This is a genomic window from Nitrospirota bacterium, from assembly GCA_020851375.1.
GTDB lineage: Bacteria > Nitrospirota > 9FT-COMBO-42-15 > HDB-SIOI813 > HDB-SIOI813 > RBG-16-43-11.
On the sequence record JADZCV010000025.1, the window covers coordinates 115,343 to 164,211 of the forward strand.

The window sequence follows — 48,869 nt, forward strand, 5'->3', positions numbered from 1 at the left end:
TTGAAATTGCGAAAGACCCGAAGACACCAGGGCGGTGCCGTATCTTTGCAGAAAGGTACTCCTGGAAAGCGGTGGGGCCGAAATATGAACAAATGTATTACAGGATTCTTGATGAGAAAGGTAGATAAACAGGCATAGTGAATAAAAAACAATTGAACAGTCTCTTTGATGATGCGATAGATGAACTGGAAATAACCTATGATGTTTATTTCGGGATAGAGCGCTACCGGCCAAGGTGTGTGCATACGATGCACCGGTTATTATCCAGCAGGATTGAGGGAGGTAAAGTACTGGTCTTGGGATCAAACGAAAAACCGTTCACCATGATGTGTGAAAAACTTGGCTTTCGTGCCGAGGGATTCAGTTTTAGACCAACAACAAACAATGTGCATGAAGATGAAAACAGTACGGCATCATCTGAGACTGAATTAATCAAAAACATGAAAGGCGACTTTGATATTATAATATGTGATGATATCCTTCAAAACATTCAATATCCGCAAGATATGTTAATACTTCTGAAAGAACATTTACGGCCTGGTGGGTTGCTCATGCTTACAACTCCGAATGTGGCGAGAGGCACATCACGTCTGTGGCTGCTGAGTGGGAGGAATATCTATCCAACACCATCAGTTTCCGAAACAGAGGAAGGCGAAGTTCTGCGCCTTATACCGTACCGGGAATATACCCTCCGTGAGATTGAAAGGCTGGTAACGGATATCGGGTTGGAACGGTTACAGAGTGAATTTATAATCGGGAAAAACGTAAATGCGAATATGTGGCCTCCTATGCCGGTAAAGGAATATTTGTTACAGACCCTATTTCTTGCAGTCCAGAAAATTGCAGCCCCGCTAAGAAGTTACCTTTTTGTGGCAGCGCGAAATCCTCTTTTGAAAGGGAAACAAGTCACGTAAAGACACTATGAAAAATGCAATTGAAATCAGAAACTTAAAGAAGGTCTTTCAGCAACATATAAGCCTCATAGACTATTTTTCAGGACCAAAGAAGGTAGCGAATGCGCTTAATGGCATATCCTTTGATATCAAAGAAGGAGAGATATTCGGACTCCTCGGCCCCAACGGCGCCGGAAAAACAACTCTCATCAAGATACTTACAACACTCATCATACCGACAGAAGGGACAGCAAAGGTTCACGGCTACGACATTATTAAGGATGAATGGCAAGTCAGGAACATTATCGGGCTTATCCATAGTGACGAGAGGAGTTTTTTTTGGAGGTTGACAGGCAGGCAGAACCTGGAATTCTTTGCCGCAATCTTCCACATCCCGGGACGATTGGCACGAATCAGGATTGATGAAGTGATAGCCCATGTCGGTCTGGAAAGGCATGCCGATAATCTATTCTTTAATTATTCAACAGGTATGAAGCAGAGATTGGCCATAGCCCGCGGTCTATTGAATAGTCCAAGAATTCTTTTTATGGATGAAGCCATGAGGAGTATTGATCCGATCAGTACTCAAAAAATCAGGGAATTCATTAAGACAATGATACGGGAAAGAAATAATATGACTATAATAATGGCTACTAATCGCCTGGATGAAGCAACAAATCTGTGTGACCGTGTTGCTATCCTCAACAAGGGACACCTTGTGAAATGCGGCAGTATTGGAGAACTTGAAGCGGTCGCCAGGGGACCTGTTGAATACGAAATTGAGGCAAGGAATTTGCGCGAAGAAGTTCTTGAGCAGATTCGCCAGATAAAATGTGTTCACGATTGTAAGAAAACCTTCAATATGAATGGAAATGTTGGAATCACGATAACATTGGATAATGAGGAGGAAAGCATCCATATGGTATTACAACAGATTATATCAAGCCATGGATATATTGTACGATGTGACCGCAGGGAGCCTTCATTTGATGAAACCTTTAACAGGATAATTACTGAGTTTGAAGCCTCTCAGGAAAGAGGTGGGATATGATAAGAACTGCACTCGCATTCATTAAAAAAGACTTTTTGATAATGATGAGTTATAAGTTCAACTTTGTTCTCCAGATAGCAGGCATCCTGATAATGGTAACAATTATCTATTTTCTTGGAAGCCTTGTGGGTATCGCTGATATCCCCTTTCTTAAACCGTATGGCGGAAATTATTTCGGATTTCTTATGATTGGTATTGCCTTTTCAGATTATGCCGGGATTAGTATTAATTCTTTTTCCGGAAACATACGGGACGGGCAGTTGACAGGGACACTTGAAATTATATTAACCTCTCCAACGCGGTTGTTTACCTTTTTATTTTCTTCTTCATTATGGAGCTATATTTTTACTACTTTTCGTCTTTTTATGTATTTCCTTGTCAGTATCTTTGTCTTTGAACTAAAGATAGGTATGATTAATATACCTGCGGCATTTGTCATCTTTGTACTCTCTATGCTGACTTTTATTGCTATTGGAATCATTTCTGCCTCGTTGGTACTTGTTGTTAAACAGGGGGACTCTGCTTTAAGAAGGATAGGAGGGGTTTCTATGGTTGTCAGTGGTGTTTTGTTTCCTACTGAATATCTCCCTTCTTTCCTGAATAAAATCTCCCTTTACCTCCCTTTCACCTACACGTATCGCGGTTTAAGGCTTTCCATCCTTCAGGGATATTCCATTACGCAATTACAGGGAGATATTACCGCTTTGTCCGGTTTTGCAATGGTATTCATGGCAGTCAGCTTGATCGCTTTTCCTTACGCAGTAAAAAAAGCAAAGATTAAAGGTTCATTAGCTCAATATTAAAAATAAAATGATTCAGGCCACATCTCCATTTGTCTCAGTGGTAATACCCACTTACAATAGGCGGAAACTTCTAAAAAGTACTATTGAATCGCTCCTTCATCAATCATATCCAATGGATCGTTATGAGATCATTGTTATAGATAATTCTTCATCTGATGGGACAGAGGAGATGGTGAATTCACTGCGGCAGAATTCACTGTGTAGTTTATCGTACTATAGGAAGAAAAACGAAGGCCCTGGCGCCTCCAGGAACCTTGGGATTGCAAAGACCAAAGGGACCATAATAGCATTTACCGACAGTGACTGTGTTGCTGACACTGACTGGCTGAAAAACGGAGTAGCCAGGATGACAAACGGGATTGGTCTGGTTCAGGGAAAGACACTGCCTCATCCGGGGCAGCCGCAAAGATTATTGCAGCATACGATGAATGTTGTTACGGAAAACGGGTTTTATCCAACATGCAATATTTTTTACCGTAAAGACGCCCTCGATCAGGTGGGTGGTATTTCCCCTGACTTCTGCGGATTAAACTGCTTTGGAAAACCGAGGTGGGGAGGTGAGGATACTGATCTGGCATGGAAGATAAAAGAGCATGGCTGGAGGAGCGTCTTTGCGGATGATGCTGTTATTTACCACCACGTATTTATATTTACTTCCCTGAAGGAAGTGATCAGGTATGCCCGTTTCAATGTGATCTTTGCATTAGCCCATAATATAAAAAGACATCCTGCGCTGCGGAATGCTATTCTCTACCGGAAGATTTTTAAATCGAAGCAAAGGGCGCTTTTTTATCTCTTTGTGTTTTCGCTGATCTCTGGAAATGTTATCCACTGGGGCTTTTATTTTTTTACCCTCCCCTATCTGGCAAGACTGATGAGGGTGACTTTCCATGGACGGTCTATCAGGTCGTATTACAAGGGGCTATCCCTTTTCTTGTTTATCATTTTTGTTGAAATTGTTGAGTCTGTTCTTTCAATATGTGCAAGCTTGAGATACCGGACAATTATACTTTAACAGAAATCCATTAGCAGCGTAATGACATCAAATAAGTTGCCATTTATTTCTGTGGTCATCCCGACATACAATATGCGAGACCTCCTGAGGGACACTGTCGAATCACTGTATAAACAATCATACCCCAAAGATCGTTATGAGATTATCGTTGTTGACAATTCGTCAACTGACGGAACGAAGGACATGATGGATTCCCTGCAAAAGAAGTCACCATGTTTGATACAATATTATATCAAAGAAAATGAAGGCCCCGGTTCCTCCAGAAACCTGGGAATTGCAAAGGTAAGAGGCACTATTATCGCATTTACCGACAGTGACTGTGTGGCTGACACTGACTGGCTGAAAAACGGAGCAGCTAAAATGACTGATGGCATTGGAATTGTGCAGGGGAAGACTCTGCCCAACCCGTATCAAACGCTTAGCACGTTTTCAAAAACCCAGTCTGTCCCGAACGAGAATGGAATGTATCCAATGTGCAATATATTTTACCGAAAAGAGGCTCTCGATCAGGTGGGCGGTATTTCCCCTGACTTCTGCGGATTAAACTGCTTTGGAAAACCGAGGTGGGGAGGTGAGGATACTGATCTGGCATGGAGTGTTAAAAAGCAGAGATGGGGGAGTGTCTTTGCGGATGACGTGATTATCTATCATCACATATTCCATTTGCGTCCATGGCAGGCAATATTCGGTTTTCGCAACTACCAGTTTCAGGGCCTGTTTTTTGCCGTGCCTTATCTTCTGAAAAAGCATCCGGAGTTGAGGAAACACATGTACTATAGATTCTTCCTGAGCAGGAAAAAGGCTTTATTTGACATCTTTTTTATATCGCTGCTGTCCGGGATATTGATTCACCCGGTCTTTTTCTTCTTTTCAGTTCCCTACCTTATAGAGTTAAAAGATGTTTTTCTCGGACGCCCTTTAAAGGAATATCATCGCGGCCTTGTGGTGTTTGTTATCAGGGTCCTCAGCGATTTTATTGATTTTATACTCCTGCTCAGCGGCAGCATCTGGAACCGCAGCATAATCCTTTGAATTTATGTTCAATAAAATGAGAAATACAATAAATAAATGCGTAATCATTTACAACAGATATCTTAAGGCGGGTATAAAGAAAAATAGATATAAAAAAATAACAAAGATGTTTCTATCTATAATGAATTTCCTGTTTCTGAAGAAGCCTTATATTTTAATCGTTGAAACTGGAACAGTTTGCAATATAAATTGCCCGACATGTCCTACACCCAGGGATATAGTGGTAGATGCGAGAACTATTAAAAATATGGGCTTTGATGATTTCAGTAAAATAATAGACAATTCATATAAATCATTCTCTGCTGTCCTGTTATATTGGAGCAACGAACCACTTCTAAATAAAAATATAGCCAAAATGGTTCGTTATTGTAATGAATTAAACTTATATACATTCATTTCAACAAATGTGATGTTACTTACTGGGAATAAATTCAAAGAATTAAGCGAATCAGGTCTCGATGAATTATTAGTCTGCATTGATGGTTTTTCTCCGGACACCTATGAACCTTTCAGAAAGGGAGCGAAATTTGAAATGGTCAAAAGAAATATAGAAAATATATGTAGAATAAAAAGAGAATTAAGAGCCGTAAACCCCTGGATAGAAATTCAATATATTGAAACAAAAGAAAACTCTAAAGAAATTACTTTATGCAGGGAATGGGCAGAAGAAATTGGGATTGACAGCTTTCGTGTGCAATCATTATACATTACAAAACATTTGAATGATTATCAAACATTACGTGAAGAATTCTACACAGAAAAAAACTGGAAAGAACAGGATAAGAAAATATCAATGAAAGATAAAAAAGCATGCAGAAATGCTGAATCAACAGTTTGTGTTCTTGTAAACGGTCAGACTACAATTTGCTGCTATGATATAAAAGGAACTTTTAGTTACGGTAACTTATTAGAAGATTCTTTTGAGAGTATAACCAAAAATGATAAATATACAGAAATAATCAGTAAAGGTAAAGAGCATGAATTAAGTATTTGTAAAAAGTGTTAAGCAGCATAATAATAATGAACAGGATAAAGTAAAGGGTTGTCAATTAAAATAGCTGTAACATCCGCATTTGGCTGGCCTTATGTGCGAAGGGGGAACCGGGTTGCCTATGAACTTGCCGTCTATCTTGCCAGTCAGGGGAATGAAGTCCATTTTGTAACGACGAAACCGGGTATTCTCAGACGGGAAAAGATCATTGGGAATCTTATTATCAAATATTATCCTGTGATAGATCATCCTTTTCTCACGAGATTTAACCTTGAGTACTGGCAAACATTTGCACTGACCTGCATCAGTGCCCTTGTGAAAGAAAATTATGATCTTGTATATACATGTCTGACAATGGATGCCTGTGCTGCCGGTCTTAATAAAACTATCAGGGGAACTCCATTTATCCCCATATTGATTACCGGTGATCCCCTGTATAGAGACGCCCGATGGGCTAAGCGGTTTTTTCGCAGGGCTATAGAAAAGGCATCCCGCCTGGTGACCATAAGTCATTTTGTTAATGAAATATTAAAGAGAGATTTCAGTCTTGAGGGGGTCATGATACCCTGTCCTGTTGATACATCAAAGTTTTATTATACCGGGAAGAAGGAGACTGGTTTCCCCAGGATTCTTTGTACTGCTACACTTCTTATGGAAAGAAAAAGAGTCCCTTTGCTCGTTAAAGCCTTTGAAAGACTCATTGATAATGTTCCTGACGCGGTTTTGCAACTTGCCGGTGAAACGACACCCGAGGTCACACGGAATCTTCTAATGTCTGTTAATTCAAAAACAAGAAAATCCATTGAAATTGTGGATATCACATCAGACGCTGTCCTTTCTTCGTTTTACAGGAGTGCAACTATTACTGTCCTGCCGTCGCTCAACGAGGCATTTGGAATGGTGACGACAGAATCACTGGCATCTGGAACGCCGGTTGTGGGAACAAGGAGCGGTGGAACAGCAGAGATACTTGATGATCCACGTGTTGGTGTATTATTTGAGCCTGGTGACGGCCCGGAAGAACTCTGTAAAGCGCTTATAAAGGGGATAGAATTGTCAGGAAACCCGGATACACCAAGGCGGTGCAATGAACATGCGCAACGATATTCATGGAATAACCTGGGTCCTAAATATGAAGAACTGCAGGAAGGAGTCCTTGGTGAGATCAGGAAGGTGTCCGGAACACCCAAAAAGATTGGATCAAAAATAACAATAACCTCTTTCAAGCCAAATCAATCTTCTTTTACCAAAGGTAAGGCTGATAAGAGTGTGTTGAGTAAATTATTTGTGGATAATCTGGATTCATTGGAGATCACGTCAAGTATTTATTACAATATTGACAGTCGTGAACCAAGATATCTTCATTTGCTGGACTGGATATTTAGCAAGGTGCGTCATCCTGATTCTGTACTCGTTATGAGTTTGGACCCATCCTTCCTGATCCTGCTCTTAAAGGAGTGTGGGATCGAAGCAAAGCAGGTTATTACTCCCACATGGTTAGATGGTACAAACAAGACGGTCTCTTTTGGGATAGACCCGGCTACTCAAGATGAGGAGCAGATCACCGGCAGTTTTGACATCATCATATGCGATGATCTTCTCCAGTATTGGCCAGCACCCCTTCGGGGACTTGAGGAGCTGAAGAAACGATTGAAACCTGAGGGGGTATTGCTGTTGAGCACTCATAATGCGGCGAGTGGCGTATCCAGGCTGCGCTTATTGACAGGACAAAATGTTTATCCGTGGTTTAATGATAGCACGTTAAAAGGTTCTGCTTACAGGAACGAAAATGGCTCAAATCTTTATAGGGAATATACCCTGGGAGAGGTGAATGACCTTGTGTCCAGAGCCGGATTTAAAATAATCGAAAAGCAGTGGATCATCGGCAATAAAAATATTGATAAAAGTGTGAATTTTGCCTCAATAGCTGTCAAGACATATATGGCTCATAAGATCTGCCATAAAATCCAACGAGTTGTGCCCCGGCTGAGAAGCCATCTCTTTGTGGCTGCAGTAAATTCGCTGGATACCCAATGAAACGTCAAACATATCGCGGGCAGGAATCAACAATTGGCACTTTGTCTTCTGCAATTCAGGAACAGCAAAACATAGAGGGACGTACTCTGAGTTACTATTTGAATCATTTACCATATCCGGAGGGTGCAACCATTGTGGATGCTGGCCGCAGGTTTCATCGGTTCTTTCTCGAACAACAAGATGAGCAGATGCAGGTTTTATCAGACCATTTCGGTAACGGAAGCGTCTGTGAGTTTACGCGGTTGATCCCTCAGGGAAAAGATTATTTCACTCTGCGACTTACAGGGAACTACTGCGCAAATCATACTAAAGGTGGGGGATGGCTATTTCATAACGAGGATAATGAAAAGCCGCATTTATGGTTACCATGCGAGCCGGTGGCCAGGAGCTATGATAAATTAGGCCGAATCGTTTCAGAAGAGTTCCTCCCAGCGGCTGAGTTTGCAGTATTGAACAATGAAATGTCTGCCATCTTCAGGATACCGGAAGATAATGTATTTATAGAGTTTGTTGTCTGGACTCTGCCATTTCATTCTAATCTGTTTGAGGAACTTAATTCCCTCTCAGCACAGGAGCTGCAGAGAATCTTCTTGTGGGGATCTCATACCATATACTCAGGGCCGGAAGACCTATATAAGAACCTTATTCATGGTGCTATTTACAAGACCGGCTTGCCATGGACTTATCCACCTGAGAGACGCCCCTATTGTGAGGTTATAGCGCAGGCGCTCTATGTCACTTTTCACAGTTTATGGAAGGCAACAGGAAAGCAAATCTACCAGCAGATGAAAACACAGCTTGTCTTTAGTGTCATTGCCCGTCAGCAGGACAATGGAGCATGGTGTCATGGTACGTGGACCGAAGATTTTGAAGTTCATTATCGTCATCACTGCAGTGGAATCCACCTGCTTGCAGCTGATTATGATGAAACAAAAGATGTGGCAGTTGGTTCCTCACTTAAAAGAGCTGTTGATTACATGAAGAATCAATGCGATGAATTAAGTGTCGGCAAATGGTATCTTCATGACAGCCTTGAATTGAATGTGGAAAGTATGCGAAATGCTCCGGTATCGTATCAATATAGCCGGGTTCTCGGCAAATCACCATCGAACATGCTTGTTTTAAACACACACCTTGATGCCCTTGTAGCGTTTAATCGTTACGGGAAAGTATCCGGACAAAGATATTTGGAGGAAGAGATATCTTCCGGAGTAAATGCAGTTGTTGCTGTTCTTGGACTTAAACCTGCAGAAGCCCTGTACCGCATCTTGTTTAAGGCAATAGAGCTGGCCTTTCTTCCGGATGCCGAAGCAAAAACAAAGTCCTTACCTGTTCGTGCCATGAGACGCCTGGGAAGGGAAAAGATTATCCCCATACTCCCCCGAATTAAAAGAATATTCCCAAGGCTTGTAATGCCTAATGGATATATTGATCGCAGTCTGACACTCAACGAATTCTGGTATCCTTATTTTCTTATTAATGTAATGGACCTCTTGCGCTTCCAAATGTGTTTCAGTCTCCAAATGGTGGACTCTATCATTGACAATGCTGTTAAATTTGTTCAGCGTGTTGGCTTAGAGAAATGGTTGAATAATGAAAGGACGGCCTATGCTGTCGGTTTTTGGGCTGAGGCTATGTACCTTTATTGTCTTCATACTCCCAATAGAAGCCGTGCTGCATTAGCGGAGGCAGTGATTTCCCTTTACGATTCAAAACAAGGTATCCCTCCGAGCCTCCTGGGTTGTAATTCTGAGTATATTTGCCTGGCCGATCAGGTTCCATGCCTGCAGACAGACAACGACAGGATTCATGTCATCAATCTTTCTACGGATCCTCACCATCTTGAATTTATCCTCGTAAATAACACAGATGCGAAGCAGGACACTTCTATAGCCCGTGTCTACGATAAGCTGATGGTGTTCGATCATGAAGGCAGCTCAATTTCTTATGAAAAATCCGTCACTTTACCGCCTCGGGGTTGGATGCGTCTGCTTTCCCATAACGTGTGAAAAAGAATGAATAAAATCAGAAAAGCCATATCATTGACAAGAAGTGGACGATTTGACTACATTTTTCAAAAAGTGTCATTCCGGCTGGGGATTGTCAAATCATTCCTCTCGAATCCTTCCATCATCATGATTGAACCTACTAATGTCTGCAATCTTGAATGTCCCACGTGTCCTACGGGATCAGGTGTGATGAACCGGCCGAAGCGAATGATGAGCTATGATGAATTCAAAGGAATCATTGATCAGGTCAGGGGATATGCACACAGAATTGTGCTGTGGAATTATGGGGAACCGTTTCTGAACAAAGAACTTGTACCCATGATACGCTACGCGGCCGACAGCGGAATATTTGTAGAAACAAGCACAAATGGTGAATTCTTCAGATCGGGGGAGTTCTGCAATAGTATTGTAAAAAGCCGATTACAAAAGTTGATCGTTTGTCTTGACGGAGCAGATCAGGAAACAATAAGCAAATTCAGGAGAGGCTCTCATTTCAAAAAGATAATCGAAGGTATTAAATTAATGGCTGATGCAAAAAAAGCTCTCAAATCGGTAACCCCTGAAATAGAATTTCAGTTTATCGTGATGAAGCACAACGAACATCAGAAAGCTTATATGAAGGAACTCGCAGAAGAATTAGGAGTTGATATTTATTGTGAAAAGACTGTTGGGGTAGATTCCAGCGATCCGGACTTCCAGAACCTTGCGAAAGAGCTTTTACCCGGCGATTTGTCTCTTAGCCGTTTCGTCCGGAAAAGGGACGGGACCTTTGCTCTGAAGGGCGAGATTACAAATTATTGCTGGCGGATATTTCAAAGTGTTGTAATTAATTCAGATGGATCGGTCGTGCCGTGTTGTTATGATTTATATTCGAGACATGTTATGGGAAATGTATTCGAAGAGAGTTTGGAGAATATCTGGAGAAATAAGAGATACAATAGATTCAGAAGGCAGTTATTGATGGACAGGAAAGCCATCTCAATGTGTAATATCTGTTCTGAGGGAAGATCAGAAATACGGAAAAGAGATGACATAAAATGATTGATAATAATAGAACAGCAGAAGATGATTTTAATAACCGGCGGGTCAGGCTCGACTGTTTTCCGAGCATGCTGGCCGTATACACGACAGATGCCTGTAATCTCCGGTGTGTAGGATGCCACTTTGGGAAAAGGGTTGCATCCAGGATTTCGATAAGCGAGCAGGGATATCAGCGTATCATTGATGCATTTCCTTTCGTAAAAACGATAGGCATAGCCGGCGCGGAAATGTTCTACGATGCCGGCAATCCCGAGGGGCATATGAAAAGGATATTCAAAGAAAGTGATAATTGTCCGCATGTTCGATTTGTTGGCTTTACGAACGCGACATTGCTGACACCGGAAAGAATCGCCCTGATTGTTGATAAGTTTGACTGGATCGGCATATCAATTGATTCTCCCTACCCGGAGGTCTACAAGACAATCCGTGTTGGGGGGCGATTGGAGCACGTAATCACGAATATAGAGAAAATATCGGAACTGAAGAGAGAGAAGGGCCTGGGCAGGACAGATAACCCCAGAATTATTTTGAGTTCCGTCATTATGGAGTTAACCTATAAGAGTTTAAGGGAAATAGTCGAACTGGCCTGCAAAGTCGGCGCAGCGCAGTTGAATTATCTGGATCCCTGGGAAGGGACTTATGAAGAAGGGAATATTCTTCAAGACAGGGTGAAAACATTGGCATATCTTGCCAGCAGGAAAGAAGCGGATGCGCTCGCGCTGGAACTCGGCATCAGGATACAGGACAGAACGAGGAATACGATTATGTACAACATGCCGGACCTCAAAGAGCAGTTGGAGTTCCCGGCCGGTGACATTATGGGCAAATGGCCGCACTGCTGTGATGCTCCGTGGAACGAGCTGTATATCTGGCGAAATGGCGATGTAAGGATATGCTGTACATCACCAACGGTGATAGGGAATGTCAACGACAGCAGTATCCCTGAAATCTGGAATTCGCCCATAGCCAGAGAAGTCCGGAAGCGCATTTTAAATGGCAACTATGCAAAAGACTGCCAGAAGAATTGCCATAGAGGATATGTATTGCCGCTGTTTAGAAAAAAGGGCGCGATTCCATATTTCAGTAAATTATTTTCGAGAGAATAAATGGAAACAAAGCTGAAAAGATACCGGACCATTACCAGGACAGCAATTAAGGCTTTCATACTTAACCGGCATAGAACAGTTTGCCCCATGCTGTGGGACAGTGTATTTATTGATCAATGTGGAAACGTGTTTACCTGCTGTCATTATCTGCCGGGGATACTGGGAAATATCTACAGTCAGAATTTATCTGAGATATGGACGAAAGATACACGGCTAAGACTGTACCGTTGGATGTCTCTTAACAGATGCCTGCATTGCTTTAATGAATGCACCCTCCTTTCCGACAGCCAAAAGGCAAGTACCGTTTCATCTCTTAACTCCCTCAGGTATCCAAAAAAGATACGTATACTCTTCGGGGAGTTTTGCAATATTAGTTGCATTATGTGTGATCAGGAGCATCGTTCAAAGGTTGTAATTGATAACGATATGATCAAAAGGAACGTTGATTTTTCCCTTATTGAAGACATTGATTTTCAGGGGGGGGAGATTCTTGCAATGAAAAATGCACGGGAGATGTATCTCTGGCTGACAAAAGAATTAAATAAAAAAGTAAACCTGATTACCAACGGAATATTGATTAATGATGACTGGGCAGACCACCTGGTGAGAGGTTCGAATTGGATCCAAATATCTGTCAACGCATCTACAAAGGAAACACATGAAATAGTCAATAAGAACTCAAATTTCACGAGGGTTATTGATAATATAAAAAAGCTGATACACTTAAAGAATCAGTATGGGTTAGATGTAAAGATCGTATATAAATTCACCATTGTGTCAGAAAATATCCAGGAAATTAGTGAGGCAATAGCATTGGCAGATTATTTAGGGTGCGATCAGATTGCCTTTGGCTATGATACATCTATACCTCACATCCTTCAAGATAATAAGTCAATTAAAGAGGCCATAAAAACCAATATTTCTTTGTTAAAAAGCAGTAAATTGAAAGTGGACATAGAAAGAAAAAGACTAGAACAGTTAGGGTTACTATAATAATTCACAATAGGGACATCGTCACTCCGTGAAAATTGCCATAACATGTCCTCATTACTGGCCTTACCGTCGCAGGGGCAGCGCTGCTTACATTTACAATCTGTCAAAATACCTGGCAGAGGCTGGTCATACGGTTGATGTGATAACAGGTAAGCCGGGAAAGACGAAAGTTGTTACTAATGGTCGTATAACAATTCATTATCTTCGCTACCTGTTAAATCCTTTGCTTAACCGTTTCAATATTGATCGGGTCCATATGTTTACTGCAAACTGTTTTTTCCATTTTCTTGCAAATGAATATGATGTGATTCACTGCATGTATCATCCGGATGGTTTTACATTAAGTCACCTCCGTAAGATTAAGAAGCTGAGGTTTGTGCAACTTGTTCCAACGGTGCCCTTTGAATTTCACTGGAAGCATTCACCGATAGATCCTTACATGTTTGAAAAGGCAGTAAGGGGAGCAGATATGTGTATCGCTCCGAGTCACTATGCACAGGATTACATGATGAACAATAACAACCTTAAGTGTGAACTTGTACCATGTGGCGTAGATATGGAGCATTTTCGCCCCTGCAGTAAAAAGGATATGAATGTTCCTCGGATACTCTGTACGGCTGCACTTCACGACGAGAGAAAAAGAATTCCCCTGCTCCTTAAGGCCTTCGAAATGCTTTTGAAAGAAGGAAGGCCTGTCATATTACAACTTGCAGCTGAAACAACTCGGGATACGAACAGATACTTATGTTCCCTCGTCAGCCAGGATGTCTTAAAGTCGGTTCAAATACTTCCTAAAGTGACGTATAAGGAATTGCCTGAGTATTACAGCGCCGCCTCAGCTACGGTGCTTTCATCCGTGAGTGAGACGTTCGGAATGGCCATGATAGAGTCTTTGGCATGCGGTACACCTGTTGTTGGGACCAATAGTGGAGCTATTCCTGAGATTATCAATAGTCCCAACATAGGAAATCTCTTTGATAATGATGATGATGTATCCGTGAGTGTCCTGAATCTATATAATGCCCTCAAAAGCACGTTAGACCTTGCAGAAAAACCGGAAACAGAGAAGCTTTGCCGGCAACATGCAAGTCAGTATGACTGGAAAAAGGTTGTAAAACAAATGATATCGCTTTATGAGAGGGCAGTGTCAGGCACCTCATGAAAAATGTTGCATACATGCTGGACGGATTTCCCGTTTTATCGGAGACATTTATTATTCAGGAAATCCTTGAACTGAAAAAGCGTGGATTAAATATTATTATTTTTGCTAGAGAGGGATTTAGTGACATTGCTAATAATTCACTCTCACATCATGAGAGTCAGTGTCTTTTAAAGGAAACTTGCTATCTCAATCCCTATTCAATTGTTATGAAAAAAAGATTGATACACTTTCTTATCTTTATCAGACATCCCATTCGATATCTGAAGACATTTTATTTTTCTTATTTTGAAGGCGGGGAGACCTTCATCGCCTTCAAATCAGTCCCGTTGTATATCAGAGAAATGAAAAAAGAGAATGTTCATCACATCCACGCACATTTTGCCCGAAGAGCCTGTACGTTTTCCATGCTAATATCTATGATTACCGGTATCCCTTTCAGTTTTACAGCACATGCACACGATATTTATGATTCTGATGCAATGGATATATCAAACCACATACTTGCCTCACAATTTGTGATTACCTGTACAGCCCATAATAAGAGTTATCTGTTGGGGAAATATGGCAAACACGCCTCTGGGAAGGTTTATACTAATTATCACGGTGTTGATACCAATCGTCTTAAGCCAGCTGGAAAAAGGATAGCACAAGAAGAAGGAGATGTTGGAATATCAATTCTCTCTATTGGGAGACTTGTCGAAAAGAAAGGCTTCCCCTATCTGATACAGGCACTTTCACAGCTCAAAAAATCTCTCGACACTCCATTTACTGTCAATATTATAGGGGATGGTCCTGAGAAAGATTATTTGTACCGAATGGTTAAAGAATACAATTTAAGTGATAACATATTCTTAAGAGGCGCCCTGCTATTTGAAGATATCAGGAGATTCTATACAGAGGCTGATTTCTTTGTATTGCCATGTATCATAGCTAAAGATGGGGACCGGGACGGTATACCGAATGTCATCCTTGAAGCAATGTCAGCCGGCTTACCGGTTATTTCGACAAAAGTATCAGGCATTCCGGAAGTTATAACAGACGGCGTAGACGGCATTTTAGTGTCTCCGCAAGACAGCTCTGCGCTTGCAGATTCTATAAAAAGACTGTCGCAAGACCAGGAGCTTCGGCTTACAATGGGCTGCAATGCGAGAAAGAAGATGACAGATCGCTTTAATAAAGAGAAACATATTGATGAACTAATGGCATATTTCACAGGGCAAACATGAAAATCAGGCAAAAGTTCATCGTTACTATTGGTCTGCTTCTCATTGCAGCGGGTATTCTGTTTAATGAGTGGTTCCTTGCCGCTTTGTTCAGTGCAGACGGGGTTATCGCCAGTTCTCACAGAATTATTATATGGATTGTTGATGTGGGTTTAGTCAGTGCCGGCATATTGTTAATTATTTTTAAACGGTCTCTGACAAAGGAAAAGGTGCTAATAATTACAGGTTTATTAATTGTTCTCGCAGGCGTTATTCTCGGTGAAATGTTTATTCCTGTTGTAATGGGCACTCTCATGAGCGCCCAGAACAGGCTTCTTCTGAGAATTGTAGAAATTTATGTTATTGTGGCAGGATTCATGGTCATTCTCTATCGTAAGACTATAGATCTCAAAGGCGTGTTGTTGTTTGCGATGTCGAGTCTGTTCTGCTTTATCCTTTTTTTGGGGTTCGATTACTATAGTTATTATTCCCGCATGATCAAGATGCGATCTGGTGTGTCTGAATTTTTAGCTAAAAGTCCTTTAGAACGTCTCTATATTGAGGATGATAAGCTCGGGTGGAAATTAAGGGCAGATGCACGTGCAACATATTTATCCAGTGAGAAATATGATGTCCTTTATGAAACGGATGAAAAGGGATTCAGGAAAATCAACAATTCAACGGGGAAACCCAGATTCAGTATTTACTTTTTTGGAGATTCTTTTACATTTGGTGATGGGGTGAATAATGGAACCACATTCTCGAGTGTCATTAAAGATAGGTATCTTAAAAAAGAGGTTAATGTCTACAATGCCGGAGTCAATGGATATGGAATCGTACAGATGTTTCAACGATTTATAATCATCAAAGATCAAATTCAACCTGGTGATCTGGTCATATTTACTCCAATTGCCAATGATATTAAGAGAAACCTTACAGATTATACAATGCCTTATTTTACTAAATTTACAAATATTATGCTGGTGGATAAATTCCCCTTTTTTGACCATGGAGTGATAACCTCTCGTAAAATGGAAGATAATTTTTATAACAAATTGAAGCTGGCGGCTATCAGCGCCCCATTCACCGGCAATTATTTTAAGTTTGTGCGTAATAAATTTATTCCTGACACGACAAGGGAGTCACAGGAAATGATTCAGATTATTGAAAGGGAGATAAAGCTGAAGGGGGGGAGGTTTGTCCTTTTCTTTCTGCCGGAAACGAAAGAGTGTTTACATAGAAAATATACCGTAGATATCTCCGGTTTCAACTATATAGACATCATGCACTTCTTCCCATCGGAAGAAGACGAACTGAATAAAATACGATTAAGCGCGGATGACGGTCATTATAATAAAAGAGGTCATGAGATTGCCGCAAGGGCGATTATTGAGACATTGGTGAAAGATCGGATTATCGATGAACGATACGTAATACAAAATTGAGGAAAAAATGGAGGTTGTCACTAATATGAAAGTACTTGTAACAGGTGGATGTGGTTTTCTGGGATCGCACGTATGTGAGACCTTCCTAAGGGAAGGTTGGGAGGTCGTATCTTACGACAATATGACGAAGCATGAACTCAATCGCACCGGCTTCCAAACAGATGAGGTGAGAGAATACAATGCCAGTATACTGCAAGACATGGGTGTTAAAATCGTAAAAGCGGATATCAGGAATCGTGAGCAGCTTCTGGACTATACATCTGGGTGCCGGTTTATCGCCCATACCGCTGCACAACCGGCAATGACCATCAGTTGGGAAGATCCGGAATTAGATTTTACTACAAATGTACTTGGAACTTTTAATGTCCTTATGTCTGCAAGGGAGCATCAAATTCCAATAGCATCCTGTTCTTCTGTGCACGTCTATGGCCCCTGGATAAATGATACACTAATGGAGGATGAAACTCGCTTTACACGAGTCCCTTTGGACATCCGTGAAGATGACCTGATTATGAATGGAGGCAGGAACGGCCTCATTTCACCTCTTCATGCCTCCAAGGCGAGCGCTGAGCATTACGTGAAGGCATTTGCCGATATGTACGGCATCAAGGCAGCCACCTTTCGCTACACGGGCATATATGGACCCAGGCAGTTTGGAGGCGAGGACCATGGATGGGTCGCTAATTTTTGCATACGTAATGTGATGGGCTGGCCTGTTACGATCTTTGGCAATGGCAAACAGCTTCGTGACATCCTCTATGCAAGCGACGCTGCCGAGGCATTCCTGGCTTATCAAAGGAACCCTGTACCCGGCACATATAATATTGGCGGCGGTCAGAGACATATGATTTCCCTTTTAGAATGCATTAAACTCATAGACAAACTTTCGGGTCATAGGTCAGAGGTAAGGTTAGGACCAAAACGGACTGGCGACCTCTCCTATTTCGTATGCAACGTTGAACGTGTCCGTAAGACGTTAAATTGGCAGCCGAAGATCCTGCCAGAGGAGGGAGTCGGGCACCTTATCTCCTGGATTAAAGAGAATGCACACCTTTTCAGCGACTCTTCCCGGAAAAAGGATGAAAGGATAAAACAATGAAGGCAATGATTCTTGCAGGGGGGCGCGGTAAAAGGCTTCAGCAGCATACAAAGAGTTACAATAAGTGTATGTTGCCGCTGATGGGTAAACCATTGATCCAGTATAGTCTCGAAAACGCCGTGGCCGCCGGTATGGACTCTATTGTCATCGTGGTAGGATACTGTGCAGAGGACATCATTAATTGCTTTGGCACTGACTTCCAGGGGACGCGCATAAAATATGTAATTCAAAGTGATCGCAAAGGACTTGTACATGCCATGGAGTGCGCCCGCGAGGCACTGGATGGTTCAGACTTCATGCTTTTCCTTGCAGACGAAGTCTTTGTCTCTGCCAACCATCGTGAGATGTTGAAGCGGTTCCATAAAGAAGATCTATTTGCCATCTGCGGGGTCGTATGCGTGGAGGACCGCTCGCAGATTTCCAAGACCTATGCCCTGATGGGAGACGACCAGACCAATCGTATTTTCAGGTTAATCGAGAAACCACGTGTCGCCATTAATAACATCATGGGGACAGGCAATTGTGTCATGCGATATGAAATATTCAATTACATCAAACGAACCCCGATCAATATTGAGCGCAACGAAAAGGAGTTGCCTGACCTGATCCAGTGCGCCGTAGATGAGGGGCAACTGGTCATGTACTTTGATATTGGTCAGGGCTATTTTAACATCAATTCCCCGGATGATATTGCCCTGGCAGAAGAACAGCTCCATGGCAGGGCTAATTCCGGTAAGAAAGTCAAGTGAAGAGCTTTGAGATGCCCGGCTCGATCTATCATCTGACAAATAGTCAATGGCAAGTCCCTGAATTCCAATGCCTCGAGTTTTTCAGCAGGCGTTCGGACATCTGTGTCTGTACCCCGGTCATCAATGAAGGGGAACGCATCAAAACCCTTCTTGAGCGTATGCGCCGTCTTAAACTTATGGATAAAGTTGATGTATTGATCGCTGACGGTGGCAGCACAGATAGTTCCCTTGAAGAAGAGAATCTGCGCGCCATGGGGATGCGCACGTTATTGACCAAAGTGGGGCCAGGCAAGCTCAGCGCCCAGATGCGAATGGCCATGGCCTATGGAATTGAACAGGGATATACCGGATTCGTGTTTATTGACGGAAATAATAAGGACGACCCCGAGGCGATTCCACGGTTTATCTCCAGGTTAGAGGAGGGGTATGATTTTGTTCAGGGCTCGCGTCACATGCCGGGAGGTCGTGGTATTAATACTCCTCCAACCAGACATTACGGAGTTAAATACCTCCACGCGCCGCTTATATCTTTGGCTGCCCGGAGAAGGTTCACGGATACGACGAATGGCTTTCGTGCTTACAGCAGTCGTCTTCTTCTAGATCCCCGTGTGCAACCATTCCGGGACGTCTTCTGGTCCTATGAGATACTTTTCTATCTCGCGATCAGTGCCTCTCGGCTTGGTTTCAGGGTGACGGAGATTCCGACGACGCGCGCTTATCCTCATAATGAAAAGACGCCAACGAAAATCAGTCCCCTTCGAGGCAGTATAAATCTTCTGAAGATTCTGATACAAGCCGTATTCATAGGATACAACCCCAGTAAACGGATCAAATGGTAAAAAACAGAGCGATACTTTCAAGTTTTACAAACTATACATACACCAGAGTATTTGGAAAGGTTTTTATTTTCATCCTTTTGCTTATATTATTAGTAACCAGAAATACACAGGATGTGGCAGAAAGGATGTTCTGGTTGGATGAAGTATATGATTTTATCGCCATAAATAAACCATTTTGGGAAATCCCTAAATTTACGATCAAGGGTGCTTTTACGCAGCCACCTCTATTTTACTGGATTGGGCACTTTGTGGTCAGAATTGGCACTGACCCGTTGACGCTTCGAAGTATTTCCCTGGCATCCTATGTGGCCATGATCGGTTTTGTAATTTTTGCACTCCGGGAATTTCAGTTTGCGACACGGGTATTTTTATGCTTTGTCCTTATCATGAGCCCATTTGGGGCATATGCCACTACAGAGTTTCGCCCATATGCCCTTGCGGCTTTGTGCATCCTTATTTCAAGCGTATTTTTTTATCGTGCTATAAAACAGCCAGAACGGTGGTTATCAGCAATTTTGTATGGCCTGGCAGCTTTGGCTGCACAATACTCACTGACGCTTAATAGCTTGACATTTGGGCTTCAAATGGCTTTTTTAATAATGACTATTGTATATTATGGTTATAAAGAGGGATTTAGGCAAACACTTCACAAATATAAACCGTTAATTATTGTTTCTGTACCACTTTGTATTGAATATGCCTTTTTATTAAATGCAATAATGCAGACAGGTTTAAAATTGTTTCCAGCACCTCAGTTTCATTTGATTAATTACATAAAAGCTCTTTTAAGAAATATCATAGTGCTGAAAGAGGATATTATTCTTATACGTTCATGGGCAATATCCTTCGCTCCGGCATTTTTACTTTTAGGATGTATAACAGGCATGCGTAAGTATAGATGGATAACAGTATATTTAATACTTCTATTTGGGGGACAGTTTCTTTATTCCACATTCTTGACTTATTCTCGCATTGATTATCCTGCACCACAACGCTATTTTGTTGCGTCATATGTTGCATTTTCCCTGCTTTGCGCAATAGGAGCCGAGTATTTTTTCCAACATCTGAATAGAAGAACATCTGTTCTTATAGTTACTTGCCTGTTGGTCACAGCTCTTCCCGGAAGCATAATAGGGTATGCCATATCTCTGAAAACACCTGGGTTTAATCCGATCACTGAAGCAATTGACGGGATGCGGTGCAGGAGCCGTCCAACAGTCGTCCTGACTGATCCCGGGCGTAATGCCTTTGTTGCCTGGTATGCATATCGTAATGACCCGCTTATGATGATCCCTCACCAGATTAAAAATATGTTCCCCTTTATCACTGTCTCTGTCAGTGAGATTTACAATGCTGCTTCAGAAAAGCACTGCTTCATTCTTATAGAAGGACCCCAGGGGAAAGTAGATAAGGGAGCTGTATACAAAACCCTGTCTGCACTCCCTGGTTACGCGCATGAAAGGTACTCAATAAGGCCGGGTCATGTGATACCTGATTCGGCATGGTTGTTTACTCCGTTAGAATTAAAGGCTAATATGGAGAAACAAAAATGAAAAAGATAATGCCGCATATTTATGGCAAAGTAAAAAAAGTCTGGGGTAATGATGTTGATATGTTAGTCCAGGAGCGGGAGACTATGAATTCGAAACCCATTCTTCAGCATCTCTGGCGTGGATGGTACAAGGAGATAGAACCCTTTATGTCCCAAAAAGGTTTAAATATAGAAGTCGGGGCCGGGGGCGGATTTGCCAGTACCTATTTCAGTAATTTAATTCAAACAGATATTGTAAAAACACCTTATATTAAAATATGTTGTGATGCATCGGCTTTTCCATTTAAAGATAATGTGTTAGATACAATTGTAATGTTTGCAGTCTTACATCATTTCAAGAATATTGATGATTTTTTCAATGAGGCGAGAAGGGTTTTAAAAAAAGGCGGGAAAGTCATAATGGTTGAACCCTATGTCAGTTACCTTTCATATCCTGTATGGAGATTCCTTCATTATGAAAGCTGCAATCTTAAAAGTCTGACAATAGATTCGAATGAAACTGCCCGTATTGATGCGAACATCGCCATCCCAACAATTCTCTTTAGAAAGAAAAGAAAACAATTTGAAAAGAACTACGCTGATCTGCAGATTATATATGAAAATTATCACACAGTTTTTCACTTTTTCGCCTCAGGAGGATATACTTATCCAAGCCTGATTCCACAAATTTTATTGCCTAACCTGGTAAAGATTGAAAATAAATTACAGCCTTTGGGAAAATGGTTTGGCTCATTTATGACTGTAATCATCCAGAAGGATTAAATTCCATTATATGGATTACCCGTATGTTTCAATTATTATTCCTGCGTACAATGCCCAGGACACCTTGCAGCTCTGTCTTGATTCCATTACGCGTTTAGACTATCCCGTGGAGCGGAGGGAGGTCATCCTGGTAAACAATAATTCTCATGACGCTACTGAAGATATTGCCCGAAGATATGCCATTACAATAGTTAATGAAAACAATGAGCAATCTTCATACGCAGCTCGAAACCTGGGAATTCAACATGCAAAAGGGGATATACTCTTATTCACAGATACAGATTGTATTGTAACTCCCCAGTGGATAAATAAGTTATTAGAATCGCATAGTAATCCCGAAATAGGCTGTTTTGCAGGCAATATTAAATCATATCAACCAAAGACCCTCGCGGAGTGTTTTGCCGCAATGGATGAAGAAAACCATAATCAGGAACGCAGCCTTCAAACAGGGTACCTTCCCGCTGCCAATACTGCAAATGTCGCATACCGCAAAGAACTCTTTCAGAAGATTGGTTTGTTTAACAGCGGTCTCAAATCAGGAGGAGATGCCGAATTGACCTGGAGACTGGTCAGATCCGGACAGTATAAGATTATTTATGTGCCTGAGGCTATTGTATATCATAAGCACAGAACTTCTATCAGAGACCTGTACCGCCAACATAGAAAATACGGTGAATCAATTACAGACTTATTAAGGTTGTATCCTGGGAGTTGCGGGGACACCTTCTGGTTCGCAAAAGATATCGTTATTTTTAGCTTAGCAGGGATGAAGTCGTTACCTGGAAATCTTTACCGGTATTATCGGGGAAATGCTTCAGTGGTCGAGGTATGGTTTGATTTATTAAAGGCAATGTGCCGGTTGGGTTTAGTAGTCGGCAGGGTCCGGGCACAGGGCCGCAGGGATAATGAATCAATATCACGACTTCTTGTTGTCCGGTATGTCCTGTCAAAAACATTTATAAGGCTTAAGAGTTTTATAGTGCCATGAAAATACTTCATGTAAACAATAATTTCCATTTTTTAGGGGGAACAGAACAATATCTCTACAGTATTTGTCATGAGCTCAATAAGCTTGGTCATAGGAATACTGTTATACATGGCAGTCCCGACAATATTGCTTACAACAATGCTGCTGAAAAGGATTATCCTATTCCTTTCCTTGATGATTTTAGCGCCCGCCTGAAAACAGAATTGAAGAAGCAGGTCACATCCATAGTGGGTAATGAAGATCCGGATATTGTTTATCTTCACAATATCCACAATCCGTATGTTGTAGAAGCCCTGACAGAGTTGAAGCCTGTAGTTAAATATGTCCATGATCACGAATTCTATTGTCCTAAAGGCATAAGGATAGTAAACAACTCTCTCTGTTCTAACAGCGTGTCTCTCAGATGTTCAATAAATGCTTTCAGAGGTAACGGATACAGATGCATGGGGCGGCGGGGTGAACTATTAAAAATATTAATAAAAATAAAGCAGATGTTAGTGAACAAGCGTGTTCATCGAAATGTAAAGAAATTTGTGGTTGCCAGCAACCATATGAAAAATAACCTGCTTATGCAGGGATATCAGGATAACAGGGTAGCAGTCATTCCATATTTTACGGAGATTCCAGACGATATCGTTACGGCAAATCAACAGAACAATATTCTCTTTGTGGGGAGGATCTCGCCAGAAAAAGGCCTCGATATGTTTATTGAAAGCCTGGCACTTCTGGAGGCAAACTTCCGGTTTATTATCGTCGGAGAAGGACGCCCGGATTATTTAGATATGCTTCATAATAAGATCAGAGAAAAGAAACTGGAACAGAAGGTGGAATTTTCCGGGTGGGTGGATAACAGACATATTAGTGAATATTTTGAGAAATCTGCCTTCCTTGTGGTACCTTCCATCTGGCCGGAACCATTCGGTATGGTTGGGATTGAGGCAATGGCCAATAGCAGGCCGGCAATAGCATTTAACGTAGGCGGAATTTCAGAATGGCTCGAAGATGGGAATACAGGTTTTTTGATTGAACGAATGGACATAAGGGGTTTTGCCCGGAAGATGGATCTCCTTCTGAGGGACAAATCACTCAGACATGAATTTGGTCAGAATGCCTACAAAAGGGCGGCCACCATCTTCAATAAGACAAATCATATCCAAAGATTAATCCGGGTGTTCAACGAAGTTCTTAACAAGGGGAAATAATTCAGGAATGCGAATTGGAATAGATGTCACGGATATTACAGCGGACATGCAAAAAGGAGGTATCTACCATTATATCGTAAACCTTTTTTCAAATTTAAGAGATATAGATACGGAAAACCGGTACATCCTGTTTTTTAATTATTTTCTGAAGGTTCACAGAGCTAAGTGTGAAGAGGTAATGAAGCAACTTGAAGGTAGAAATATGCAGATCAAATTATCCAGATTTCCGAGGAGGTTAAGGGCAAAACTGCACATCCCTGTAAATATGTTCATCGGAAACATTGATATTTTTCACGGCCCATTTGATAATCTGTTGCCTGTTGTGGGTTGCAAAAAAATAACTACAATTCACGATGTCCGGTATTTTGATATACATCCCCGTTTACATGAGGTCTTGCCAGAGCTGGCGGACTACTCAATAGATTCCAATTATTATAATTGGTGGAATACCTGGATGGAAGGTATGAGAAAGCGGGTCTCTTCAGCCGCCTTCAAAGCAGATCATATCATAGCAGTCTCCAATTATTCACGGGATTCCCTGATTAACCTGCTTCATGTGAATAAAGATAAAATCCATACAATCTATAATGGAGTCTCTCCCCTTTTTGTCCCTGTTAATGACAAAAAGAAAATAGAAATGATTACCAAGAAGTATGATATTGATCACGACTATCTGTTATTTGTTGGACATATTGATCCATTTAAAAATATTTTAAGGATGATTGATGCATTTCATATGGTAAAAAATGAGAACGGATCGGGTGCCCCCTGCTTAGTCATGATCAGTCCTACCAGGGAGAGTGACTGGTTCTATAGAGTTGTCAAACAAAAAATAAGCCGGATGTCGTTAACCCATGATATACAGATTGTTAATAACATCCCCGATGAGGAGCTGCCCTATTTTTATAGCGGGGCAACTGCCCTGTTATTGCCGTCTCTTTATGAAGGATTTGGTATGCCGGCAATTGAGGCGATGGCCTGTGGAACTCCGGTTATTGCAGCCAATGCCTGTTCCCTTCCGGAAGTTGTTGGAGATGCCGCGCTACTGGTTGATCCTTATTCTATTAATTCTATTGTTGAAGGGATTCAAAGAATATTATCGGATGATAACCTCCGGGAGGATCTTGCAATCCGGGGACTGAAAAGGTCAAGACTATTCAGCTGGGAAAAAACCGCAAGGGAAACCTTGAAACTATACCAAGAGGTTTATAACCAATAACAGATCAGGTCAAAACAATATTTTTATTGCAGGACTGATACCATTGTCCGCTAATAATTATTTTTATAAAAAATGATCATAGGAGTTGATGCTACAGAGTTCGGAATTGATCGTGGTGGAGTGAGACACTACATGTTTAATCTTCTGCAATCACTCCAGGAGATTGATAAAGATAATATCTACCGGGTCATACTGCATTTCTGGAAAAAAACTATGATGGAATCTTATACGGAGCTTCAATGCCTGCTAACTCAAAATAATTTTGAATTAAAATGGGTTCGATTCCCGGGGACAATTATTTCTTCCTGGAAACTTCCGATAGACCTTTTTACAGGCCCCTTCGATGTCTATCATGGAGCAGGGCATTTCGTGGACCGTGTCTGCCATGGGAAGACAGTCATGACGGTTCATGACCTCGATTATTGTATAGTGCCGGATTTATTAGACAAAGAATGGGTTATTAAAAAGGCTAAATTCACAGAATTCTCTATCCGCAGGGCCTCGGCTGTAATTGTTCCTTCTAATTTCATCAAAGATGCAATACTATCACAGTTCTCAACAGAAAAAGACCGTGTAATCGTTGTCCATCATGGTGTAAGTAATGCCTTTTCACAGGTGTTGGACAATCAGATTATTATGAATACGAAGAAAAAATATGGAATCCCCCCAAATTATATTTTATTTGTGGGTCAAATGAACCGTAATAAAAATCTTATACGACTCATTGAAGCATTTAACATGATTAAACAAACTCATAATATTCCCTATGGCCTTGTTATGGTTGGAGCAAAAAGGTCATTTTACAAAGAAATCGTCATGCGGATTACAGAATTGGGCCTGCAAAATGACGTACTTTTCCCGGGTTATGTGGACGAAGCGGATTTACCATCTCTATATCAGGGTGCCACCCTCTTTATGTTTCCTTCTCTTTATGAAGGCTTTGGACTCCCGGTACTGGAGGCAATGGCCTCCGGTGTACCGGTTATAGCATCTTCTTCCGGGTCATTGCCAGAGGTTGTCGGGAATGCGGGGTTACTTGTAAATCCTCTTCAGACGGAAGAGATAGCTCAGGCAATGCACCGCCTGTTATCCGAAAGTCAACTGAGAGAGCAACTGATCCAGCTTGGCCTTGAAAGGGTCAGATGTTTTAGCTGGACGAACACAGCGCTGAAAACCTTGAATGTGTATAAGAATGTTTCAGGATGAAAAGTCTCTTTATACTCACATTATTTGATTATCAGTATTTTAAAAATAACAGAATCCATCATATCGTAAGTCAATTTCAAAATAGATTTGATTCGCTAACCCTAATGTATAAAGGCCATATAACCTATGATATGCCTTTCCTGACACAGGTAAGACATTTCTTGTCTTTCTCCGCAACGTCTTTCTACACTGATAAAATAAGGATGATCTGCGTTAATCCTTTGCTTAACCACGTTGAAGCCCTCGGTGTTGCACTGACTCAGCAGCAGGGAAACCATCAACGAAGAAGGCTATTTCACTGGATTGTCTGGAAGGTACTGGGGTTTATGGGTTTGCTATCAGAAATCAGTATAATAGGTTGTTTCCTTGTGGCATACCTGTTCAAAGTCCGGCGCCGGTTTGATGTTTTTATAGGACAGGGTCCTATTGAAGTTTTCGTGGGATATATCCTTCAGCGTTTCGGAAGAGTCCGCCTCCTTGTCTATGATGACATGGATTATGCCCCGGGGTACTCACCTCATAGTATTCGAAGGGTCATTTTAAAACACTTAGAGCGATATCTGATCAAAAAATCGGATCTGGTCATATCCATAGGGGCATTCCTGGCCGAGACCAGGAAAAAAGAGACAGGTCGGGAAGTAATTATTATCCCAAATGGCGTAGACTATGAACTATTCCAAAGGGCACAGGAGAAAATACCACATCCGCCTACGCTTTTATATATGGGGTTTGTAGAGGAGTGGTCCGGCCTTGATATGGTTATGGAGGCATTGAGCAAACTTGTAAAGGATTTTCCTGGAAGTCGACTATTCATTTTAGGACATACAACTCCTCAATATTTGAGGAAACTTGAGAAACTTGCAGATGAGTTGGCAATCAAAGAGGCAGTCTTTTATAAAGGAAATAAAACCCATGTGGACCTGATAAATTATCTGAAGGAAGCAGACATTGGCTTAGCTATGTTCAGACCTATAGATCTCAGGAAGTATGCATTTTCTCTTAAAGTTGTCGAGTACATGGCAGGTGGACTGCCTGTGGTTACTACGTCAGGAACCCAATCAGCATCCGTAGTAGAACAGTATCATTGCGGAATAGCTGTTCCTTATGAAGTGAATGCACTTTATCAGGCCCTGCTTTCCATGTTATCTGATCAAAAACTTTATCAACACCTTTCAGAAAATGCAAAACACTATAGCAGGGACTTTAGATGGCAGGACCTTATGGACAGGACTTATAATGCCATTCAGTCCTCCTATGCAGCAAAATATACATAACCTGATAAATATGGTTAATATTTTTAAAAAGATATTTTACCGGCTGATATTTTATGCAGGCCCATTTTTTAGCAATCTGACAGAAAATGAGTTTGAACAGAAGGATATAAGGAAAATACTTGTTGTTTCTATTGGGGAGATCGGAGATATCCTTCGCCTGTTCCCTTTATTCAATGCGGTAAAGACAAATTTCCCCAGTTCAAAAATATCCATATTAACAACACTTCCCTGTGATCACGATGTATGGACATTGCTTCCCAGGCCTATTAATATAGACGATAAAATAGTACTCGACATAAAGAAGAATCACCGCGGCATCTTAGGCAAACTCAGATTAATTCGTGATCTCCGTAAAAAGGCCTTTGATCTTACTATTGATCCAAGTCGGGGAGATGGGATGGGTCCCAACTCTATCATGAGTTTTTTAATCGGGAGTCCGCACAGGGTGGGTTTTCAAAAAGGGGGGATAGGATTTCTGCATACGGTCAGGGTGAATTTCTCTGATGAGGAATATATTGGACGACAAAATCTGCGGCTTCTTGAGGCCATGGGCATTTCAGTCTCTTATTTTGGTATAGAACTCCATTTACCAGACCCGGATCATTTTATAGTTAATCTCTTTGCCAGCTTAAAAGACCCTGTAGTCGTTATTCATCCTGGGGCCAAATGGAATGGATGGTATAGGTGCTGGCCTCCGCACAAATATGCAGAGCTTGCAAAAACAATTATAAGGGATTATGATGCAAGCCTGCTTCTGTTAGGCGATGATTCGGAAAAGAAACTCACCAGCTGGATTGCCATGGAGGCAGGACACCCCAATGTAATTGATCTGGCAGGGAAGACCTCACTTTCTGAGGTAGCCTTAATTATCAAGCATTCCCGCCTATTTATAGGTAACGATTCTTCTTTACTTCATTTAGCCGTGGCGCTTAATACTCCTGCAATTGGGATTTTTGGTCCTACATTTCCCGGACAGGTTCTGCCGGACAATCCGAATTTTGTTGCAGTTTGTTCAGATCTGTCATGCAGACCGTGTTATACCCATCAACCTTTGTTCAATAACCAATGCACAAACCGTGAGTGTCTTGAAAGGCTTTCTGTTAATAATGTAATGGATGCAGTTAGACCGATGTTTGATAATATGGCCTGCAGGATGCCGGGCCCTCTGACCGGAAAACGTCTGACAGTGTAACCACTGCAGCTGGATCTACATGAACATATTATTCCAAAGCCGAAACTCTCTGTTCAAGGATCATGTTGGTGACACAACGCAGGTGTTAAAAACAAAAGAATACTTAGAGAAGGCCGGTGTCAAAGTTGATATTTCTTTAGAATTAGAACCTGATGTTTCCCGTTATGATCTCGTTCATATTTTCAATTTTACCAGGCCCCAGGAGACGTTTATCCAGGCGAGAAATGCAAAAAAGTATCACAAAAAAGTTGTACTATCTCCTATCTTTGTAGATTATAGTGAATATGATAAAAAATGCCGGGAAGGTATCATAAAAGTATTATTTAAACTTCTTAATAAGCATCAGATTGAATACTGCAAGATATTAGGAAAGGTCATAGTTACAAGAGAAATTCATAAAGGAAACCTTCTCGTCTTAAAGAAGGGGGTTTGGAATACACAAAAGGAATCACTAAAATATATAGATCTCTTCTTACCCAATTCGCAGTCAGAGTGGCGCCGTTTTGCCAAAGAACTTGATATACATGATGCTCTTCATCAGGCCGTCCCAAACTCCGTAGATCAGCAGCTATTTAACCCGGAGAAGTTAGAGATTGATCCAGAGCATCTCCAATTTAAAGGGTGTATACTTTGCGTGGCCCGCATTGACGGGAGAAAGAATCAATTCAGCCTTGTCCAGGCATTAAAAAATTACCCGGGGAAATTAGTCTTTGTGGGCAAAACATCTCAGCATCACAACAAGGATTTTATCAGATTAAAAAACTTTGACAGACCCAATACATATTTTTTAGGGGATATTCCACATAAGAAACTGCCGTCATTATATGCAGTCTCCAAAGTGCATGTATTACCTAGTTATTTTGAGACAACAGGCCTTTCATCTTTAGAAGCAGGTGCAATGGGATGTAATATTGTAGTCAGTGATCGCGGTGATGTAAGAGAGTATTTCGGTAACCTTGCGTATTATTGCGAACCCGATTCTATTGACTCAATTCGTAATGCCGTTTTGGAGGCATACAATTCACCTGTAAATCAGGCGTTAAGTAAACATATTCTTGAGAATTTCATATGGGAAATAACAGCAAGCAAGACCCTGTCTGCCTATGAACTACTTTTTAGGAACTAATTCATGATAAATAGAAATCTCCTCAGAAAAAGTAAGAGTAGACATTTTCTATCTTTCTTTTTAATTCTTACCATACTTTATGGCGGGTGTAATGATTTGATAAGCAAGCAGTCTTCCTGCACCCCAGCTCAAGTAGTAATCCCGCAAATTGAACAAAAAGGCCCCACTTCAACACCTAAACCTATTACTACGGATTACCAGATTGGAGCTTTCTATTTTCCAGGCTGGCAAACTGGTACTATATTCTGGAAGGATCTTCTGGGTGCAACTGATTCCCATTCCCCCTGCCAGTCGTGGCAGGAGAGAATTCCACTGTTAGGACTTTATCCGGAAGAGGAGACATGGGTAGCAGACTGGCATATAAAATGGGCGGTTGAGCATGGGATATCTTTCTTTGCCTATGATTGGTTTTGGCAAAATGATAAGCCCTTTTTGGATCATGCACTTCAGGCGCATATGCAGTATCCGTATAAAGACTTACTCAAGTTTTGTGTGATGTGGGCGAACCATGCCCCTTTTATACCGACCCCGGCAGATATACCTAAGATCGCCGATTATTGGATCAGCAACTACTTTAATAAATCAAATTATTTGAAATTCAGCGGCCGGCCGGTGGTCATGGTCTTCCTGCCTGACAGAATCGGCGGAGATCCCAACAAGACATCAGATGCGATATTGACTATAAGAAGTCTTGTAAAGAATGCTGGTTACCCCGACATATATTTAATTGCAATCAGTAATGATACCCCTGGTAAAAATGTTGTAGATTTCTATATGTCATCGGGTTATAACGCATACACCCCGTACAATTATGTCAAACCTGATCCCCAAATTGCGTCTTATGACACCACGATTGAACAATACAAAACGAACTGGGTCACGGCTCTCAGCATTGGCAGGCTTCCGTATATTGTTCCGGTTACCCCCGGTTGGGATGCCAGACCAGCGCAGGGAAGCGGGGCTACGGTCCGCACAGGAAGTACCCCTGACAAATTTAAGGTCATGCTTCAGAATGCCAGGACATTTCTGGATTCCAGCGGAGGAAACATTTATCCCAAAATGCTAATGATCGAGGCCTGGAATGAACTCGGTGAGGGTTCCTATATCGAACCTACTATGCAGTGGGAGTTTGGTTCTCTTGATGCATTAAGGGAGGTGTTTATCGGGGTTCCTCAACCTCACTCTGACGAATATCCTGAGGTAATCAAGTGAGGATAGCGATACTGGGATCAAGAGGTATTCCAGCAAGGTACGCAGGCTTTGAGACCTGTGCTGAAGAACTTAGCAAGAGATTGGCAGAACGTGGACATGAGGTTACGGTATACTGTTGCCGCCCTTATTCTATAACAAATGACAGGTATGTCCATGGGGTTAGAAGGATTATAGTTCCTACTATAAGAGGAAAGCATTTGGAGAAACTTCTGTTCTCTATTATTTGTTTACTTCATGTGGCCATTACAAGAAATGAAGTAATCCTCATGCTTGGCCTGAATATCCCAGTCCTGTTCATTGTGCCCAGAATATTCAGGAAAAAGATTGCCGTTAATGTTGATGGATTAGAGTGGAAGAGGAAAAAATGGGGGAGATTTGCCTCAAGATATCTTCTTTTTTGTGAGAAGATTGCCGGATATTTTTCGCATCAGATCATTACGGATGCAAAGTGTGTTCAATCCTATTATCGTGAGACTTATGGGATGGAATCTACATTTATCCCCTACGGCACTGAAATTGCGACAACACCGCCAGGAGAAACATTAAAGAAATTCGGCCTTAAAAAGGAAGATTACATTTTATATGTGAGCAGATTTTCACCAGAAAATAACCCTCTTTTAGTAAGGGAGGCATTTGACGGAATCAAAAATCAGAATAAGAAAATGGTCATGGTTGGTGGTTCACCTTTCGATGAAGAATATGTCAGGAAGGTAAAAGACACACAAAATCCCAATATAATATTTACTGGTCCTATATATGGTGCAGGATATAAAGAACTTCTATCTAATGCGTATTTCTATATCCAGGCTACAGAGGTTGGCGGGACGCATCCGGCTCTTGTAGAAGCCATGGGACATGGGAATTTTGTATTAGCAAATGATGTATCTGAACATAGAGAAGTTCTAAGGGATGCAGGGATGTATTACCGCGGCAAAGATGATCTGATAGATAAGATTCAATTTTTACTTGACAGTCCGCATGTTGTACGCGAAGGACGGGTCAAAGGCCAGAAAGTTGTAAAAGAGGATTATTCCTGGGATAATGTGAGTGACAGTTACGAAAGACTCTTTGAGGAAATGATAAATGAGCAGAATACCTGCTGATCATATAATGGGTCAAACATTTTTATATAAGTACAGGAATCCCATAATCCTGGGGGGCCTGGCTGGAACGCTGATTTCACTTGACGCCTTTATTACTTCATATCTTCACATAATGCATTTTAGTGGCTTGTTCCCGCCATACCTTATTTCCTTTATTGTTTTTTGCCTCGGTATAGGATTAGTTGCAGGTTTCATAGTTACTTTAAAAAATTCAGAATGGATTTGGAAAAAGAAAGAGGCGATCTTTGTAATAGTTCTTATAATAAGCTCACAGGTAAAGGGGCTAACGTCTATTGGTTTTATGGATTTTAGTGACCTGGTCATACTCATATTCCTCCTGATCCTGTTAGTAGAAAATTTTATATATTTACAATATAAGCTCATCGTATCACCTTTATTTGTATTAACCCTGATATTGTTCTTTTCAATAGTCCTTTCCTACACAAATGAGGTTAGTGCAACTAAGAGTTCTATTGTTTCACTTACTGGCCCCCTGAAATCGTTAATTACCATTTTACTTATTATGAATTTAATCAGAGGGAAGAAAGATGCCATATTATCCTTAAAGGCCTTTATAATTATTACCCTTTTCTCGGGTATAATTGGGGCTGCCGAATCTTTGCTTTACTTTTTTACAGGTATAGGGTTTCACACGAAGAAATTTGATTTTGAACAAACGCCTTTTGGGACATTTTTAAGGTCACAAGCCTTTTTTGGCCATATACATGGTCTGGCCGCTACTCTTACTATTTCTCTGACAATTTTGTTTTTCATTCTTCTGGTACCGAGATTAAACATATTTTGGAGGAAACGCACGATAATGCTGTTCTTTGTCATAACTCTCATTGCCCTGGCATTTACTTTTTACAAGGCCAGTTTGATTGCATTTGGATTAATATTGATTATTGGGATCTTTATGGGAAGACCGTCTTATATTATCCACATTACCTCTGGACTGCTTCTCATTATTACATTAGTTATTTTATCAGGATCAGGTCAAATTATGGTAGAATATGTTTCGAAGCAACTTTATACCGGGGATTTCAAAGCCCGTCTGGAATTGGATAAGGCAGGGATTGAAGGTTTTCTCCATGAACATCCGATAGTAGGGGCTGGTATGGGAAATAACCGTATTTATACCCCCCATCCAAACGCATGGCCTGCTCATAATGCGTTTATACAGGTTGCTGATGAGCTTGGAGTTATCGGACTAATGGCATATTGCCTGATATATGTCTATTTGTTTTATAGGCTTATTATTACTAATTTATTGTTAAAAGATAAAAAAGACAGAATCATTGTACAATCATTACTGCTTAGCTTTATTGCGTTTTTTACAATTGCACAATTTGAACCTTTAGCCTTTAATTTCTGGTTTTGGATGTATTTTGGGTTATTAGAATGTATAGCATATAATCTTATGAATGCCCGGCATTCTCAACATCTGCTCATTGAAAGACAAGATGCCTCAGCATTCTGTTAACAGGAGGAATTGATCATTATAGAAAAGACTCTTTTGGATTATTGGTTAGTCCTATATCAAAGGAAGAGGACTATTCTAATTATCATTCTTTCAGCAATATTCTCAGCAGGAATGCTAAGCTATTTTTTACCTCCGGTATACCAGGCTAACGCTGTCTTTTTTCCTTCAAGCAAGCCAGATACTTTAACTTTTCTTTCCCAGGCAAGTTCTCCTGAGATTAAGAGAACACCTCTTCTCCCGATAGCAAATGAGGAGCAGCAATCAGTATATCTTGGAATATTGAAAAGCAGAAAATTAATAGGACTGGTGAGCGAGAAGACAGGGAAGACGCAACATGCGTTAGCCAGGGACACGGATTTTAGAATAAGTAATGAATACCTTATTGAACTTTATTCACGCGATGCAAACCCGGTGCTTGCAGCAAATATTGCCAATACTTATGTGGAGGTTTTTAATGATTTTCTTGACAGCTTTTCTTCCGGTCCTGCATCCAAAAATCGTATAGCCATCCAGGATGAAATTAATAATGTTAAGCGGAAACTGAAAAAAGATGAAGATGAATTACGGCGATTTAAACTCAATAACAGGGCACTCTTTATAAATGAGGATGCATCGGTAATAGAGCGGGAAAAGGTCAGCATGCAGATGGAGATTGAAAAGGCCAAAGTCAGCCTAAAGGTCAATGATGATAATATTGCAAAGCTTGAAGATATGCTCGCTAAAGAGGCTAAGATTTATGTTTCATCACCTTTGATTTATTCGAGCCCAATTATCATGAGGCTGCAAACGCAGCTTTCGGATATCGAGGTCGCGATGGCCTCGTTATCAGTTGATATTCAGGGGCAGCATCCGGACATGATGAAACTTCAAAATCAATATAATAAGAAGAAAAAGGAGCTTGAGATTGAGACCAAAAAGATAGTTGAAAGCGCTGCTAAATCACCTGATTCATTCCATGAGAAGATACGTCAGCAGTTAGTGAATGCGCTCGTAGACAGACAGTCTACTCAGGCAAAAATTAAGGGTTTGAAGGTCGCGATTAAAAACCTTGATAAGCTTATAGAATCGTTCCCTGCCCTGCAGGAAGAGATGGATAATTTATCAAGGAATGTGGCTCTGCAAAAAAATACACTTGATAATCTTCGTTTGCAATCGGAAGAGATAAAGGCACAGGAGAGAAGAAAGATGCAAAATGTGATTGTGGTAAGTCCGGCAATTCTGCCTGAAGCTCCTGTCTATCCAAACATTATACTCAATTTGATTGTTGCCATTCTATTAGGATCAGTAACAGGGATCTTTTATTGTTTTTTCATGAACTACATAGAAACTGTCAAAGACCCTGAACGAAGATGGAAATAAGTTTCTATGAATATTACAACTGAAAATCAAAAGAAACGAATTGAGGCTGAGGAACGGCATAAGGTCTTTTTAACATTTCAAAAAGAATTAGAGCAGGAGGGAGTCATTCCTCCGTCTCCTGCTCTAATTCTCCGGCGTTACCAATATATATTGGAATATGCATCCGAGATCCTGATAGGATTCTTTATCGGCATTTCATCAATGATCCTTGTATTTCTTGTTGTCAACGTTATACTGCATATTGATTTTTAAAATGCACTAGAGGAGGTTAACTGTGCTGAAAACATGGCGGCTGTCAGCCTTTGAACCAATTGAACAATATCGTGAGGAGGTAAGGGCAAAATATCACGCTGACATTTCTCAGGAACTGGAAATGAAACGTGTAGAAGGGCTTTATCCCTTTGAAGGAAAATGGCGCACCCTCGAGGAAATCACGGAACTCCAGAAGTTGATGAGACAAAAAGATCGGACTATCTTTGTTGATTTAATTATTCTTTTTATCATAATCATTTGCTTTCTTTTTGTTATGAACAATCTTTTATTGTCATTATTATATAAACAATAAGTAGTCGTCCTATAGAAGTTGATTACCTTTTAAAGCCAGGTTTCATCGCTGCGCTTTTCTTGATTATTATTCAGTTTTAGAATCTGGTGAGTTTAACATGATCATCGTTGGAATAAACAACATGCATGATGCATCTGCAGCACTTGTCATTGATGGGGAGGTAGTTGCTGCTGCTGAGGAAGAGCGGTTTACACGGATCAAGCACACCAGAGGTTTTCCCGTAAATGCAGTACGATTCTGCCTTGATTATGCCGGAATAAAAATAGGTGATGTTGATATTGTCTGTGCTTCATGGAAACCGTGGGCTCTCAGGGTAAGGACAACGCTTGCTCTGAAAAGTATTTTAAAATCCCCTCGTCTATTTAAGGCCAAGACTTCCAGGGGGATGAGGCAAATGCAAAATGAATGGTCAGAATTATTCAGATTAAGAGGTCTTGTTCAAAGGTGTTTCGGAAAAGGAAAATACAAAATTGAATATGTAGATCATCATCTTGCACATGCTGCATCCGCTTTTTTATGTTCACCCTTTGAAAGAGCCGCTATCCTGACTGTAGATGGCGCAGGCGAGGCTGACACAACAGTTTTGTGGATAGGCGAGGGCACTGGAATAAAAAAAATAAACAGCGTCAAATTGCCTCACTCACTTGGACAGTTCTACTCAGCGGTCACAGCATTTCTGGGATTTAATAGTCAATCTGATGAATATAAGGTAATGGGACTTGCCTCATATGGTGAACCGGTATATGCAGATTATCTCAGTAAAAATGTTGTCAAGTGTCTGCCTGATGGGTCGTTCAGAATGGACCCATATTTCATTGATTATCATATCGCCAGGAATGGCGGCTTTCGCACATCAACAACGGATGTATTTGGGGAGCCCAGAAAAAAAGAAGAAGCCATTGTAAACCGACATGCTGATGTGGCAGCTAGCGCACAAAAAGTGATGGAAGAAGCTATCTTTCATCTGGCAAACTCCCTACATGAAATGACAGGGCTTGATGAGTTATGTATGGCTGGTGGTGTTGCCTTTAACTGTGTTGCGAACGGGAAACTCTTTCAAAAGACACCGTTTAAGAATATCTTTATACAACCCGCTGCCGGAGATGCCGGTAGTGCCATAGGGGCTGCACTAATTACAGAACACAAATACACAGGGAGCCCCAGGCATTATGTCATGAACCATGCATATCTGGGGCCGTCTTTCAGTTCTACAGAATGTCAACGGGTGTTGAAAGATAAAATTATCCGGTACGAAAGACTTGGTGAAGATGTTCTGTTGCAGAGGACAGCCCATGCACTTGCAGAGGGAAAACTGGTATGCTGGTTTCAGGGACGTATGGAATGGGGGCCGAGAGCGCTGGGAAACAGGAGTTTTCTGGCGGATCCCAGGCGAGAAGAGATGAAAGACATTATTAACCTGAAGATCAAGCAGAGGGAGCAATTTCGTCCCTTTGCACCCTCAGTTCTTGAAGAAAAAAGCCCAGGGTATTTTGACTATACCGGTAATTCTCCCTTCATGCTCTATGCCTTTCCGGTAAAACCTGAAAAAAGATCGCTGATACCGGCTGTTACACACGTAGATGGAACTGCCCGTCCTCAGACAGTGAATAAGGAGACTAACCCCCTCTACTGGAAGCTTATCAATGAGTTCGAAAAATTAACAGGCGTGCCTATATTATTAAATACCTCATTTAATGTCCAGGAGCCAATAGTCTGTACTCCAGGCGAGGCACTGGAATCATTTATAAGAACAAAGGTTGATTACCTTGTACTTAATGATCTGTTCATTGAGCATCCTTCAACCTGATATTTATCCTTGAGTATATGAAGAGTTTTATTCCTAAGAAAATCAGCAAAGACCAGGCCAAAGATACCGGAATGGCAATGGTGCTTATTTGTTTTCTTTTGGGTTTTTATATTCAAAAACAGGGTTTCTTTACTATAGGTATAGTTCTTTTGCTTGTTGACATGATTTACCCCAATCTTTACAGACCAGCGGCAACTATCTGGTTTGGTCTTTCCAATGTATTGGGGACAATATCTTCTAAGCTAATTTTAACCGTGATTTTCTTTGTTATAGTTACGCCTGTCGGATTAATCAGGCGGCTAATCGTAGCAGATTCAATGCAGCTTAAAAGATGGAAAAAAGATGACTCTTCAGTTTTTGAAATCCGGGAACACATATTTCAGCCTGAAGATATTGAAAAACCATATTAGCGGGAGGAGAAAATGGATTTTTTAAAGGATCTGTGGGGGTTTTTAAGAGTGCGTAAGAAATACTGGTTGTTGCCGATCATTCTGACCCTGCTCCTGTTCGGAGCCTTGATTTTAATGACCAGTGGCTCAGCTATTGCTCCATTTATCTATACTTTGTTTTAACCGGTGATTTAATAAATGAGAGGGGAACATATGGCTAAGGCCATATTAGGGGTGTCAGCATATTATCATGACAGCGCCGCGGCTATTTTGATTGACGGGGAAATTGTTGCCGCTGCCCATGAAGAACGTTTTACCCGTAAGAAACATGACCCATCGTTCCCGACAAATGCGACTAAGTATGTATTGCAGGAGGCCGGGATTGACAATTTAGATTACCTCAGTGCGATTGCATTTTATGATAAGCCATTCCTCAAATTTGAAAGACTGCTGGAAACATTTCATGGTTTCGCCCCAAAAGGTTTAAGAAGTTTTATTTCAGCGATGCCCGTGTGGATTAAAGAAAAACTCTTCATGCGTAAAATGATCAGGGAGGAGTTGACGAACATCTGTTCAGGTCATTCAAAACTCCTTTTTCCTGAGCACCATCTCTCTCATGCCGCCAGTGCATTTTACCCTTCCCCATTCGAAGAGGCAGCTATACTTACTGTTGATGGTGTAGGCGAGTGGGCTACCACGACCATAGCTCATGGTACAGGGAACAAGATTAAAATCCTGCGGCAGTTAGATTTTCCACACTCTCTGGGCCTTCTTTATTCCTCGTTTACCTATTATTGTGGTTTTAAAGTAAACAGTGGTGAATATAAGCTTATGGGGCTTGCACCCTACGGGAATCCTGATTCTGATCAAACCAGACGGTGGAAACAAATTATATTGGATGAATTGGTGGATGTCCGAAATGACGGCTCGCTTCTGCTAAATATGGACTACTTTAATTTTGCGACCGGACTGACCATGTGCTGTGAGGAAAAATGGGGGAAATTGTTTGGTGTGCCCGTCAGAAGACGGGAGAGTGAGTTGACTCAACCGTACATGAATCTTGCTTTAGCGATCCAGCAGGTAACTGAAGACATTCTTTTCCGATTAGCGGCTACAGCAAAGAAACTTACTGCCTGCGACTATCTGGTAATGGCAGGAGGTGTGGCACTTAACTGTTCCGCTACAGGGAAACTTTTAAGGACGGGAATGTTTAAAGATATCTGGATTCAGCCAGCTGCCGGTGATGCGGGAGGAGCAGTAGGGGCTGCCTATGCTGCCTGGTATGTTTGGCTGAAGAATGATAGAAAAGTGATATCAGGTCAGGACTCCATGAAAGGGGCTTATCTGGGTCCTGAATTTACTTCTTCAGATGTGATACGGGTAGATCGAAAGTATGGCGCCCCATACAAAGAATATCCGGATTTTAATCAACTTTGCAATGATGTTGCTGAACTTCTGGCTCAGGGATATGCGATTGGATGGTTTCAGGGCAGAATGGAGTACGGTCCAAGAGCATTAGGTAATAGGAGCATTTTAGGTGATCCCCGCAACCCTGAAATGCAGAAAAAACTTAATCTGAAAATAAAATACCGGGAAGGATTTCGCCCCTTTGCCCCCTCAGTAATAGAAGAGGATTTGGAAGAATATTTTGAATTGAATCGTCCGTCACCATACATGCTCATTGTTGCCCCGGTACAGGAAAAAAGAAGAAATGCATTGCCTGACAAAGAAGAGCAAATGGGGATGTGGGATAGACTTTATCACTTGCGCTCTGATATTCCTGCGATAACGCATGTTGATTATTCAGCCAGAATTCAAAGTGTCAATAGAAGAGTCAATGAGAAGTATTGGAAGCTCATAAAGGCATTTAAAGATAAAACCGGGTATGGACTGATTGTAAATACAAGTTTCAATGTAAGAGGTGAACCTATTGTGTGTACACCGGAAGATGCATACAGATGTTTTATGCGGACTGAGATGGACTTTTTGGTCATAGGGAATTACTTATTTGATAAATCGTTACAGAATAAATTACCACAAGATACCTCCTGGGAAGATATGTATGAGTTAGATTAAAATAATAGATCTTTTCTTCTTGTGATTATATCGCATGAAAGATGTTCATAAGATAAAAGAAACGCTGCTTCTGATTGCAGGAATACTGTTTATCTCAGCAGGCATTGCCTGTAATGAATGGGTTCTTGCTGCCTTGTTTAGTTCTGATGGAATAATAGCAGTTTCCTACAGAATTATTATATGGATTGCTGATGTTATTTTGATAAGCATTGGTTTCACACTGCTTATATACAGAAGATCCCTCCAGGTCCATAATTTAGTACTGTTGATATTTTCCGTTTTATTCTGTTTTATATCATTTGTTGCATTTGATTTTTTCCGGGCATACTTATTCCTGATTAACAGTCGTTTTATAGATATGGGTTCATACGGTAATATTCATGTTAAAGATTATTATCTGGGGTGGAAACTAAAACCTGATAGCAGCGGACGACATGCAGCAAAAGGCATGTTTGATGTCATATATGAGATTGATCACGATGGTTTCAGAAAAATCAATAACACCGGTAACCCTGATTTCAGCATCTATTTTTTTGGAGATTCTTTTACCTTTGGACATGGGGTGAGCAATAACGATACGTTTTCTAACATAATTAGGGAAAAGTTTCTAAAGGATAAAATCAACATTTATAATGCGGGAGTAAACGGTTATGGTATTGTTCAAATGTATCAACAATTCCTGAATATTGAAAATCGAATTAAAAAAGATGACCTGATTGTCTTTACTCCTATTGCGGCTGATATCAGCAGGAATATAAAAGATTTTTATTTCCCATATTTTTATATTTATTCTAATTTTATTCATTTTGAAAATTATCCTTTTTTTGATAAGGGCGTTATCAGACCGTATAAACTTGAGTGTACTACGTATAATAAATTGAAATTATTAGCATTTTATGCGCCATATACAAAAGATGTTTGGTTTAAAATCAATAAAAGATTTATTTCAGATACGAGAAAAGAATCTATGGATATGATGAAGATCATCCAACACAAAATAGAGATGCGCGGAGGTAAATTCCATCTTTTTTTTCTGCCGAATCCTGCTGAATGTCTGCGTAGGACGTATAGTGAAGATGTCTCCGGTTTCGGCTATTTTGATATCATGGGTTTCTTCCCTTCCCAAAAGACAGAATTGGACAAAATTAAGTTTACCGGTGATGAACACTGGAATGCAAAGGGACATGAGATAGCGGCAAGAGCCATTGTCGAAACCTTAATTAATAAAAATATTATTGACAAAAAATATCTTAAAGAGCCTGAATAGCAAATATTGCAAGTCTCAAAAGAAACTTTTCAAACAGCTTGAATAATTTGTATAATTTACGGTATGATTAATAACTTTGTTTAAAGTTGAGGGCCGATGGAATGAATGTTCAAACACTCAGATCAGGTTGCCGTGCTGTTTTATGTTTTCTTGTCCTCTCTTTAATCTTTGCGGGATGCGGAAGAAACGATAATAATGATAATAATATACCAGGCGGATTTCTTTGGCTTGCCTATCCTGAAGAGGTAATCGTTCTACGGGGAGACCAGGCCCGGTTTGTGCTGAAGATCTCCTCCATAAGTGGGGTTCCTTTGCCCAGGACAGCGAGCTTTTCGGTTTCAGGACTCCCTGCCGGCGCCGATGGGTTCTTCCTATCAGATAAATTCTATCTTCCTGCCGAAGTCCTTCTCTATGTAAACACAGCGCCAAATACACCTATCGGGAGTTTCCCGATTACAATCAGCAGTAGTCAAACGACTGAGGAGCTTTCCATTAAGCTCACTATTAAGCCTATGCAATGGGAGCAAGTTAATGTTAATGCATCGGACCCCCAGCCGCCAGGCCTTTCCAATCACTCGGCCGTTTATGATGAAGGTGCTGATCGAATGATTATCTTTGGTGGAATAGTTCCAGGGGGATTGTCAGCAGACCTTTGGGGCCTCCAGGATGTAACAGGCGCTTCACCTGTATGGAATCATGTATCGACCGGAGGGAGTTTCCTGCCTTCCGCCCGCACAGGGCATAAGGCGGTATATGACCGTGACGGAAAAAGGATGGTCATATGGGGAGGAGTGGGGCAGAATGAGGATTTTATTGTTGACCGCCTCTGGGTCTTGACGAATGCAGATGGAAGTGGAGGGACTCCAGCCTGGATACAATTGTCTGAAGGGGCAGGCCAGATTCCGTCAAGTCGTTTGGGATTTTCCATGGTCTATGATCCAGGCAGCAATCGTGTTATTCTCTTCGGCGGGGCTGAAACTGATGGAGACACCACAACTCTTCTCAATGACGTCTGGGTTCTTACCAATGCGAATGGGCTTGGAGGTGATCCTGCCTGGGTTAACATAACGCCTGCATCGGGCAGTATCCCAAATCCGAGGATGATGCATTCAGCTGTGTATGATAGCAACAACAACAGAATGATAGTATTTGGGGGGGGAGCAAAATCCGGACCTTTAAATGATGTATGGGTGCTAACCCATGCAAATGGACTGGACGAAAACGGCCAGGATGCGTCCCCTTCCTGGCAACCTTTAACCGTATCCGGAAATCTTCCGGATGCCCGCACGGGACATGCAGCGGTATTTAATCCTTCAAAGAACAGCATGACTATCTTCGGTGGAGCAGATGGCCAGGAGGGCCTTTTAGACGATTTATGGATCATGGAAAATGCAAATGGGATTGAAGGGCCAGCTATCTGGAGTTCTGGAATTATCTTTCATAACTCAAAAGTGTCCTATCCTGACGCCAGAGCCAATCACTCTGCTGTTATTAATGTAGAGAATGACACGATGGCAGTCTTCGGCGGACTCATAAAAAACACCTATTCAAATGAAACATCATCGAATGAAACATGGTTACTGAGGCACGCTTCAGGAGAAGAATAATTTTTCCCGCAATGATAAAAGCGATTTATTCCCTTCCCTGTTCATCCCTTTTCCCTCTCAATTAAAAGTTTCTTATAGTAAGAATTCTCCGGCATTATTAAATCACCTGATTATGGGAATAACGCTGTACAGGGTTAGAATGCCTCTATGTTGCCTGAAATATGAGGTCATTAGGTGCAGTCACATTAGGTGCAGTCACTTGACTGATCAGACTAATTAGCATAGCATTATCCTCATCATGACTGGTAATAAAGGCCCTATTGGGATATTTGACTCAGGCATCGGCGGGCTTACTGTTCTCAAGGAAGTAACTTCTGCGCTGCCTGATGAGGATACCCTGTATCTGGGAGATACTGCCCGTCTGCCCTATGGGACAAAGTCAGAAGAGACTGTCATTAAATATGCCATAGAAAATACGAGATTTTTGTTGAAGTATGACATCAAGCTCCTTGTAGTTGCCTGCAATACTGCATCTGCAGTCAGCCTTGAAGTCCTGAGAAAACAATTTTCAATTCCGATTGTCGGTGTTATTGAGGCAGGTGCCCGTGCAGCAGCGCGTGCAACCAGAAATGGCAAGATCGGTATTATTGGAACAGAGACGACAGTAAGCAGCGGTGCCTATACCAAAGCCATCAGGGAGATAAACAGCAACATTGAAACCTTTGGACAGTCATGTCCCCTGTTTGTACCTCTTGTGGAAGAGGGTTGGATAGATGATAATGTGACAATGGCTGTTGCAGAGCGCTACCTTGCGGGACTTAAGAACATGGGTATAGATACCCTGGTGCTGGGATGTACACACTATCCTCTTCTGAAAGGGATTATACAAAAGGTGATGGGCGATGGAGTAAGGTTGATAGATTCTGCGGAGGAGACAGCAAAAGAGGTAAAAGAGGTGTTGACTCGATTGAATTTGCTTGCTTCATCGGCTGAGACATCGGGGACAGAATTTAATTCTGTCCACAACAACGTAAGCAATAGACGTTTCTTCGTGACTGATGTCCCACGCCGCTTTGAAGAACAGGGGAGCAGGTTTCTAGGGGAGAAGATAGGAAAAGTAGAAAAGGTTGCTTTGATCTTGTAACGGGGGTTTTTAATGAAGAGAAAAGACGGTAGAAAAGCTGATCAATTACGGAGTGTGAAAATACACAGGAATTACATCAAACATGCAGAAGGCTCTGCACTCATCGAGGTCGGCGATACAAAGGTTATTTGTACTGCTACAATTGAGGATAAAGTGCCTCCGCATGTGAAAGGGCAGAATAAGGGGTGGATTACTGCAGAATATGCCATGATCCCACGCTCCGCACTTCAGAGGATCGTAAGGGAATCAGCACGGGGAAAGATAGGCGGAAGGACGCATGAAATACAGCGCCTCATCGGAAGGGCGCTCAGGTCCATTATTGAATTGAATAAACTTGGTGAGAGAACAGTCTGGATTGACTGCGATGTCATACAGGCTGACGGTGGTACGCGAACAGCTTCTATTACCGGGTCATTCGTCGCCCTTGTTGATGCAATACATTTCGCACAGAAGAACGGACTGATCACAGATAACCCTGTTAAAGACTTTCTTGCGGCTGTGAGTGTCGGTATTGTGAATGGAGAGCCTGTCCTTGACCTTAATTATGACGAAGACTCCACTGCAGAGGTTGACATGAACATCGTAATGACAGGCAAGGGAAAGTTTGTAGAAGTACAGGGTACTGCCGAGGGTGAACCATTTTCCAGAAACATGATGGATGGGCTTGTTAGCCTTGCTAAAAAGGGGATTGAAGAGTTGGTAGAGATGCAGCGGAAGATGGTGGGGGAGTTATAATAAAGGGTTCAAGGGGTCAAGGGGTCGAGTGAATCATCATGAGCTGTGGCTCACAAAGGATCGTGAAAACGTCATTCCCGCGAAGGCGGGAATCCAGAGCGATGGCTTGATTCTGGATTCCCACTCCCCGCTTAAATCCTGCGGGGACAGGTTCCGTGGGAATGACAGGTACGTAGGAGCATTTTCAGATGAAGATAGTCATAGCAACAAGAAATCCAGGTAAGATTGCGGAGATACGGTCAATTATAGATAACTCAGGGCTTAAGGACAAAGTAAAAATTGATACACTCACCTCTTATGCAGGCATTCCTGACATTATCGAGGATGGCAGGACTTTTTCAGAGAATGCCTCAAAGAAGGCGGTGACAATTGCAAGGTTTACAGGACATATCGCTGTTGCGGACGATTCCGGTCTTGAAGTGGATGCATTGAGTGGAGCGCCGGGCGTATATTCAGCAAGATTTGCAGGGGAGGGCGCGACAGACCCTGATAACATAAAAAAACTGCTTGGGCTGCTGAAGGATACACCGCCGGATAAAAGGGGCGCAAGGTTTGTATGTGTGATAGCCGTTGCAACGCCATCAGGCAATGTCAGGCTTGCAGAAGGGGAATGTGCAGGATTTATTTCTGAAGGCGAACGCGGGACGACTGGTTTTGGTTATGACCCTGTTTTTGTGGTACCTGAGTATGGAAAGACATTTGCAGAGCTTGGGAGTGAGATAAAGAATAAGATAAGCCACCGTGCTGCAGCATTAAGCACGCTCTCTAATATCCTTGAAGACTTAATCACGCCTGGCAGGTGATGACTGCAATAAAAAATGTATTTATAAAATATATAATCCCTCCAATAGCAATGCTCATCATCTACCTCCTCGGCATTACTTACAGGAAGGAAGTAGTCGGCAGAGAATCAGAGCAGTCCCTCATAAAAAAAGGCATCAATCCCATATACGCCCTGTGGCACGGACGGTTGATGTATTTGCCGTTTCACTACAGGTGGCAGAAAAACCTCAATTCACTCGTAAGCCCCAGCACTGACGGGGAGATCATAGCACGGACACTAAGACTGTTCGGGGTCAGGACCATACGAGGTTCTTCCTATAAGAGCGGCAGCACGGCCTTCCGAAACCTTATCAGGGTTGTCAAAGACCGAGGCCGTGTATTCATTACAGTAGATGGCTCAAGAGGACCTGTATTCAAGGTCCAGAAGGGCATCCTCCATCTTGCCAAAATCAGCGGCCTGCCGGTACTGCCGGTTACCTATGGCGCAGAGAAGGCTCACGTCTTCAAAAGCTGGGACAGATTTATCATACCACATCCTTTTACCCGAGTTGTTGTAATATATGGTGAACCTGTCTATGTCGCAAGGGACACCTCTGAAGAAGAGATAGAAGCAAAGAGGTTTGAACTTGAGCAGAGACTGGTTCAGATGACAGAGAAGGCAGATCAGTACTTTTGAGGCTTGTCCCGCATGGTTTAAACGGGTAGCAGGATATGTTTCATAATTGAAAATGTTTCTATAATGAAAAAAAGACCTAAACTCTTTGATTGTCAAGGAAATATCAGAATATGCAATGTTTCCTTGTTTCATTAATGAAACAGAGTGAGTTTCCCAGCCCTCCTTTTGATCGCTGTTTTGATCATATAAATCAATAGGTTACACATGATGACAGGAATGGTTTTTTTGGCACAGTTATTGATTAATACATATATATAGAATGTATTGAATGGTGGTTTTCAGCTTGGTTTAATTAATGATAATTATAATCGAAGCATAAGATAATAAAAAGGAGGTGTTTAAAATGGCTACAACACATACTTTACCTCATGGTGTTTACGGTAACCATACGGAGGTACAAAGCAAAGATTTCGATTGGCAGGGAGCAGAAAGAAGGCACCTGTGGATTGTCTTTAACTCAATCGGGATTGCAATTTCAGTAGCGATGCTGGTTGGCTCCTATTTCTTACTCTGGTAAGAGATGCCTCAAAGATTTGATTTGAAAGCCCCTGTAAGCAGATAGCTTATGGGGGCTTTGTTTTTTTAAGATAGTTTGCCACCGTTGGTATTGTTGTCCCTTCCGATTATATAGCATATAATAATTAATGTGAGCACAAAAGATAACTCCTTTAAAATATCGAGCGATACCATTCTTGACAGTCTTGCAGGGATACTCCCGAATGCAGCGAGCGTGCAGAGATACCTTGATGTTAACAGTGAGACAATTCTAAACAGCATAGCAGATGGCATCGTGGTTATCGGACTTGATCATCGCATTCTTTTTATTAACCGTGCAGCAGAGGAGATGTTTGGAAGGCCGGATATTGATGCAATCATAAATGATAGAATGTGTAATGATGCAATTTCCCACCATGGGTGTGAAGTCGGTTGTCTCTTAAATATGACTATGGAGTCCGGAGAACCTGTATATAACTATGAAACCTTCTGTGAAAAGAAGGGACGAAAGATGTTCCTAAGCATAAATACCGCAGTACTCAGAGGCAATAATGATGTGATCATAGGCGGGATCGAAACTATAAGGGACATAACTCTCATTAAGGAGTTGAATAAAGAACTCAAAAATAAGTACTCCTTCGAAAACATTATTGGCAAAGACCGGCGAATGCATGAAGTCTATGAATTGATTAGTGAAGTTGCACCTACAAAGGCGACTGTCCTTATAGAAGGTGAGACAGGAACCGGAAAAGAGTTGATTGCAACTGCAATTCATCTCAATTCCCCCAGAAACAACAAGCCGTTTATCAAGGCAACATGTGCAGCGCTTTCTGAAGGACTTCTGGAGAGTGAACTGTTTGGTCATGTCAAAGGGGCATTCACCGGTGCAATAGCAGACAAGACAGGAAGGTTTGAACTGGCCGACCATGGGACCATCTTTCTCGATGAGATAGGGGATGTATCACTGCATACCCAGATAAAACTCCTGAGGGTACTTCAGGAAGGTGAGTTTGAGCGGGTTGGTGATTCAAAGACCATCAGGGTGGATGTGAGGGTCATTGCGGCTACTAATAAGGACCTGAAGGCTGCTGTAGAAAAGGGTGAATTCAGGGAAGATCTGTACTACAGGCTAAAGGTCGTACCTATACATGTGCCGCCTTTGCGGGACAGGAAAGAGGATATTCCGCTCCTTTTAAAACATTTTATAGAAAAGTACAATAAAGAACTAGGGGCCTGTCCGAGTAATAATTACTTCACCTAAGACAACAAAATCCATATAATAGACGACATGAAAACATACCGCACATATGAACCGAACCAATTATTGTTGATACCGCCATCGTTGAGGGAGTGGTTGCCGGAGGATCACCTTGTCTACTTTATCTCAGACATAGTAGACGGACTAAAGCTACGCGCAATAGAGGAGGTTTATGAAAAAGAGGAGCGAGGATATCCTCCATATCATCCTGGGATGATGACGAAAGTGCTGTTTTACGCATATGGAACAGGGGTGTATTCATCGAGGCGAATAGCGAAGAAGATGGAGGAGGACGTGGCATTCAGGATACTGGGTGCGGGAAATTTCCCTGACTTCAGGACGATCAGTGATTTCAGGAAGCGGCATCTTAAGGCACTGGAAGGATTGTTTGTACAGGTGCTTGAGATATGCCGGAGAGCTGGGCTCCTAAAACTTGGGCACATCTCACTGGATGGGACAAAGATAAAGGCCAACGCATCGAAGCACAAGGCAATGAGCTATGGGAGGATGAAGCAAGATAAGGAGAGGTTGAAGCAGGAAATAGAGGAGATACTGAGGCAGGCGGAGAAAGTGGACGCTGCAGAGGATAGCGCATATGGGAGGAATAAACGGGGAGATGAATTGCCGGAGGAGCTTTCCCGGAGAGAGGGCCGTTTAAAGAAGATCAAAGAGGCCATGAAGGCGCTGGAAGAAGAGGCCAAAGAGGCCGTTAAGAGAGATGAAGCAGAGCAAGACGGCAAAAAGTGCGGGAGAAAAGCGGACCATCCTGGTGTACCCAAAGAAAAGGCCCAGAGGAATTTTACAGACAGCGAATCTAAGATAATGATCAACGGGGACAAGGCATTTATACAGGGCTATAATGCTCAGGCGGCAGTGGATGCGTCATCACAGGTAATAGTAGCTGCTGATGTGTCAAATAAATCGGTAGATAAAAACCATATCAAACCGATGATCGGGAAGATAATGGAATTAACGGACGAAG

At 41.7% G+C, this 48,869-nt stretch carries 46 protein-coding genes (1 of these 46 cut by a window edge); all 46 read left to right on the forward strand.

Annotated elements, in window-relative coordinates; genetic code table 11:
* On the forward strand, nt 1–128 hold the end of the coding sequence (locus IT393_05690; protein ID MCC7202145.1) for a glycosyltransferase family 4 protein. Its footprint begins 997 nt before the window's first position; only the last 128 of its 1,125 coding nucleotides appear in the window; its start codon lies beyond the left edge, outside the window; it ends in the stop codon at nt 126–128.
* Between the two features lie 9 nt (nt 129–137).
* A complete protein-coding gene (locus tag IT393_05695) occupies nt 138–914 on the forward strand; it encodes a methyltransferase domain-containing protein (GenBank protein ID MCC7202146.1) in 777 nt (258 codons plus the stop codon).
* A 7-nt stretch (nt 915–921) separates the two neighbouring features.
* Nucleotides 922–1,944 (forward strand): ABC transporter ATP-binding protein, encoded by a 1,023-nt coding sequence (locus IT393_05700; GenBank protein ID MCC7202147.1) that lies wholly within the window; start codon nt 922–924, stop codon nt 1,942–1,944.
* The gene (locus IT393_05705) at nt 1,941–2,747 is read left to right on the forward strand and encodes an ABC transporter permease (protein MCC7202148.1); all 807 of its coding nucleotides are present in this window, start codon (nt 1,941–1,943) and stop codon (nt 2,745–2,747) included. The genes IT393_05700 and IT393_05705 overlap by 4 nt, the downstream gene beginning before the upstream one ends.
* 7 nt (nt 2,748–2,754) lie before the next feature.
* Nucleotides 2,755–3,762, forward strand: coding sequence for a glycosyltransferase (locus tag IT393_05710; protein ID MCC7202149.1), 1,008 nt, complete (start codon nt 2,755–2,757; stop codon nt 3,760–3,762).
* A 21-nt stretch (nt 3,763–3,783) separates the two neighbouring features.
* Complete coding sequence (locus IT393_05715; protein ID MCC7202150.1) at nt 3,784–4,794, forward strand: glycosyltransferase family 2 protein; 1,011 nt, start codon at nt 3,784–3,786, stop codon at nt 4,792–4,794.
* A 16-nt stretch (nt 4,795–4,810) separates the two neighbouring features.
* Nucleotides 4,811–5,800, forward strand: coding sequence for a radical SAM protein (locus IT393_05720; GenBank protein ID MCC7202151.1), 990 nt, complete (start codon nt 4,811–4,813; stop codon nt 5,798–5,800).
* Nucleotides 5,801–5,836: 36 nt separating this feature from the next.
* Complete coding sequence (locus IT393_05725; GenBank protein MCC7202152.1) at nt 5,837–7,822, forward strand: glycosyltransferase; 1,986 nt, start codon at nt 5,837–5,839, stop codon at nt 7,820–7,822.
* On the forward strand, nt 7,819–9,831 hold the full coding sequence (locus IT393_05730) for a hypothetical protein (GenBank protein MCC7202153.1): 2,013 nt from the start codon (nt 7,819–7,821) through the stop codon (nt 9,829–9,831). Before IT393_05725 ends, IT393_05730 begins: the two co-directional genes overlap by 4 nt.
* 126 nt (nt 9,832–9,957) lie before the next feature.
* Nucleotides 9,958–10,872: an SPASM domain-containing protein gene (locus tag IT393_05735; protein ID MCC7202154.1), complete on the forward strand. Its 915-nt coding sequence runs from the start codon at nt 9,958–9,960 to the stop codon at nt 10,870–10,872.
* Complete coding sequence (locus tag IT393_05740) at nt 10,869–11,978, forward strand: radical SAM protein (protein MCC7202155.1); 1,110 nt, start codon at nt 10,869–10,871, stop codon at nt 11,976–11,978. The genes IT393_05735 and IT393_05740 overlap by 4 nt, the downstream gene beginning before the upstream one ends.
* Nucleotides 11,979–12,971 (forward strand): radical SAM protein, encoded by a 993-nt coding sequence (locus tag IT393_05745; protein ID MCC7202156.1) that lies wholly within the window; start codon nt 11,979–11,981, stop codon nt 12,969–12,971.
* A 28-nt stretch (nt 12,972–12,999) separates the two neighbouring features.
* A complete protein-coding gene (locus tag IT393_05750) occupies nt 13,000–14,133 on the forward strand; it encodes a glycosyltransferase family 4 protein (protein ID MCC7202157.1) in 1,134 nt (377 codons plus the stop codon).
* On the forward strand, nt 14,130–15,359 hold the full coding sequence (locus IT393_05755; protein MCC7202158.1) for a glycosyltransferase: 1,230 nt from the start codon (nt 14,130–14,132) through the stop codon (nt 15,357–15,359). Before IT393_05750 ends, IT393_05755 begins: the two co-directional genes overlap by 4 nt.
* Nucleotides 15,356–16,780, forward strand: coding sequence for an SGNH/GDSL hydrolase family protein (locus IT393_05760; protein ID MCC7202159.1), 1,425 nt, complete (start codon nt 15,356–15,358; stop codon nt 16,778–16,780). The genes IT393_05755 and IT393_05760 overlap by 4 nt, the downstream gene beginning before the upstream one ends.
* Before the next feature lie 25 nt (nt 16,781–16,805).
* Nucleotides 16,806–17,879, forward strand: a complete 1,074-nt coding sequence (locus IT393_05765; protein MCC7202160.1) for an NAD-dependent epimerase/dehydratase family protein — start codon at nt 16,806–16,808, stop codon at nt 17,877–17,879.
* Entirely contained in the window at nt 17,876–18,628 is a 753-nt protein-coding gene (locus tag IT393_05770; protein MCC7202161.1) for a nucleotidyltransferase family protein, read from the forward strand. Before IT393_05765 ends, IT393_05770 begins: the two co-directional genes overlap by 4 nt.
* Before the next feature lie 11 nt (nt 18,629–18,639).
* Nucleotides 18,640–19,467: a glycosyltransferase family 2 protein gene (locus IT393_05775; protein ID MCC7202162.1), complete on the forward strand. Its 828-nt coding sequence runs from the start codon at nt 18,640–18,642 to the stop codon at nt 19,465–19,467.
* Nucleotides 19,461–21,020: a glycosyltransferase family 39 protein gene (locus IT393_05780; GenBank protein MCC7202163.1), complete on the forward strand. Its 1,560-nt coding sequence runs from the start codon at nt 19,461–19,463 to the stop codon at nt 21,018–21,020. The genes IT393_05775 and IT393_05780 overlap by 7 nt, the downstream gene beginning before the upstream one ends.
* The gene (locus tag IT393_05785; GenBank protein ID MCC7202164.1) at nt 21,017–21,781 is read left to right on the forward strand and encodes a class I SAM-dependent methyltransferase; all 765 of its coding nucleotides are present in this window, start codon (nt 21,017–21,019) and stop codon (nt 21,779–21,781) included. The genes IT393_05780 and IT393_05785 overlap by 4 nt, the downstream gene beginning before the upstream one ends.
* Before the next feature lie 10 nt (nt 21,782–21,791).
* The gene (locus IT393_05790; GenBank protein ID MCC7202165.1) at nt 21,792–22,769 is read left to right on the forward strand and encodes a glycosyltransferase; all 978 of its coding nucleotides are present in this window, start codon (nt 21,792–21,794) and stop codon (nt 22,767–22,769) included.
* Nucleotides 22,766–23,971: a glycosyltransferase family 4 protein gene (locus IT393_05795; protein MCC7202166.1), complete on the forward strand. Its 1,206-nt coding sequence runs from the start codon at nt 22,766–22,768 to the stop codon at nt 23,969–23,971. The genes IT393_05790 and IT393_05795 overlap by 4 nt, the downstream gene beginning before the upstream one ends.
* A gap of 7 nt (nt 23,972–23,978) precedes the next feature.
* The gene (locus IT393_05800; protein ID MCC7202167.1) at nt 23,979–25,190 is read left to right on the forward strand and encodes a glycosyltransferase family 4 protein; all 1,212 of its coding nucleotides are present in this window, start codon (nt 23,979–23,981) and stop codon (nt 25,188–25,190) included.
* A 72-nt stretch (nt 25,191–25,262) separates the two neighbouring features.
* The gene (locus IT393_05805; protein MCC7202168.1) at nt 25,263–26,396 is read left to right on the forward strand and encodes a glycosyltransferase family 4 protein; all 1,134 of its coding nucleotides are present in this window, start codon (nt 25,263–25,265) and stop codon (nt 26,394–26,396) included.
* A 104-nt stretch (nt 26,397–26,500) separates the two neighbouring features.
* Nucleotides 26,501–27,670, forward strand: a complete 1,170-nt coding sequence (locus tag IT393_05810) for a glycosyltransferase (GenBank protein ID MCC7202169.1) — start codon at nt 26,501–26,503, stop codon at nt 27,668–27,670.
* Complete coding sequence (locus IT393_05815; protein ID MCC7202170.1) at nt 27,651–28,862, forward strand: glycosyltransferase family 9 protein; 1,212 nt, start codon at nt 27,651–27,653, stop codon at nt 28,860–28,862. The genes IT393_05810 and IT393_05815 overlap by 20 nt, the downstream gene beginning before the upstream one ends.
* 19 nt (nt 28,863–28,881) lie before the next feature.
* Entirely contained in the window at nt 28,882–29,988 is a 1,107-nt protein-coding gene (locus tag IT393_05820) for a glycosyltransferase family 4 protein (protein MCC7202171.1), read from the forward strand.
* 3 nt (nt 29,989–29,991) lie between these two features.
* A complete protein-coding gene (locus tag IT393_05825; protein ID MCC7202172.1) occupies nt 29,992–31,200 on the forward strand; it encodes a glycoside hydrolase family 99-like domain-containing protein in 1,209 nt (402 codons plus the stop codon).
* The gene (locus IT393_05830) at nt 31,197–32,303 is read left to right on the forward strand and encodes a DUF1972 domain-containing protein (protein ID MCC7202173.1); all 1,107 of its coding nucleotides are present in this window, start codon (nt 31,197–31,199) and stop codon (nt 32,301–32,303) included. The genes IT393_05825 and IT393_05830 overlap by 4 nt, the downstream gene beginning before the upstream one ends.
* Nucleotides 32,284–33,786 carry an O-antigen ligase family protein gene (locus tag IT393_05835; GenBank protein MCC7202174.1) on the forward strand — a complete coding sequence of 501 codons (1,503 nt, stop codon included), beginning with the start codon at nt 32,284–32,286 and terminating at the stop codon, nt 33,784–33,786. The genes IT393_05830 and IT393_05835 overlap by 20 nt, the downstream gene beginning before the upstream one ends.
* A gap of 9 nt (nt 33,787–33,795) precedes the next feature.
* A complete protein-coding gene (locus IT393_05840; protein ID MCC7202175.1) occupies nt 33,796–35,145 on the forward strand; it encodes a hypothetical protein in 1,350 nt (449 codons plus the stop codon).
* 6 nt (nt 35,146–35,151) lie between these two features.
* A complete protein-coding gene (locus tag IT393_05845; GenBank protein MCC7202176.1) occupies nt 35,152–35,397 on the forward strand; it encodes a hypothetical protein in 246 nt (81 codons plus the stop codon).
* Between the two features lie 22 nt (nt 35,398–35,419).
* Entirely contained in the window at nt 35,420–35,710 is a 291-nt protein-coding gene (locus IT393_05850; GenBank protein MCC7202177.1) for a hypothetical protein, read from the forward strand.
* Between the two features lie 97 nt (nt 35,711–35,807).
* Nucleotides 35,808–37,517, forward strand: coding sequence for a carbamoyltransferase (locus IT393_05855; protein ID MCC7202178.1), 1,710 nt, complete (start codon nt 35,808–35,810; stop codon nt 37,515–37,517).
* Between the two features lie 17 nt (nt 37,518–37,534).
* Nucleotides 37,535–37,927 carry a hypothetical protein gene (locus IT393_05860; protein ID MCC7202179.1) on the forward strand — a complete coding sequence of 131 codons (393 nt, stop codon included), beginning with the start codon at nt 37,535–37,537 and terminating at the stop codon, nt 37,925–37,927.
* Nucleotides 37,928–37,939: 12 nt separating this feature from the next.
* Nucleotides 37,940–38,089 (forward strand): hypothetical protein, encoded by a 150-nt coding sequence (locus IT393_05865; GenBank protein ID MCC7202180.1) that lies wholly within the window; start codon nt 37,940–37,942, stop codon nt 38,087–38,089.
* Between the two features lie 30 nt (nt 38,090–38,119).
* Complete coding sequence (locus tag IT393_05870) at nt 38,120–39,982, forward strand: carbamoyltransferase (protein MCC7202181.1); 1,863 nt, start codon at nt 38,120–38,122, stop codon at nt 39,980–39,982.
* 34 nt (nt 39,983–40,016) lie between these two features.
* Nucleotides 40,017–41,249, forward strand: a complete 1,233-nt coding sequence (locus IT393_05875; protein ID MCC7202182.1) for an SGNH/GDSL hydrolase family protein — start codon at nt 40,017–40,019, stop codon at nt 41,247–41,249.
* Between the two features lie 101 nt (nt 41,250–41,350).
* Complete coding sequence (locus IT393_05880) at nt 41,351–42,856, forward strand: hypothetical protein (GenBank protein ID MCC7202183.1); 1,506 nt, start codon at nt 41,351–41,353, stop codon at nt 42,854–42,856.
* A 238-nt stretch (nt 42,857–43,094) separates the two neighbouring features.
* Nucleotides 43,095–43,940 (forward strand): glutamate racemase, encoded by an 846-nt coding sequence (locus IT393_05885; GenBank protein ID MCC7202184.1) that lies wholly within the window; start codon nt 43,095–43,097, stop codon nt 43,938–43,940.
* 12 nt (nt 43,941–43,952) lie between these two features.
* The gene (rph, locus tag IT393_05890) at nt 43,953–44,675 is read left to right on the forward strand and encodes a ribonuclease PH (protein MCC7202185.1); all 723 of its coding nucleotides are present in this window, start codon (nt 43,953–43,955) and stop codon (nt 44,673–44,675) included.
* Nucleotides 44,676–44,863: 188 nt separating this feature from the next.
* On the forward strand, nt 44,864–45,478 hold the full coding sequence (locus IT393_05895) for an XTP/dITP diphosphatase (GenBank protein ID MCC7202186.1): 615 nt from the start codon (nt 44,864–44,866) through the stop codon (nt 45,476–45,478).
* Nucleotides 45,478–46,134, forward strand: a complete 657-nt coding sequence (locus IT393_05900) for a lysophospholipid acyltransferase family protein (GenBank protein MCC7202187.1) — start codon at nt 45,478–45,480, stop codon at nt 46,132–46,134. The genes IT393_05895 and IT393_05900 overlap by 1 nt, the downstream gene beginning before the upstream one ends.
* A 343-nt stretch (nt 46,135–46,477) precedes the next feature.
* Nucleotides 46,478–46,651, forward strand: coding sequence for a hypothetical protein (locus IT393_05905; GenBank protein ID MCC7202188.1), 174 nt, complete (start codon nt 46,478–46,480; stop codon nt 46,649–46,651).
* A 129-nt stretch (nt 46,652–46,780) separates the two neighbouring features.
* Nucleotides 46,781–47,890 carry a sigma 54-interacting transcriptional regulator gene (locus IT393_05910; protein MCC7202189.1) on the forward strand — a complete coding sequence of 370 codons (1,110 nt, stop codon included), beginning with the start codon at nt 46,781–46,783 and terminating at the stop codon, nt 47,888–47,890.
* Between the two features lie 27 nt (nt 47,891–47,917).
* Nucleotides 47,918–48,869: transposase (locus tag IT393_05915; GenBank protein ID MCC7202190.1), on the forward strand; the 952-nt coding region annotated here is incomplete at its 3' end.

Bases quoted from the DNA above. Each gene is read 5' to 3' on its own strand.
- IT393_05835 (MCC7202174.1), top strand. From the start codon at position 32,284: ATGAGCAGAATACCTGCTGATCATATAATGGGTCAAACATTTTTATAT.
- IT393_05785 (MCC7202164.1), top strand. From the start codon at position 21,017: ATGAAAAAGATAATGCCGCATATTTATGGCAAAGTAAAAAAAGTCTGG.
- IT393_05885 (MCC7202184.1), top strand. From the start codon at position 43,095: ATGACTGGTAATAAAGGCCCTATTGGGATATTTGACTCAGGCATCGGC.
- IT393_05760 (MCC7202159.1), top strand. From the start codon at position 15,356: ATGAAAATCAGGCAAAAGTTCATCGTTACTATTGGTCTGCTTCTCATT.
- IT393_05735 (MCC7202154.1), top strand. From the start codon at position 9,958: ATGATTGAACCTACTAATGTCTGCAATCTTGAATGTCCCACGTGTCCT.
- IT393_05805 (MCC7202168.1), top strand. From the start codon at position 25,263: ATGATCATAGGAGTTGATGCTACAGAGTTCGGAATTGATCGTGGTGGA.
- IT393_05790 (MCC7202165.1), top strand. From the start codon at position 21,792: ATGGATTACCCGTATGTTTCAATTATTATTCCTGCGTACAATGCCCAG.
- IT393_05740 (MCC7202155.1), top strand. From the start codon at position 10,869: ATGATTGATAATAATAGAACAGCAGAAGATGATTTTAATAACCGGCGG.
- IT393_05820 (MCC7202171.1), top strand. From the start codon at position 28,882: ATGAACATATTATTCCAAAGCCGAAACTCTCTGTTCAAGGATCATGTT.
- IT393_05865 (MCC7202180.1), top strand. From the start codon at position 37,940: ATGGATTTTTTAAAGGATCTGTGGGGGTTTTTAAGAGTGCGTAAGAAA.
- IT393_05710 (MCC7202149.1), top strand. From the start codon at position 2,755: ATGATTCAGGCCACATCTCCATTTGTCTCAGTGGTAATACCCACTTAC.
- IT393_05745 (MCC7202156.1), top strand. From the start codon at position 11,979: ATGGAAACAAAGCTGAAAAGATACCGGACCATTACCAGGACAGCAATT.
- IT393_05900 (MCC7202187.1), top strand. From the start codon at position 45,478: ATGACTGCAATAAAAAATGTATTTATAAAATATATAATCCCTCCAATA.
- IT393_05895 (MCC7202186.1), top strand. From the start codon at position 44,864: ATGAAGATAGTCATAGCAACAAGAAATCCAGGTAAGATTGCGGAGATA.
- IT393_05700 (MCC7202147.1), top strand. From the start codon at position 922: ATGAAAAATGCAATTGAAATCAGAAACTTAAAGAAGGTCTTTCAGCAA.
- IT393_05825 (MCC7202172.1), top strand. From the start codon at position 29,992: ATGATAAATAGAAATCTCCTCAGAAAAAGTAAGAGTAGACATTTTCTA.
- IT393_05795 (MCC7202166.1), top strand. From the start codon at position 22,766: ATGAAAATACTTCATGTAAACAATAATTTCCATTTTTTAGGGGGAACA.
- IT393_05780 (MCC7202163.1), top strand. From the start codon at position 19,461: ATGGTAAAAAACAGAGCGATACTTTCAAGTTTTACAAACTATACATAC.
- IT393_05770 (MCC7202161.1), top strand. From the start codon at position 17,876: ATGAAGGCAATGATTCTTGCAGGGGGGCGCGGTAAAAGGCTTCAGCAG.
- IT393_05880 (MCC7202183.1), top strand. From the start codon at position 41,351: ATGAATGTTCAAACACTCAGATCAGGTTGCCGTGCTGTTTTATGTTTT.
- IT393_05860 (MCC7202179.1), top strand. From the start codon at position 37,535: ATGAAGAGTTTTATTCCTAAGAAAATCAGCAAAGACCAGGCCAAAGAT.
- IT393_05775 (MCC7202162.1), top strand. From the start codon at position 18,640: ATGCCCGGCTCGATCTATCATCTGACAAATAGTCAATGGCAAGTCCCT.
- IT393_05765 (MCC7202160.1), top strand. From the start codon at position 16,806: ATGAAAGTACTTGTAACAGGTGGATGTGGTTTTCTGGGATCGCACGTA.
- IT393_05800 (MCC7202167.1), top strand. From the start codon at position 23,979: ATGCGAATTGGAATAGATGTCACGGATATTACAGCGGACATGCAAAAA.
- IT393_05855 (MCC7202178.1), top strand. From the start codon at position 35,808: ATGATCATCGTTGGAATAAACAACATGCATGATGCATCTGCAGCACTT.
- rph (MCC7202185.1), top strand. From the start codon at position 43,953: ATGAAGAGAAAAGACGGTAGAAAAGCTGATCAATTACGGAGTGTGAAA.
- IT393_05870 (MCC7202181.1), top strand. From the start codon at position 38,120: ATGGCTAAGGCCATATTAGGGGTGTCAGCATATTATCATGACAGCGCC.
- IT393_05905 (MCC7202188.1), top strand. From the start codon at position 46,478: ATGGCTACAACACATACTTTACCTCATGGTGTTTACGGTAACCATACG.
- IT393_05815 (MCC7202170.1), top strand. From the start codon at position 27,651: ATGCAGCAAAATATACATAACCTGATAAATATGGTTAATATTTTTAAA.
- IT393_05875 (MCC7202182.1), top strand. From the start codon at position 40,017: ATGAAAGATGTTCATAAGATAAAAGAAACGCTGCTTCTGATTGCAGGA.
- IT393_05755 (MCC7202158.1), top strand. From the start codon at position 14,130: ATGAAAAATGTTGCATACATGCTGGACGGATTTCCCGTTTTATCGGAG.
- IT393_05720 (MCC7202151.1), top strand. From the start codon at position 4,811: ATGAGAAATACAATAAATAAATGCGTAATCATTTACAACAGATATCTT.
- IT393_05730 (MCC7202153.1), top strand. From the start codon at position 7,819: ATGAAACGTCAAACATATCGCGGGCAGGAATCAACAATTGGCACTTTG.
- IT393_05705 (MCC7202148.1), top strand. From the start codon at position 1,941: ATGATAAGAACTGCACTCGCATTCATTAAAAAAGACTTTTTGATAATG.
- IT393_05845 (MCC7202176.1), top strand. From the start codon at position 35,152: ATGAATATTACAACTGAAAATCAAAAGAAACGAATTGAGGCTGAGGAA.
- IT393_05715 (MCC7202150.1), top strand. From the start codon at position 3,784: ATGACATCAAATAAGTTGCCATTTATTTCTGTGGTCATCCCGACATAC.
- IT393_05810 (MCC7202169.1), top strand. From the start codon at position 26,501: ATGTATAAAGGCCATATAACCTATGATATGCCTTTCCTGACACAGGTA.